Below are 57,342 nucleotides of genomic sequence, written 5' to 3'. Positions count from 1 at the left end.
GGCGGCGTTTTGCTGGCGTTGCTGATGCGGCAGTTCGACGCTTTCGGGGGCGGGCCTGAACCGGCGCAACAGGGTGAATATCGTCAGCGCGACGATCGACAGGACGGTGATTTCCCCCAGCGTGTCGAAACCGCGAAAGTCCACGAGGATGACGTTGACCACATTGGTGCCGCCCCCCTCCGGGTAGGCTTTTTCGATGAAGGCGCGTGATATCGAGTCCGGTTGCGGGCGGGTCATCATCGCATAGGTGACGGCGGCTATTCCCCCGCCTCCCAGAAGCGCGATGGCAAGGTCGCCGCCCCGCCGCAGTTTGACGGACCAGGGGTTTGGCGTGCCCTGCCACATATCGGTCCGCCGCATCGGCAGCCAGCGCAATCCGAGCAGCAGCAGGGCAAGGGTGACGATCTCCACCAGCAACTGGGTGAGGCCCAGGTCCGGCGCGGACAGCCAGACGAAGCTGATGCAGGCCGCAAGCCCCGCCACGCCAGCCAATGTGAGCGCCGCGACCCGGTGGAACTTGGCCTGCCAGGCCGCCCCGGCCGCGCATGCGCCGCCTATCATCCACAGCACGGCGAAGACGGGATCTAGCAGCGTCGTTGCCTTGTCGCCCAATGTGAAGCCGAGCAGCAGGAAAGGGATCGCGCCGCCCGCCAGCGCCGTGCCGATGATCAGACGCAACTGCACCTGCAACCGCGACGTGCCCAGAAGCCTGTGCAGCATGCGCGCGCCGTCGATGATCGTGGCCAGCGTGGCTTCGAAACCGCGCCGTCCCTTGATCCGGCCGATGATGGGGGACTGTTCGATGGCATTCAATCGGGAACCGGCGATGCGATACATGATCGCTCCGCCCAGCAAGGCGGCCATGCTCATGAGCAACGGCGCGTTGAAGCCGTGCCAGATGGCAAGGCTGTATTCCGGGGTGGCCGCGCCCAGCATCGCGCGGGCCGCCGCCGCCAGCAACGGTCCGATCGTCAGCGCCGGAATGATGCCGACCAGCAGGCAGAGCAGCACCAATATCTCGATCGGCAGGCGCATCCATGGCGGCGCTTCCTTCGGCTGGTGCGGCAGATCGCGAGGTTCCGGGCCGAAAAAGGTCTGATGGATGAACCTTATGGAATACAGCACGCTAAAGGCGCTCGCCAGCGTCGCGAGATAGGGCAGCAACTGGTCGATAATGGTCCCGCTATGCCCCTCCAGCGCTTCGGCCAGGAACATCTCCTTGGAAAGGAAGCCGTTGAGCAGCGGGACGCCCGCCATGGCCGCGGCCGCGACCATCGCCAATGTCGCCGTCACCGGCATGTAGCGTGCAAGGCCGCTCAACCGGCGCAGATCGCGCGTGCCGGTTTCATGATCGATGATCCCGGCCGCCATGAACAGCGATGCCTTGAACGTCGCGTGATTGACCGTGTGGAATATCGCGGCGACCGCCGCCAGCGGACTGCCCAGGCCCAGCAGCAGCGTGATGAGGCCAAGGTGGCTGATGGTGGAATAGGCCAGCAACCCCTTGAGGTCATGCTGGAATATCGCGGCCCAGGCCCCGATCAGCAGGGTGGCGAGGCCCGTGGTGGTAACGATCAGATACCAGGCGCCGGTGCCCGCCAGCACGGGCCATAGCAGGATGAGCAGGAAGATGCCCGCCTTCACCATGGTGGCCGAATGGAGATAGGCCGACACGGGAGTGGGCGCAGCCATGGCGTGCGGCAGCCAGAAATGGAACGGGAACTGCGCGCTCTTGGTAAAAGCGCCAAGCAGGATGAGGATGAGAGCGGGCAGGTACAGCGCGTCGGCGCGGATCTTCTCACCCGCCGCGAGCACCACGTCCAGGTCGTAGCTGCCCGCCATGCGGCCCAGCAGCAGCAGCCCCACCAGCAGGCACACGCCGCCAAAGCCAGTGACGATCAACGCCATGCGCGCGCCGTCGCGGGCGCTCTGGTTATGATGCCAGTAGCCGATCAGCAGGAAGGAAAACAGGCTGGTCAGTTCCCAGAAGAACGCGATCTGGATCAGGTTCCCGGACAGGATGATGCCCAGCATCGATCCCATGAAGGCCAGCAGGAAGGAGAAGAAGCGCGGGACGGGATCTTCCGCCGACATATAATAGCGGGCATAGAGGCTGACCAGCGCGCCGATCGCCAGCACCATCCCCGAAAACAGCAGCGTCAGGCCATCCAGGCGAACCACCAGGTTGAGGCCGAGGATCGGCAGCCACTCATATTCCTGCCGCACCGTTCCGCCACCGGCCACGGCGGGATAGAAGAATGCGATCGCCACGAGCCCGGCCAGCGCGACCATCCCCGACATCGCCGCCGCCGTCGCGCGCGCCCGCACCGGCAGCCACGCAGCGCAAAGGCTGGCGAGATAAGGAGCGGCAAGAACGAACAGGAGGAGGCGCGGGTCGGGGGTCAAAATCAGATTATCTTCAATGGCGTAGACAGGGGATGACAAACCTTATGGTGGTGATTGGATGCTCAAGGCAAGCCGCTTGGCGAGAAGATCGCTCCAGCAGGGCCATAGACGCCTTTTCCACCCAGGCGCAAACGGATAGCGGAACCCTTCCGCAACGGGCCGTGTTCCGGTCAGGGGAATATCTATCGGGAGCAGACTATGGCGAATGCAGCTGATCATGCGGTCATGCAGGCCGTGGGGGACCGGCTGATCGACACGGCCGAACTCTATGCCAGCGCGGCCAAGGTGGCAGACCAGCCCGCGCTCAAGTCACGGCTGGAGGAGACCGCGCATGACAGGATGCACATGGCCCGCGAACTGCTCGCGCAGATCGGCGTCACGGGACATGAAATGGAGGCTTCCGGGTCGCTACTTACCCTGCTCGATCATCTGCGCCTGAAGATCGACCAATGGACCGGCGGCAATGACGACGCCGCCCTGTCGAACGTGCGGCAGGAAGATCAGGAACTGGCGAACATGATCCACGGCCATATGCGCGATCCCGAAATCACCCAGGCCATGGGCGCCCTGCTGGCGAAAGTCGCGTCCTGCCTGCCGCCTCCGTCCGAAGACACCGGGCTCAAGGGGCTGGCCACGCTATGAGTTCGCCGCTTCGCAACGGCGGTGCGGCATAACGGCTCCCCTGACGCAGGATCGAATGAAAGCCTTCGCCATCGGGCACAGGCTTCCGGCCGCCGGTTAAAGCCCCCGGCGGAAACGCTTTGCCCTTGGCCCGGATCGCTTCGCTGTTGTACCGGACCCCATCATCATGGGAGGCGATATGGCTGACGAGGACTATGTGTATGACGAGGACAGCGGCGAATGGCTGCCTGCGTCCGAACTGGCGGACCGGCAAGCCGCCGCTTCGCAGCCCGAAGTGCGCGATGCGGTCGGCAACCTGCTGGCCGATGGCGATCAGGTCACGCTGATCAAGGATCTGGAGGTCAAGGGGGCGGGCCAGACATTGAAGCGCGGCACGCTGATCAAGTCCATCCGCCTCACTGGAGACGCGCAGGAAATCGACTGCCGCTACGAAGGCATAAAGGGCCTCGTTCTGAGGGCCGAGTTCGTGCGCAAACGCTGACGCTCCGCCTGCACGGCCGCAAGCCCCTGCCCCGTGCAGGACGCCTGCGGCTGTACGCCGTTAGAAATCCACGGTGGCGGAGAGCCAGAGGCGGCGGCCTTCCTGATTGATCGAATAGGCAGGCGTATAGGCCGTGGCGGACGGGCTGGTCTGATAGGGAACATAGACCGCATAGTCCGTGTCGAGGATGTTATATATCGTCGCGGACAGGCGGAAAGCGGGCGTGATCTGGTAATTGCCGCCCAGATGGAAAACTTCATAGCTGCGGAAGTCGCCGACCGCCGCCTGCTGCGCATTGTTGCCGCGATAACGGCTGGAGCGGATTTCGGCGCGAGCCCAAAGGCTGGCCTTGTCGTCCAGTTTCCAGCGAAGATTGCCGTTCAGCATATGCTTCGGCATTCCGATCAGCGGCAATCCTTCGTCCGCGCCGCTCAACTGTTCGGTTTCGGTATAGGTGTAGTTGGCCGACAGCGACAGGCTGGGCGTGAAGACAAAGCGGGTCGCGACCTCGACGCCGCGGGTGCGCGCCTTGTCGATGTTGATCGACTGGCTGAACAGGTCGACGGTCGGGAATGGGCCGACATCCAGGCAGCCGGGCCGGTTCGGCGCGCCTGAAAAGCGGCAGTTGGGGATGCCCGGTCCGCTGGCGATCTTGTCGGTGAAGTCGTTGTTGAACAGCGTCACATTGCCGCTGAAAAAGCCGTTGCCGTCATAATAGAGCCCGGCTTCATAGCTGGTGCTGATTTCCGGCTTCAGCCCCGGCGTTCCGAGCAGGGGGATGCGGCCCTGCCCGCCGAAACCGATGATGCCTTCCGCAATCTGTTCGACGCGCGGGGTCTTGTAGCCCCGGCTGACCCCGCCTTTCAGCGTGACCGCATCGGTGATGTTCCACACGGCATAGGCGCGCGGCGACCATTTGTCGCCGAAGGTCGAATGATGGTCGTAGCGCGCGCCGCCGGTGACGTTGAACCCTTCCGCCAGGGTCAGCGTGGCTTCGGCGAAACCGGCCCATTGCGTGAACTTGAACGGCTCTGGCGCGACGCCCTCGACCATGCGCGCCTTCCAATATTGGCCGCCCACGGTGAAGGCGATCGCTCCTGCTTTCCCGGCGAAGCGGGAATCGATGATGTCGTTGCGCGCCTCCAGCGTGCGGGGGCTGCCGGGGACCGCGCCTGGCGTGCCGTTGGGGATCAGGCGGCCGATCGTTTCCGTTTCGTTGCGGGTCAGCGTCGTGTCGAGCTGGCCGAAGCCGAGCCGCCAGCTATGCGCGAGCACATAATTGCTGCGGTTGAAGCGCTGCCGCGGCGCATAGCCGCCCGAACCCAGCGTGCCCAACTGCCCTTCGCTATTGTCATAGCTTTGTTCGTTGCGGTCATATTCGATCCACAGGTCATGATCGGCATGGGGGGTGAAGCTCAACCGGCCGCCATAGGTGTAGATGTCGGACTTGACCGGATTGCGGCCGAGCGTGAGCGCCGGATCGCCGGGGATGTCGATGCTGGACGCCTCGCGGTGGAAGACGCTGCCGCGCAGGGTCAGGCCGATCAGGTCAGGGACCAGCGGCCCCTGGGCAAAGCCGTTCACCGACTGGATATTGCCGAAGCGGTCATCGCCCTGGATCGTGCTTTCGGCGGTCGCGGTGCCGACCCAGCGATTGCCGACCTTGCGCGTGATGATATTGACGACGCCGCCCATCGCGTCCGATCCGTAGAGGGTGGACATGGGCCCGCGCACCACCTCGATCCGGTCGATCGCCGAAAAGGGCGGCAGGAAGCTGGTGGAGGTTTCGCCAAAGCCGTTCGGCGTCACGCCGCCGGGCGCATTCTGGCGGCGGCCGTCGATCAGGACCAGCGTATAGTCGCTGGGCATGCCGCGTATGGAGATGTTGAGGCCGCCGGTCTTGCCCGCTTCGCCGCCGACATCGACGCCCTGCACATCCTGCAAGGCTTCGGCGAGGCTGCCGAAGCGCTTTTCCTGCAACTCCTCGCGGCCGACAACGGTGATGCTGGCGGGCGCTTCGATGATATCCTGCTCATAGCCCGCCGCCGTGACCACGATCGCGCCGCCGCTCTGGTCATCAGCCTCCGCCATAGCGCTATCAGCACCCAAAGCCGGGAAAGCAATGGTGACGCCCAGGGCGATGAGGCTGGCGCGCGACAGATAGCGGCATAGCGTGCTGGATGGCGTGACGGACATGAAGCAGACCCCCTGATAATAGTGCGACTTAGTCGCATTAGAATGAGGGGGTCTGTGGGAGTGTTGGCGGCGCCGGTCAATCAGCCTGACGCCACCCAGCCTTTGCAGCAATGATTTGTTACGGATAAGAGATGATCGTTATGCTTTTATGCTCCGTCAGGTCACAATGCGCCACCCGCAGCAACATCAGGGCGACTATGACTATCAGTAGCGCACCCGCAAATTGGCGAATAATGTCCGGCCCGGTTCGGGAAAGCCATCGGTCAACGTATAATAGTCGTCGAACAGGTTCCGCCCGCCCACGCCGATCTCGACATTGTCCGTCAACGCATAGTCCACGCGCAGGGCGGCGTTCACATAAGCGCCGGTGCGGTAATAGCGTTGCGGCTGCGACGCTGGCGTTGCCGTGAACAATGTCCAGCGATTGGAAGCAAGGTCGGCGCTGGGGATGATGTGCAGCCTTTCGACCGGCGACCAGTCCAGATACACAAAGCCCTTGTGCGTGGGGACGCCGGTGGGGCGGAACAGCGGATTGGCGGCATAGTCCAGCACCCGCTTGATGCCGGTATAGTTCGCCCCGATGTCCAGACCCGGCAGGACGGTGGCGGATACGGACAATTCCACCCCGTAATAATGGCCTTTGCCGGCATTGCGGCTTTGTGACAGGCTGGTGAGCGCGCAGCCGGGCCGGGGCACGGCGGGCGGCGTCGTCGAAGCGGTGCAGGGATAGGCTGGCGTGGGCACGCTGAATATCGCATCGCGCACCCAGCTATAGAATAGCGCGCCTTCCACGCGGACCGGGCCGCTCGCCCAACTGCCGCCAATCTCCGCATTGGTGGCCCGCTCGGCTTTCAGCGCGGGGTTGGGAATGGCGGTGTTGAAGCGCTGGCTGAACCGTTCGAAAATGGTGGGGAAACGCGCGCGGGACGACAGGCTGGCATGCAGGTTGAGCGCTTCGCTTGCCCGCCAGTCGAAGCGGCCCTGAAGGTTCCATGTGTCGGCATCCCGGCGCGGATATTCGTAAAGAACGGACGCGCCCGACGTGCCCAGCGGCGCGCCATATTCCTGCGCCTTGATCAGGTTGCGCCAGTCGAAGCTGCCGCCCAGCGTGAAGCTGAGGTCCGGGCTCAGCTTCAGCTCATTTTCCAGCGCGGCCGAAAATGTCTCCTCCGTCTGGGTCTGGCGCGGTTCGGTGGTGGCGGCGCCTGCGTTGGAAAAGCTGGTCTGGAATTCGACGTGCCGGTCATGGCGGTAATGCCAGGCAAGGCGCAGCGTGTCGGCGTCGCTCGCCTGGAAATCCAGTTGCAGCGATCCGCCCCACGCCTTGTCCTCATAAGGGCTGTCGAAGGCGAAGGGGCGGCTTTGCGTCGTCAGCGTGCGATCGTTGAAGGATCGCAGGATGGAATCGAACTGGTTGTAATAGGCCCGCGTCTTCAACGTCGCGCGATCGCCCAGAGCCGTGGTGGAAAGGAAATAGACGCTGGTGATGTTCCATTCCGGCCAATCCCAGAAGCGCGGCGCCGTCACCGTGTCGCTGATGTGCAGCGGCGCGCCCTTCGATCCTTCCTGATAGGTATAGCTCAGCGCATATTCGTCGGTGGCGTTGGGGGTGAAGCCGGCCTTGGCGTTGACGCGCCAGTCTTCCGTGCGCGAAAAATCGCGCGCGCCGCCATCTTCCAGCGTCCGGTTGCGGGGCGTGAAGTCGTTGGGCAGGTCCCAATGGTCGGTGAAGCTGCGGGCATAGCTGGCCTGCGCATACCATTTGTCCTGGCGCATGCCGATCATGGCGGATGTCGAATAGCCCGCATAATCGGCGTCATTGTCGAAATTCACCGTGCCACGCACATCGATGTCGATCGCCTTGGCGGGCTTGCGCGTGACGAGGTTGATCGCGCCGCCCATCGCGCCCGGCCCGTCGAGGACGGAGGCATAGCCCTTGGCCACCTGCACCTCGGCTATGTCGGTGGTCAGGAAGCGGCCATAGTCCAGCCTGTTGTCGGCGGGCAGATAGACGCGGATGCCGTCGATCGACAGCGGAACCTGAAAACGATCGAAGCCGCGCACGAAGACAAGCCGTTCATTGCGGGTGCCGCCGCTGTTCCCCGCCGCGACGCCGGGCATAAGGTTGACGGCGTCCTCAAGCGCGGTTCGGCTGAACATATGGATGGCGTCGGACGAAAGCGTGCTGCCGTCGATTTCGATCCCCTGGGTACGCGGCGCGGTCACGATGATCTGGCCCAGCGAGAAACGGCCGGACTGATCATCCTCCGGCGCCGTTTCCGCCTGCGCCTGGGCGGTGAAAACGCTGCCTGCCAATAGCAGTGCGGCGACATGGAAACGCATGAAACCCCCTTCCCCCGGTCGTTCGACTCGATATATCCGGCCGTATATAGCTTTGAGTCGAAGAAGGAAGCCCGCAATGTCATTCCGCCGCGCTCCGTTGCCGCTCGCCGTGGTGGCGGCCCTGTTTCCCACGGCGTCGATGGCGCAGATGGATCATGGGCAACCCCAATGCGCGGCCGGGGCAGAACTGCCCGCCCCGCTCGCATCCTGGCGGAGTCCGTCGCCCATGGGCATGGGCCCAACTGTTCGGGCATTCGCAAGATGGTAGATTACTCGCTACATCCGGGCCGCTACACGCTCCAGATCGCGGCCAATAGCGAGGAGAGGCTGACGCTGCTCGTCACCCCCTCACCTTGATGACGTCCTCTATTGCTTCCACTTCAAGGCAGGCTGTTCCGCGTCAGGCAGGGCTATGCCCAATATGTCCGCCAGCGTAGGCGCGATCGCCCGCATGTCGATTTCGCGCAAGTCCCTTCCCTTCGCCACGCCCTTGCCCAGCAGCATGAAAGAGGAGCGGAGGTTGAGCGGGCCGGGAAAATAGCCGTGCATGCCCTTGACGGGGGCCGGAGCGACAATGGGCGCGTCCTTGCCCGCAAAAAGCCCCGTCACATAACCGGCGCGCAGATTGACGTAGAAGGCCGCCTGCGGATTGCCGCCCATCTTTGCAACGGCCTGCCGGTCGGCGACGCTGGCAATCCCATTGGCCGGATCGGCGGCCAGCCTGTCGAGCAATGCCTTGACCTTGGTGGCGAGCGCTTCATCCTGCGGCTGCGCCAGCATGATCGCGGCGGACCCGCCGGACAGCCACGGCATGGCGCGCCAGGACGCGATCTTGCCGTCTGCGCCCAGCGTGATCAGCCCTTCGTCGATGAAGGGGCGGAAAAGGTTGAGCGCGCTGTGGGTCGCTTCAAAGCCATGGTCGCTCGCCAGCGCGATCACGGCGCCGGGATGCGCCTGCTGTTCGGCAGCGACCAGCCGGCCGACGATCGCATCGATCTTTTCCAGCACCGCCTTCGCTTCCGGCGAGCCGGGCCCTTTCAGATGCTGCTCATGGTCGAGCGCCGTCAGATAGACCGTCACGAAATCAGGCTTGTGCGCCGCGATCAGGGCCACGGCCGCGCGGCCGCGATTTTCATCTCCGGGCAGGCTTTCGTCGATGCCCATGGCGTAGGGCTCGCCGGTCGCCTTCTCCATCTCCGCCTTTAGACCCGGCGTCGCGAGCGCCTCCAGCAGCTTGGCGTCGTCCGTATGGCCCGTGCGCCAGATTTGCGGCAGGTTCCATGTCACGCCCTTGGCGGCGACGCTGACGGGCCAATGGACGTTGCCGGTGCTGAGCCCGGCTTTCGCGGCGGCTTCCCACAGGGTCGGCACCTTGATGTCGGATGCGTACCAGTACCAGCCGCCCTGGTTGATCTGCATCGGGTCGAAGCTGTTGTTCGAGATGATGCCATGGCGCGCGGGCGCGGTGCCCGTGATCAATGTCGTATGGCTGGGGTAGGTCAATGTCGGCAGCACGCCCGTGACGCCAGAGGCATAGGCGCCCTCCTTCACGAAACGGCGCAGGTTGGGAATGGAAAGGCCGCGCTTTTCCGCCTCCAGCACGTCGCCGGGGCGAAGCCCGTCGACCGAGATCAGAAGGACAGGCTCGGCCAAAGCCGTTGCTGGCAAGGCGGCGGCGAGCAGGCAAAGGAAAGGCGCGGCCTTTTTCATTGTCAGAACCCCGCCTTGATGGTGGCAAAGAATTGCGAGGGCGCGCCGATCAGCAGCGTCTGGCCGTCGCCGCTGTTGCTGAAACCGCCCGAACCCACGGTGCTGATATAGCGCTTGTCGAGCAGGTTGGTGGCGTTCAGTTGCAACTCCAGCCTGTCGGTGAAGCGATAGCCCACGGTCGCGTCCACGATCACGCGGCCGGGGACCGATTGATCGTTGGTGTAGGTGTAGTAGCGCCGGGACATATAGTTGACGCCGATGCGGCCGAAAGCGCCATCCCGCTCATAATTGATTTCGCCACGGGCAAGATGCCTGGGGCTGTCGACCACGGTCTTGCCCTCGATCGGCGCGACCGCCCCGCTGGCGTCCACGACATCGTCGCGATAGGTCGCGTCGGTATAGCTGTAGGAACCGAACAGGCTGAACCCGCCGCCCAGTTGCAGCGTGCCCGCCGCTTCGACGCCAATGGAGCGGACCTTGCCGACATTTTGCAGCGCCGCCGCGAAGCCCTGGATCGGGCTGCCCACCTGAACGGACAGGAGGCGATTGCGGAAGTTCACCAGATAAGCGCCGATCACGCCGTTGAACACGGAATTGTGGTAGCGCAGGCCAAGTTCGTAGGTGTCCGACTGTTCCGGCTTCAAATCATCCCGAATGGCGTCGAAGCCAAGCTGATTGGTGGAAAAGGGGCCCGCGGTCGTGGCGCTGGCGAAGGCGCGGGTCGCCTGCGTGAAACCGGCGAAGACTTCGGCTTCCGGCGATAGTTCGAAGGCGACGCCCGCATGGGGCTGGAACCAATCTTCCACCTTGATCTTGCCTTCGGGGAAAGTTGCCTGAACGACGGCTTCGGCCTTGTTCGTGACCTTGAAGCCCTTCCACCCCAGGTTGATCGTCACCATCCCCAGGTCGATGCGATCCTGGACGTGATACTGGATCGTGTCGGTGGTGAAGTCGAACTCCCACTGGGTCGCGAAAGGGTTTTTCGGATAGTCGCGGAAGGAAAGGCCGGGGTCCGTGCGGCTGGCGAAGGCATAGAAGCGGCGGGCCTGGTTGAACTGGTTATTCTCATACCAGCCGCCCACGGTGAAATTCTGGATGCCGAGCGCAAAGTCGACGCTGCCGAACACGCCGATGCGGTCCATTTCATATTCGGTGGTGCGCACCGACATGGGAACCCCGTTCGGGCTGGGCTGGTAAGGCGTGGCCCACAGACCCATGCCCTTGTTATGATGGTAATAGCCCTTGATCTTCAGGCTGGCCTGTTCGCCCAGCGGCGCTGAAAGACCGATCGCGCCCAGCCAGTCCTTGCGCAGGCCAGCGGCGTCATAATAGGCGTCGTCCGGGCCGGTGACATTGCCGGGATAGACCTGGCCGCCTGCCACCGGAGCGCCGCTGTAATCGAAAAGGCCATCGGGGAAAGGCGAGCCGCCGCTGTTGCTGATCAAATCCACGTCATTCAACCGGCTGGCATAGTCGATCGCGCGGGCATAGTCGGGGAATGTGTTGTCCCAGTCCCAGCCCAGGCGCGCGATCATGGCTTTCGACATATCCTGATAATCATTCTCCCGCCGGTCCGAATAGCTGAGCCAGCCATCGACAGTGACATCGCCCACGGGAATGACGACCTTTGCATTGCCCATATGCTGGTCCTGCACGCCTTCGCCCCGGAACTTGTCGGTCGATCCATAACCATAGGAGGCATAGCCGCGAATCCCGTCGCGAGTGCCCAAGGCCAGGCGGGCGAAGGCGCGCCAGGTTTCGTTGCTGCCATAGGTCAGGTTGCCCTGCGCGCCCAGATTGCCGTTGGTCAGGTAATCGGCAGGATCGGCGGAGAAGGTTTCCACCGTGCCGCCCAGCGCGTTGGTCGCCTGCGTGCCGATGGAACCCGCGCCCTGGCTGACGCGCACGCTGCCGATATTTTCGGAGCTGATCGCGCGAGTGATGTGGAGCCCATTATGATTGCCATAGCTCATGTCGCCCAGCGGAATGCCGTCGAAGGTGAAGCCGAGCTGGTTCTGGCTGAAGCTGCGGATGGTTACGCGCTGCGACCATTCATAAGCGCCGAAGGGATCGGAGGACTGAAAATTGACGCTGGGAAGCTTCTCAATGGCTTTCAGGGGATTGGTGCCCGGCGTCAAGGTCACGATATCCTGCGACTGGATTTCCTGCACCTGCCGGGTTTCGCCACGGCCGAACACGACGATGTTCGCGCTTTCCGTGGCGTCTGTTTCAGCAGATGGCAATTCCTCTGCGAAAGCGGGTACGGCGGGCAGGATGATGGCGGTGGACGCCAGCAGCAGAGCGGTAGTGATACGCATGTTCAAGTCCCCCTTTTGGACCATTTGGCCGGGGGCGGACTAGCGGGGCGATGTTGCACTGCAATGTGCGTTAAGTGACGGGATGAGGACGGCTGAATGACAGGGATGCGACAACCGGCCGGTGCGGCGATCCGCAACGCCTGGGGAGGCCCCCTAGTCCAATAGCTGCGGCGGGAAATCCAGTTCGAAGTCCGAATAGCGGGCGGGCGTTCCAAAGGCCGCTTCGCCATTGCGCCCTGCATAGCGGCCGAGCAGCGTCGAATAGGTGCTGAAATATATCTTGCGCTGGTCAGTGTCGAACTCGATGAAGCGCATCCAGCCCGCCCCGCCATTGGCCGAGCCAGCCACGCCATCCGGGCCGATCGTGTTTCCCTGATAATCCTGAAGCACCTGATAGACGGGATAGCCCGCATCATTGCGGTCGATCCGCAAATTCTGGCCGCGCGATACGCCCTGATCGGCCGGAGTCCAGTTGTGGCCGGAAAGGACAAGGAAGATGGCGGCGTTCTTGCGGATGAAACGGTCCCAGACCTCATCGGGCGGCAAGTGATCGCTGCCTTCGAAATAATGCCGGTGGTCGTTCGAACGTTCCACCTTGTCGGGATGGAGCCATTCATGCGTGGTAACGATCACGGGCAAGCGCGGATTGGCGTCGATCACCCTTTGCGCCCAGGCGAGAACGTCCGGCGCAGGCTGCATTTCCAGCGACAGGTGTAGGAAACGCTTTCCGCCTCCGGTGAAGAACTGATAGCTGTTGAGGCCCTGATTATAAGCGCCGCCATACCAGGGCCTGCCCGCGAAATGGCGCGACTGCGGACCGAAATAGAAGTCCCATGTTCGCCCGCCGGAAAGGGGACGGCTGGCTCCGGGACTGTTCGGCCCTTCCCACCAGCTGAAATTGTCATAGTCATGATTACCCGGCACCATGCCAAAGGGAATGCCCGACCGGCTGAGGATGGAAATGGCGCGATTGGCGATGTCCCATTCGGCGCGGGTGTCATGATAGGCAAAGCTGCCGGATGGAGCGCCCTCCATCTTCTGGCGGAACTGGCCATCGCCATGCTGAACGATGTCGCCGGCGAAGGTGACGAATACCAGATTCCTGTCGTCGCGATTGTCCACCAGATATTGCATCTGCTGGGTGAAGGTATCGGCCCCGCGCGGTTGAGGGAGGGTGATATCGGAGTAGTTTTGCGTATCCGGCACCACCGCGATATTGAATTTTTCGGCCCATGCGGGGGCCGCGGCCATCAGAAAGGCTGCGCAAAGACTGATGGTGAATCGAAGACGGTTCATAGCTTTTCGTCAGCCCTCGCCATGGTGAAAAGGCCTCCTATGCGGCGTCTGTTGCCAGTCCATGACAAGCACCGCGCAACTTCCGCCACCTATGAGCAGCCCGTCCGCGACTTGAGCAATGGTGAATAGAATGACGGCTGGCCAGCCTTTATCGGTTGCGCGGGCGGATAGCGGATTTCCCCGCCCGCTTCGTTGCATATGGCAACCAATAAATTTGCGCCGGACTTCACCGTCGCTGTCAATCATGGAAGAGGCGGGCCTGCTCGCGAAGGCGGCAGTCCCGGTCTGAATGGCTCAGACAGCCCAAAAGGGCACAAGGGGAGCCACCAATGCGCAATATTTTCCGCCTCCGCCGCAGCGCCTTGCTGCTTGCCTGCTGTGCTGGCGCAGTTTCGCCAAATGCCGCCTGGGCGCAGGCGCCGGAGGGCGGCGATGCCGAAACCATCACCGTTACCGGCCGCCGCATTTCCCAATCTTCGGAAGCGATCGGCGAAGACAAGATCAGCAATGTCGTGGCCGTGACGCGTGAGGCGCTGCTGTCCGCGCCATCGGGCATATCCGGGCTCAAGATGCTTGAGCAGCTGCCCGGATTCAATGTGCAGACGGACGGCGCGCTGGGACTTTACGAGTTCGGCAACAGCGTCCAGACGCGCGCCTTCAATCTCGACCAGATCGGCTTCGTCGTGGACGGCATTCCCACCGGCCGCAGCGACGCCTTTGGCGGTAGCCCCGTCTTCCGTTATGTGGACAATGAAAATCTGGGCGTGGTCGAGGCCGCGGTTGGCGCGGGCGACGTCAGCCTGCCCAGCTATTCCACGCTCGGTCCCGTGGTGCAGTATAACAGCATCGCTCCGCAGGAGGAGATGGGCCTGTTCGTCTCCCAGAGTTTTGGCGATTTCGACATGAAGCGCACCTTCATCCGGGCCAGCACCGGGCGCATCGGACCGTTCAAGGCCTATGTCAGCCGCACCAAGCTGGATTCCGACCTGTGGCGCGGCCCCGGATCGGTAGACCGTGAACATTGGGAGGCGCAGGTCCATGCCGATCTGGGCGGCGATAGCTGGGCACGGTTCAAGTTCGTGTCCAACGACTTTTTCGACTATGACTCGCCGACAATCACGCGCGCGCAATATCAATGCTCGGCCAGAAATGCGCTCGGCCAGTGCGGGCGCGACTTCGCCTATATCGAAAATGTGCCGAATACGACGCCGGGTTTCGCTCCAACGGCCCCCGGCGTCTATTATTCCAACGCCGCCTATACCGCCGTTTACAACCTTGCCATCAATGTGCGGAAGGACAAGCTGTATGGCGCCACCGTCCATGCTGGCATAGCGGACGGCGTCTGGGCGGAATCGACCATCTACTGGGAAGACAAGGATGGTTATGGCGTGTCCCCGGACAGCTATTCCAACTCGCTTGGCCGTTACACGCCCCAAAGCCAGACGGGGCTTCCGGTGGTAGCGCCCAAGGGCGTTCAATATGGCCTTTCGGGGGTCGGTGGCGACCGCTACGGCATCACGGGCAAGCTGCATTGGGAGGCCGGCAACAATGCTCTGGAGGCGGGCATCTGGGCCGAGACGGACAAATATCACCGTACCCAGGCGCGCTATAATACCATGGACGGCGCGCCTGACGGCCAGCCGAACCTCGACGAACTGGTCTATCTGCGGCGCGATTACCGGTCAAAGCGCGACACCCTCCAGCTCTTCCTCAAGGACACAATCAAGCTGGCGGATGAGCGGCTGATCCTGGATATCGGCTTCAAAGGCCTGATGATGGACTATGTCCAGCGCGGCTATCGCGATTTCGACGATTATTACCGCGTCGTTGGCGGCATCGGGGTTCCGGGCTGGGGGCCACAGGCGAACACCGCCCATTACAGGGATATGTTCCTGCCGATGGCCGGTCTGCTCTACAAGCTGGACGAGCGGACGCAGGTCTTCGCATCCTATGCGGAGAATATGGCGCTGCCCAAGGGGATGGATGACATCTATTCGGTGACGCGCCCTGGCTCGGCCGCGGTGGTGCCCCAGCCCGCGCCCGAACGGTCAAAGAACATGGAACTGGGCATCCGCACCAATCAGGGCCAGCTTTACGCTTCGCTGGCGGCTTTCTACACGAAGTTCGCCAACCGCATCCAGTCGATCACGACCTTCCTTGAGGGCGGCGGCTCCGCGACGGAAACATTCTATCAGAATGTCGGCCGGGTGCGCGCCTATGGCGTGGAGTTTGCGGGAACGTACAAACCGGCTTTCCTGGACGGGCTCGCCTATGGCAACATCAACGTCACCTACAATAATGCCAAGTTCAAGGACGACATCCTGGCTTCGACCGTCATTCCGATCGCGGGCAAGTTCCTGCCCGACAGCGCCAAGTGGATCGTCAGCGGGGGCGTGACGGTGGAACCGGCAAGCTGGCTGGTCGCCAATATTTCGGGCAAATATACCAGCCGCCGCTGGTCGACCTTCACCAACGCGCCAGGCTCCAGCATTCCGGGCTTCACGGTCTTCAGCGCCTATGCCGATATTGGCGACGGCTTCAGCTTCGGCCCGGTCAAGAGCATCAAGGCCCGGATCAACGTGGACAATATCTTCGACAAGGATACGCTTTCCTACATCTCCTCTTCCGTCACCGGCGACGGCTCGTTCCGGCCGCTTTCGCCGCGCACTTTCCAGTTCACCATCTCGGGCGAGATCTGATGCGGTTCGGACCATGGAAGGGAGCGGCATTGACGATGCTGCTCCCGCTCGCGGCGCAAGCGCAGGAAGTGCCCAAGGCAGCCGCGCAACTGCACCAGCGGCTGATCACGCTCGACAGCCATCTCGATACCCCTGCCTCGCTCGACCTGCCGGGCTGGTCGATCGAGGAAGGACATGAGGTTCACAGCGACTATACGCAGGTCGACCTGCCGCGCATGAAGAAGGGCGGGCTCGATGGCGGCTTCTGGGCGATCTACACGCCGCAGGGGCCGCTGACGCAAGAGGGTTTTCAGAAGGCGCGCGACTTCGCCCTTCTTCGCGGCGTGTCCATCCGGGAGATGGTTGCGGCCGATCCCGCCAACTTCCAGCTCGCGCTGGAGGCGAAGGACGCCGCGCCGATCGCGAAGGCGGGCAAGCGCATCGTCTATATGTCGATGGAAAATGCCTATCCGCTGGGCGAGGATATTTCGCTGCTCAGGACCTTCCACGCCATGGGCGTCCGGGTCGCAGGCTTTGCCCATTTCGCCCATAACCAGTTTGCCGACAGTTCAACCGATCCATCGAAGAAGCCGCGCTATGGCGGCCTAAGTCCCCTGGGCAAGGAATTGCTTAGGGAGATGAACCGGCTCGGCATCGTGCCGGACGCATCGCACAGCAGCGATCAGGTGCTCGACGACCTGCTTGCATTATCGAAGACGCCGGTTCTGCTCACCCATTCCGGCTGCAAGGCGATCTACGACCATCCGCGCAACATCGACGATGATCATCTAAAGGCGCTCGCGGCGAAGGGCGGCGTCATCCAGATGAACGCCTACGGAGCCTATCTGCGCGAGATCAAGCCCAATCCAGAACGGCAGAAGGCGTTGGCGGCCCTGTTCGCGCAGATGCGGGAGGATGCGAAGCTCTCACCCGAAAAGCGCGCCGAATTGCTGGCGAAAAGGCAGGAGATCGATCGCCTCTATCCCGAAGCCGACAGGGCGACATTCGACGATTTCATGGCGCACATGATGCATGCGCTGAAAGTGGTGGGGCCGGATCATGTCGGCATCGGCCTTGACTGGGACGGCGGCGGCGGCGTTGCTGGCATGGAGGATGTGCGCGACCTGCCGAAGATCACCGCGGCCCTCCTGAAGGCGGGCTATAGCGAGGCGGACATCCAGAAAATCTGGTCGGGCAATGTCCTGAGGGTGCTGGCGGCGGCCGAGGCGGCGAAGGAGAAGTAGCGGCCTCCTGCCCGCCGGGTTGAAAAATAAGGCAGCAGAAAACAGCCACCGGCATGGCATCCCGGCCCGGCGCATCCTATCTGGGCGGCATCCATCGCAAGAAAGGATTCCCCCAGATGCGCTATCGTCAACTTGGCCCCAGTGGCCTCTTTGTGTCCGAACTCTGCCTTGGCACCATGACCTTTGGCGGAAGTAACGATATGTGGGGGCAGATCGGCCAGCTGAGGCAGGATGAGGCCGACGCCCTGGTGAAGGCGGCCGTCGATGCGGGCGTCAATTTCATCGACACCGCCAATGTCTATGCCGCGGGTGAAAGCGAGCGCATCCTGGGCACGTCGATACGTAATCTGGGCCTCTCGCGGGACGATCTGGTGATCGCGACCAAGGTGCTTGGTCCCATGGGGGAAGGTCCCAACGCGCGCGGCGGGTCGCGCAAGCATATCCTCGACCAATGCAAGGCCAGCCTGCAACGGCTGCAACTGGACCATGTCGATCTCTACCAGATCCATGGCTTCGATCCCGCCACGCCGATCGTCGAGACGCTGGAGGCGCTGGATACGCTCGTGCGGCATGGGCATGTGCGCTATATCGGCCTGTCCAACTGGGCCGCATGGCAGATCATGAAGGCGATCGGCATCGCCGAAGCCCGCCGACTGGCGCCGATCCTGTCGCTGCAAGCCTATTATACGCTGGCCGGGCGGGATCTGGAGCGCGAGATCGTGCCGCTGCTCAAGTCCGAAGGATTGGGCCTGATGGTCTGGAGCCCGCTCGCTGGTGGCTTCCTGTCAGGCAAGTACAGCCGCGACGATGAGAAGGCCGGGAGCGGCCGCCGCGCATCATTCGACTTCCCGCCGGTCGACCGGGATCGGGGCTATGGGGTGATCGACGCGATGCGGCCGATCGCCGAACGTCACGGCGTCAGCGTGGCACAGATCGCACTGGCGTGGCTGCTGCATCAACAGGCCGTCACCAGCGTGATCATCGGCGTCAAGCGGCCGGACCAACTGGCGGACAATCTGGCCGCCATCGACGTCCGCCTGTCGGCGGAAGACCTGGCGGCGCTGGATGCCGCCAGCGCGCTGCCGGCGGAATATCCGGGCTGGATGCTGGAACGGCAGGGCGAATATCGCGCTCATGCGGCGCAGACGGGCCGGTAGGCGGCTGCGCGCAGTTCTGCCCGGCGCGGTGCTGATGCATGCGCCGCGCACTCCCTCAAGGTTCAGCTTAGCAGCGCGGGGAAGGCTTGCCAGAGGATGGCCAGGCTCGCGAGGGCGATGAGGGTGAGGGACAGGTGGCGCATCCATGCGTCGAGATGATCGCCGCTTTGCCGCCAAATGCGGGTGAGCAGCCATCCCTCTCCCGCAAGGCACAGCAGGGTCATGAGGCCGGTCAGAAGCCGCGCGTTCATGCCGGAATGCCAGATGCTGCCGATGCCGTAGAGCGCGAAGAAGTGCAGGGCCCAGATCGCCATGCCGCCGAGGAGCAGGCGCCAGTTCATCAGAATGCGGTTCCCGGAAAGAGCCGGGTCAGCAGCGCTGAAACCACGCCCTGCGCGGCGGTGTAGACGGCAAAGAGGAATACCAGGTCATAGCTGTTGTCCGCCGGACGGTTGATGAGGCCGCGGCTGTTCCGCGCGGCCATGTAGCAGGTCATGATGAAGACGATCGCGGCGAGAATGCCCTGGAGCGAGAGGAAGGCATAGACGGTCGCGCCCTGCCCGCTCGCGCTGGGAGACAGGCCGTGAAGACGCCAGCTCCAGATGTCCGCCGCGAATGCCGCGACGAGTGCGCCGCCGCCGGTCATCAGCAGGACGCCGGGGGTCCAGAGGCGCGTCTTTTCACGGCGCAGCAGGCGGCGGCCCAGCCAGGCGAGTCCCACGCCCGCGCCATTGCCCAGCAGGATCGGCACAAGCCATGCGGCATCGGGCGGCGCAACCCAGAAGCGCGGGTGGATGCCGTAGAGGTATAGATAGCTGAAGCAGGCCATGAGGAAGATCATGCCAATGACGGTCAGCAACAGCATCATCGCCCACCAGCCATGGGTGCGCGGTCCGGTGACATAGGTCGGCACCATGATGCCCGCGCCGATATCCACTTCGCGATCGGGCACGGGGCGGTCCGTTTCCCAGAGCCAGCGCAGGACGCACAATATGGCGGCGATGCCGCTTACCACGCTGGGCCAATAGGCCTGCACCGTCAGCAGCAGGAAGAATCCGGCGGTGAACAGCGCCGCGAAGAGGGGCCATGAAGATGGTCCCGGCATGATCTGGAGATATTCAGGCTCGGCACGGATGGGGCTGGTGATGATGGTCTCGCGCAATCCGGTGGCGCTGTTCGGCAAGAAATAGCGGCCCTGCTCCACATCCCTGGGCAGCGCGGGATCGTCCCACAGGGGATCGCGGCTGCGCACCACGGGGATGCTGCGCGAGGAATATAGTCCGGTGGGCAGCCATTCCAGCGTGCTTCCGCCATAGACGTTGCCTGCATCGTCATCGGTGGTGAAGCGGAAGTTACGAGCGAGATCGATGAGGAAAAGGCAGATGCCCGCCGCCAATATGCCAGCGCCAATCGTGGACAGAAGGTTCGTCGCGCCCCATTCGCGATCCGGCAGATAGGTATAGACCCGGCGCGGCATGCCCATGAGGCCGGTCAGGTGCATCGGCAGGAACGTCAGATGCATGCCGGCGAACATCAGCCAGAAGACCCATTTGCCCATCGTTTCGGAAAGCGGACGGCGGCTCATCATCGGCGCCCAGTGATAGAAGGCCGCGAACAACGGGAAAACCATGCCGCCGATGAGCACATAATGGAGGTGGGCGACGATGAAATAGCTGTCATGCGCCTGATAATCGAAGGGGACGAGCGCGACCATCACGCCGGTAAGGCCGCCCATCACGAAAATGATGATGCCGCCCACCAGAAAAAGCGTCGGCGTATTCATCCGTGGCCGCCCGCTCGCCAGCGTCGCGATCCAGGAAAAGACCTGAATTCCCGCGGGCACGCTGACGGCCATGCTGGCGGCGGAAAAGAAGCCCACGGAAAGGGTCGGCATGCCGGTCGTGAACATATGGTGCGCCCACACCCCGAAGCTGATGAAGCCGGTGGAGACGAGCGCCAGCACGATGAGGCGGTAACCGACTACAGGCGTCCGGGCGAGCGTGCTGGCCATCATGGTGACGAGCCCGGCGGCGGGAAGGAAGATGATATAGACTTCCGGGTGGCCGAAGAACCAGAAGAGATGCTGCCACAATATCGGATCGCCGCCGCGCGTGGGATCGAAGAAGGGCCAGTTCAGCGCCCGTTCCAGTTCCAGCAGCAAAGTGCCCAGGATCACGGCGGGAAAGCCGATGATGATCATCGCCGCGAAGACCAGCATGGCCCAGGCGAAGATCGGCATCCTGTCGAGGCTCATCCCCGGCGCGCGTGTTCTCAGGACGCCGACGATGATCTCGATCGCTCCGGCAATCGCCGAAATCTCGATGAAGCCGATGCCGAGCAGCCAGAAGTCGGCATTGATGCCCGGCGAGTAGCTGATGCTTGTATAAGGCGGATACATGAACCAGCCGCCATCGGGCGCGAGGCCAACGAAGATCGACGCGAAGAAGGCGAGCCCGCCGACCAGATAGGCCCAGAAGGCATAAGCGGAGAGGCGCGGGAACGGGAGATCCCGCGCCGCCAGCATCTGCGGCAGGAGCAGCACGCCCAGCGCCTCCACCGCCGGAACCGCGAAGAGGAACATCATCACCGTGCCGTGCATGGTGAAGAACTGGTTGTACGTCTCCTGCGGCAGCATGCCGTTCAGCGGCCAGGCAAGCTGCACCCGCATGAACAGCGCCAGCACGCCCGCCAGCAGGAAGAACAGGAAGGCCGCGCCCACGTAGAACGCGCCGATATAATTGTTGTTGACGACGGTGAGCAGCCGCCAGCCCCTTGGCGCGCGCCAGACGCGTTCCAGTTCCTCCAGCTCGCCTTCGGGCCGTTCTCCGCGTGTCGGGAATCTTTCGTAAAGCGCCGGGTCGAAGCCGGTTTCCGACCTCACCGCCGCGTCTCCAGATAGGCAGCGATGGCCGTCAAGTCCTGCCCCGGAAGCGTGGAGTAAGCAGGCATGCGGTTGCCCGGCTTGAGCGATTGAGGATCGCCGATCCAGCCGATCATCGTGCCCCGGTTGTTGGGCAATATGCCCGCCCCCAGAGTCCGGCGCGAACCGACATGGCTGAGATCAGGTCCGGCGAGGCCGTTGGCCTCCGTGCCCGCGATGCGATGGCATGCGCCGCAACCGCTGTCCTGAAAAAGCTGGGCTCCCCGCGCGGCTTGACCGCCGGGCTGAGGCGCCGGGCGTGCCCGCGCGGCCATGAAACGGGCGTAATCGTCGGGATCATGGGCGACAACCATGAAACCCATCAGGGCATGAGCGCCGCCGCAATATTCCGCGCACTGCCCCGCATAGACGCCCGGCGCGTCCGCCTGCATGCGCAGCACGTTGCGGCGGCCCGGCACCATGTCGATCTTGCCCGACAGGCGCGGCACCCAGAAGCTGTGGATGATGTCCGAGGATTCAAGCTCGACAGTGACCGTCCGGCCAACTGGTATGTGAATTTCGTTGGCGTCCATCATCGCGACGCCGCCCGCCCGATCGAGATAGGCGACGCGCCACCACCACATTTCGCCCGTCACGCGCACGCGGATGTCGGACGGCTGCGGCGGGGTCCGCAATGTCCTGGTGAGGCTGAGCCCGTAGATGAGCAGCGCCGTCAGCACCACCACCGGCAGAGCAATCCCCGCAAGCCAGACCACGCGCGTTCCGCCAAGGCGGGACCGCAGCCGCTGCGATCCGGCGAGCGCCACCCACAGCGCCGCCAGCACCAGCGCGAGAACGGCCCCAGCCATGGCGAAGAGGATCCAGGACAGCGTGGTGATCGACGAGGCGAACGGACCGGCGGGATCGAGTACCGGCGGCGGCCAGCCCGACAGCGCCTGTTCAGTCGAGCGTGTAAAGATAGGCAGCCACGTCACGCGCCTCTCCCTCGTTGAGCGGCATGGCGGGCATGGTCGTGCCGGAAACTAGAGCGGGCGCATTGCGGACGAAGGCGGCGAGCATGTCCGGCCGGTTGGGCACGCGTCCCGCGATCATCCCCTGACGCGCGAAATGCGTCAGATCGGGACCGAGCCGTCCCTGCGGCCACCTTATGCCGGGGATGACATGGCATGCCGCGCACCCTGTCCGTTGAACGAGGGCGCGTCCGCGCTGCACATCCGCGCCGGGCATCGCCGCCCGCCCTTCCGGCGGTGGCTTGCAGCCGCCGAGCAGCAGGATAAGCGTAATGCCGATACGCAAAGACGACGCAGCCCCCTTCCCTTTCGTGCGAACTGCTATGGAACCGCCCGCAATCGCCACGGTTCCATTATGATGCGATGTTTCAGCCGGAGTCCCGACCTGCGCCCCGTCCTGCTGCTGGCGATGACGGCTGGCTGCGGTTCCTATGACAACCGGGGACTGGAGCAGTTCGCGTCGACGGGACAATTGGTGGCGCTGAGCGGCGGCGGAGCGGGCGCGCAGGGCGCCTGTCTGACGTGCCATGGCGTAGATGGCGGGGGCGACGGCACGGCGGTGCCTCGCCTGGCGGGGCTGGGCGCGGGCTATATGGTGGCGCAGCTCGACGCCTATGCGGACGGGCGGCGGCAGCATCCGCAGATGCAGGCGATCGCCGAACGGATGACCCGGCGGCAGCGGCTGCTGGTGTCGGACTATTATGCCGCCCTGCCCTATCGGTCGAAGGTGGAAATGTCTTCGCCTGCTGCTCCCCTTCTGTATACCAAGGGCGATCCTGAGCGCGGCCTGCCGTCATGCGCCAGTTGCCACGGCCTGTCGGGCGAAGGGGTGGGCAGCGGCAATCCGCCGCTCGCCGGACAGCCGGCTGCCTATCTGGCGGACCAGTTGCACCGCTGGCGGCTGTCGCTGCGGCGGAGTGATGCGCGGAACGTGATGCAGCAGATCAGCCTCAAGCTCACTGCTGAGGAAGCCCGGACTCTCTCGGACTATGCTGCGTCTCTTTCCGGCTATCCTCCCAATCGGGAACCTCCGGCAGCATCCCGCGCAGCACGTCATGCCGATCCCAGAAATGATGCTTCAAGGCCGCCCCTACATGAAGGGGGATGAGCAGGGCGAGCAGCAGGACGAGGATGTGATGTCCCTCTTCCGCGACGGCGAGCAGGCGATATTGCATCTCAGGGCCGAGGCCATGCAGGGGGAGCGCTGGCCAGGGGATGAACCCGGCAAGGCGCAGCGGCGCGGGTTCGCCGAGCGCCGACCACATGACCCAGCCGGTCAGCGGCAGGCCGAAGAAGCAGAGGTAGAAGAGATAGTGGGTCAGATAGGCCGCCTGCGTCTGCCAGCCGCCCCGGTCCGCGTCATTGACCGGCCCCGGAATGATCAGACGCCAGAACAACCGCGCGATCGCGAGCAGCAGAATCGGCAAACCCACGGCGCTGTGCAACTGGTAGGTCAGCAGCTTGCCGCCGCCCGACGGCAGGATGCTGGCATACCAGCCGATCGCGAGTTGAGCCATGACGAGGAAGGCCATTATCCAGTGGAAGGCGATGCCGACCGGCGAATAGCGCGACCGCTCCGTATGGGTCGCCGCCCAGCGGCGCAGCGCTTCGATCACGCCATGGCTCGCGGCGCGGGGTCAGGAGCGATCAGGCGGCTCATGCGGAGCAGCGCGGCGGCGAGATAGACGCCTGCGGCCGGGACCCACATCACCAGCCCGGCGAGTTGCTGGTCTTCCAGCGGCGACAATCCCCAGGGCTGGGTCGAAAGCCAATGCGGGGCATAAAGGGCAGACGGGGCGAAAGTCAGCAGCGCGCCCAGAAGCCCCATCTGCATCATCGAAAAGAGCAGCGCCCCGGTGGCCGGGATCGCGCTCGCCTGCCGCAGCCGTGCCCAGAAGAGGACGGCGCTGGCGAGGATCGTTGCCTGCATGAGCCAGTAGATGCCGTCATGGGACAGCGCGGCGGCATAGGCGGCGGGCGCATGCCAGAACCACAGCACCAGGGTCTGGACGAGCGTCCCCAGCAGGAGGCTGCCCCTGCCCTTGCCGGGCCACAGCGACAGGATCGGCGCGAGGACCAGCATCAACAGCATGTGGTGGACGGTGCGCGCGGAAAAGAGGGCGGAGGTCAGCGCGCAGAAAGGAGATATGAACAGCAGGAAGGCGCAGAGCAGACCGGCCAGTGCCCAACCGCGAGGGACATGGGAGCGCCATGCCCATGCCGCCGCGGCCAGCAGCAGCAGGATAAGGAAGGGATCGCCATTCCAGCGCGACAATAGCTGCGCTGGCGCGGGCGCCGCGCCGCAATAGGGTATCCAGCCAATGTCGCTCATGCCGATGCTCCCTCCCCGACGCCAACCCTTTGCCGGGGTTGCGGTTCCGGCCGGCGGCGACGATCAGGCAGGCTCCGACCGGTCGATGAGGCCGCTGTCGAGCAGCGGCGCGGCGTCTATGTCCTGCGCGTCCATCAGCGTTGCCAGCCGTTCGACGGCGGCCAGGATCATCGCCTGTTCCCATTGCGGCAGCTTTGCGAAGCGTTCGGTGAAGGTGGTTTGCAGCAGGTCCGGCGCTTCGGCAAGCGCGGTCTTGCCCGGCGGCAGGGAGGACAGGATGAACTGCCGCTTGTCCCTTTCGCTGCGCTGGCGCTGGACGAAGCCCAGCTCCTGAAGCCGGTCGACGATCGCGGTGATGGTGGCCTGGCTGAATTTGAGCGCGCTGGCGATCATGCCGGGTGTGGCCGAATCGCGGGCTTCGATCTCGCGCAGGACGAGCCATTGGGAGGGGGTGAGGCCGGTGGTGGCGGCGAGGCGGCGGCTGCCGATTTCGGTAGCCCGCAGGACGCGGCGGAGGGCGCGCAGGGTCAGGATCGCGAGGTCGGAACTCATGAATGAAACATAAGCAAGACGCGCATTTTTCACCATCGGAAATGCTTTGATGAGCGAAGCAATTGAGAAATGCTTCATCGGCCAAAGGACCAGATGAAGCGGCCAAGGGTTGAAAATAGAGCGACATGCGGTATATGTCGCGCCGCGCCCTTTGACGGGCTAATCAGAATACGAAGAAAATACTTCGGGAGATTAATTATCTTTGATCCACCATCCGATGCGGCATATTCGCCGCCACGGAAGTTCGCGCGCCAAGGCCGGAGCGCCCCCGCGCAGACCGCGCAGACAAAGTTACGCCTGCCCACTGCTGACGATGGACCTTCGGTCACGCGCCTGATTGCAAGCTGCCCGCCGCTCGACGTCAATTCGGCCTATTGCAACCTGCTGCAATGCACGCATTTCGCGCAAAGCTGCATCATCGCGGAGCGGGCCGGGACGATCACCGGCTGGGTATCGAGCTACCGCCCGCCTTCGGAGCCGGACAGCTTTTTCGTCTGGCAGGTCGCCGTCGCCCCCGAAGCCAGGGGACAGCGACTGGCCGCGCGCATGATCGAGGCGCTGCTGGCGCGCCCGGCGGCCGAGGGCGTCACCGCCCTCATCACCACGGTCACTAACGACAACCGCGCGTCATGGTCCCTGTTCGAGGGGCTGGCGAGCCGGTGGGGCGCCTCGCTGAGCAAGAGCCCCCTCTTCCACCAGGACACTCATTTTGCCGGAGCCCACGCCACCGAATGGCTGGCGCGCATCGGCCCGCTGCCGCGCACCGCGCCGCAGCCCATCGACCAAGGAGAATTGGCGACATGACGACCACCCTTCCCAAACCCACCGGACAGATGCCCGACACCGCCATTTACGAGCGGCGCGAATCCGTCGTGCGCAGCTATGCGCGGTCCATGCCTCGCCAGTTCAACAAGGCGGAAAATATATGGATGCGCGACAATCAGGGCGGGCGCTATCTCGACTTCCTGTCGGGCTGCTCCACGCTCAACTACGGGCATAATCATCCGGTGCTGAAACAGGCGCTGCTGGATTATATCGCGGCCGACGGCATCGCCCATGGCCTTGACCTACATACCGACGCCAAGGCCGATTTCCTGGACGCGCTGGAAAGCGTGATCCTGAAACCGCGCGGGCTGGACTATCGCGCGATGTTCACCGGGCCGACCGGCACCAACGCGGTGGAGGCCGCGATCAAGCTGGCGCGCAAGGTGACGGGGCGGGAAATGGTGATCGCCTTCACCAACGGTTTCCACGGCATGACGCTGGGCGCTCTGGCCTGCACCGGCAATGCGGCCAAGCGCGGCGGCGCGGGCGTGCCGTTGAGCCATGTCGCGCACGAACCCTATGACGGCTATCACGGACCGGAGGTGGATACCGCCGAATTGCTGGAGCGCCGCCTATCCGACCCGTCGAGCGGACTGGACGCCCCGGCCGCCATATTGGTGGAAACGGTGCAGGGCGAAGGCGGCCTGAACGCAGCGTCGCCCGAATGGCTGCGCAGGATCGCCGCCATAGCCAGACGCCACAGCGCGCTGATGATCGTCGACGACATCCAGGCGGGATGCGGCCGGACCGGTAGCTTCTTCAGCTTCGAAGGCATGGGCTTCACGCCCGATATCGTCACCATGGCCAAGTCGCTGTCGGGCATGGGCCTGCCCTTCGCGTTGACCCTGTTCCGCCCGGAACTGGACCAGTGGGAGCCGGGCGAGCATAACGGCACCTTCCGCGGCAACAACCACGCCTTCGTCACCGCGGCCGCCGCGCTGCGCCATTTCTGGAGCGACGGCCGGTTCCAGCAGGATATCGCCCGCCGGGGCGCGATGATCGAGCGGCGGCTGGAGGCGATGGCGGCCGAACATGGGCTGACCACGCGCGGCCGGGGAATGATGCGCGGCATCGACGTGGGATCGGGCGAGGTCGCCGCGACGGTGACCGCAGCCTGCTTCGATCGCGGCCTGATCATCGAAACCAGCGGAGCGCATGACGAGATCGTCAAAGTCCTCGCCCCGCTGATCATAGACGACGCCCATCTTTCGGCCGGTCTGGATATCATGGAGACATGCATCCGCGAAGCGCTGGCCGTGCCCTATGGCGTCGCCGCAGAATAAAGGAAAAGATCATGATTGTTCGTAAATTACAGGATATCCGCAAGTCCGACCGCAATGTGAAGTCCGCCCAGTGGGAAAGCGCGCGGTTGCTGCTGAAGGACGACAATATGGGTTTTTCCTTCCACGTCACCACGATGTACGCGGGCGAGGAAATCCACATGCACTATCAGAACCATCTGGAAGCGGTGCTGGTGCTGAAGGGCAACGGCACGATCGAGGATCTGGGCACCGGCATCACCCATCAGCTGGCGTCCGGCGTCATGTATGCGCTCAACGCCCATGACAAGCATATCGTCCGGCCCCAGACCGACATATTGTGCGCGTGCGTGTTCAACCCGCCGGTGACGGGCAAGGAAGTGCATGACGAAAGCGGCGCATACCCGGCCGAGGCGGACATGGTCCGCGAGCCCGCGCTGAGCAACTGAGCTGACGAAAGGGGGAAGTCCCTTGCAAGACATCTACCCGTCCCGCCACGCCAGGGTGGCGGAGTTCCTGCCGCGCCTCGATCCGGTCGTCCATGGCGAATGGAGCGAGGACGCGCCGGTCGGCAGGGATCAGGCCGCGCAGTTCGACCGCGACGGCTATCTGGTGCTGGAAAAGCTGTTTTCGGACGAGGAAGTCGCTTTCCTGCAAGGCGAGGCGCGAAAGCTGCTGGCCGATCCCGCCGCGCTGGACGAGGAAACGGTGATCACCGAGCCGGGCAGCCGGGAAATCCGGTCCATCTTCAAAATACATGCGCAAAGCCCCGTCATCGCAAGGCTGGCCGCCGACGGGCGGCTGGCCGGGGTGGCGCGGTTCCTTCTGGGGGACGAGGTATACATCCACCAGTCGCGCCTCAACTACAAGCCGGGGTTCAAGGGCAAGGAATTCTACTGGCACAGCGATTTCGAGACATGGCATGTCGAAGACGGAATGCCGCGCATGCGGGCGCTGTCCATGTCCGTCCTGCTCGCGGAAAACACGCCCCATAACGGGCCGCTGATGCTGATCCCCGGATCGCACAGGCGCTTCCTGACCTGCGTGGGCGAAACGCCAGAGGACCATTACCGCATGTCGTTGAAGCGGCAGGAATATGGCGTGCCGGACGAGGACAGCCTGGCCGGGCTGGCGCACGAACATGGCATCGTCGCGCCGGTGGGCGAGCCGGGATCGGTCGTCATCTTCGATTGCAACATCATGCACGGGTCGAACGGCAATATCACGCCCTTTCCCCGCGCCAACGCCTTCCTGGTCTATAATGCCGTGCGCAACCGGCTGGCCGCGCCCTTCGGCGTCGACAAGCCGCGCCCGGAGTTCATCGCCGCGCGGGGAGAGCCGCAGCCGATCGTTCCGCTGTCCGGGCCATTGACCGGACAGAGCGCGCGGGAGCAGCGCGCCGCCTGAACGGCGCGCCGGGTTCGTCACCATGTTCTTGGCCATCCAGCCTGTCCGCAGCCTTTTGCTGTCCATCTTCATGCTCATGGCGGGCACCACGCCCATGGCCGCCCTGCTGAACCCCAACAGGGCCGATGAGAGCATGGCCGGAGGATCGACGAGATGACCGCGATTTCCAGCCGTCCCGCCGCCGCGTCGGCACCAGCCGCGCCGGGGCAGCAGGCCGTCCTGCGCCGCGCCATCGCCGCGTCCGCCATGGGCAATGCGACCGAATGGTTCGACTATGGCATCTACGCCTATGGCGTCACCTATATCTCCGCCGCGCTTTTCCCCGGCGAGATGGAGGATGCGGTGCTTTTCGCGCTGGCGACATTCGCCATATCCTTTCTGGTGCGGCCGCTGGGCGGGCTGTTTTGGGGGCCGCTGGGCGACCGGCTGGGGCGCAAGTCGGTGCTGGCGCTGACCATCCTGCTGATGTCGGGCGCGACTCTGTGCGTCGGGCTGATCCCCGATTATGCGCGCATCGGCCTGTGGGCGCCTGCGTTGCTGATCACGCTGCGCATGGTGCAGGGGTTTTCGACCGGCGGCGAATATGGCGGGGCGGCGACCTTCATGGCGGAATATGCGCCCGACGCGCGGCGCGGATTCTACGGAAGCTTCCTGGAGTTCGGGACGCTGGCGGGATTTTCGCTGGGCGCGGCGCTGATGCTGGGCTTCTCGCTGATGCTGGGGGACGCGGCGATGCACGCATGGGGATGGCGCGTCCCCTTTCTGGTGGCGGCCCCCATGGGGCTTGTCGGCATGTATCTGCGTTCGAAGATGGAGGATACGCCGGTGTTCCAGGCGGCGGCTGCGCTGCATGACGCGGGGCCGCCCGCGCCGCGCCTGGGCGCGATGATGCGGCGGTACTGGCGGCCGATGCTGGTCGTGGGCGGGCTGGTCGTCGCGCTCAACGTCGTCAACTATACGCTGCTCAGCTACATGCCGACTTATTTGCGGCGGCGGATCGGGCTTTCGGCGGACGAGGCGCTGATCGTGCCGATCATCGGCATGCTGATGATGATGCTGTTCCTGCCGCTGGCGGGCGCGCTGTCGGACAGGCTGGGCCGCAGGGCGATGTGGCGCGTGTCGCTGATCGGGCTGCTCGCCGCCGCCGTGCCGCTTTACTGGCTGATGGGGACAGGACTGGCGGGTGCGATCACCGGATTCATGCTGCTGGGGCTGCTCTATGTGCCGCAGCTTGCGACGATTTCCGCGACCTTTCCGGCGCTGTTCCCGACGCAGGTGCGCTTCGCGGGCTTCGCCATCGCCTATAATGTGTCGACGTCCATCTTCGGCGGGACGGCCCCCGCGGTCGGCAGCGGGCTGATCAGCCTGACCGGCAATGAGCTGATGCCCGCATTCTACATGATGCTGGCCTGCGGCGTCGGCCTGGTCGCGCTGCGCTTCATGCCGGAAACCGCTGGGCGCTCGCTGCATGACGATCCCTTTGCAAAGGAGCCGGCGTGATCACGAACCTTCCCGTTTCCGGCAGCGGCATAGCGATGCTGGCGCGCGCCTATGTGCGCGAGCCGTGGATGCAGAGCGGGCTGGCGCTGCTGCTGCTCGGCGCATTCGCATGGGTGGCGAACTGGGTAGCGAAGCGCATCGCGCTGCGGCTGCTGCTGCGGATGCTGAAGCACCTGCCCTTCCATGTCGAGGCGGAGCATATCGGCGCGATCGTGGCGCGGCTGTCGAACATCGTGCCTGCGCTGGTGATCCAGGCGGGCATCGGCGCGGTGCCGCACCTGCCGGGCGAGGCCATCGCCTTCGTCCGCAGCCTGTGCACCGCCTTCATCATCCTGACCAACGCAATCGCGCTCAGCGGGTTCCTGACGCTGCTCAACGACCTGTACCAGCGCCGCCCGAACGCCGCCAACCGGCCGATCAAGGGCTATGTGCAGCTGGGCAAGCTGCTGGTCTATGGCGCGGCGGCAATATTGATCATCGCCGCGCTGATGGACCAGTCGCCGCTGCTGCTGCTGTCGGGCCTGGGGGCGATGGCGGCGGTGCTGATGCTGGTGTTCAAGGATACGATCCTGTCGCTGGTCGCATCCGTCCAGATCGGGTCCAACGACATGGTGCGCGTGGGCGACTGGATCGAAATGCCGCAGTTCGACGCGAACGGCGACGTCATCGACATCGCGCTGCATACGGTGAAGATCCAGAATTTCGACAAGACGATCACCACCATTCCCACGCACCGGCTGATTTCGGAAAGCTTCCGCAACTGGCGGGGCATGTCGGAATCGGGCGGGCGGCGGATCATGCGATCGCTGACGATCGACCAGAACAGCGTGCGGTTCCTGGACGAGCGCGACATGGAGCATATGGCGCGCTTCGCGGTGTTGCGGCCCTATCTGGACGCCAAACGGCAGGAGATCGAGCAATGGAACGGCGCGCATGGCGCGGACGGCACGGTCAATGGCAGGCGGCTGACCAATATCGGCACGTTCCGCGCCTATGTGCTGGCCTATCTTCAATCGCGGGACGATATCGCGCGCGACAAGACCCTGCTCGTGCGCCAGCTTGCGCCCAGCGAGAACGGCCTGCCGCTGGAAATCTACGCCTTCGCCAGCAGCACCGTGTGGGCGGAATATGAAGGCATTCAGGCGGACATATTCGACCATCTGATCGCGATCCTGCCCGATTTCGGGCTGCGGCTGTTCCAGCGCCCGGCGGGAACCGATCTGGCGGCGCTGGCGGCAGCAACGCCCGAACCCGAAAGGAGGGAACAGCAGGCCCCCTCCGCCGTTTGACCGTTATCCCAATAGAAACAGGTGAAACATGGCGGACACGGCAGTGCGCAACGGGTCTTCGCTGGGCTGGCCCACGAAGCTCTTGGCAGGGGTGATTGGGTTGATCGGGCTGGTCCTGACCGTGGGCGGGGCATGGCTCGCTACCGTTGGCGGGTCGCCCTATTATCTGATCACGGGCATCGCGATGATCGCGTCGGGATGGCTGCTGTACCGGCGGCGGATGCTGGGGGCGTGGCTCTATATCGTTGTCGTGGCCGCGACCATCCTCTGGGCCTTCTGGGAAGTGGGGACGAACGGCTGGGCGCTGGTGCCGCGCGTGATCGCGCCGCTGGTCCTGCTGATCGCGGTGCTGCTGGTCATGCCGCTAATGTCGGTGCGCGCGGACAGGTGGAAGCTGGCGGGCGGCGCGATCGCGGCGGTCATCCTGCTGACGGCCGTCACCGGATTCACGCTGGGCCGGATCAACCAGCCGCAGGTGCAGGCCGCCCTGCCCGCGGCGTCCGGCGTCATGGCCGATCCCGCCTTGTTGCAGGCGGGGACCGACTGGCCTGCCTATGGCGGATCGGAAAGCGCGCGGCGCTTTTCACCCCTGACGCAGATCACGCCCGCCAATGTCGCATCGCTGGAACAGGTCTGGCTGACGCATACAGGCGACATGCCCTCCAGCGCCGCGAAGGGCACCTATGGCGCTGAGAATACGCCGCTGAAGATCGGCAACATGCTCTATGTCTGCACGCCCAAGAGCATCGTCATCGCCCTTGACCCGGCGACCGGCCGCCAGCGCTGGCGCTTCGATCCACGCGTGCCCGACACGGCCATTCCCTATACCGCCGCCTGCCGTGGGGTCAGCTATTATGCCGTGCCCGATGCCGCCCCGGCCACGGCCTGCGCCAGGCGGATCATCTGGGGCACGCTGGACGCGCGCCTGTTCGCGATAGACGCGAGCACCGGCAAGCCGTGCCAGGATTTCGGATCGAACGGACAGGTGGATACGAAGATCGGCATGGGCCAGACCCCGCCCGGCTATGTGTCCATCAATTCGCCGCCCACCATCGTGCAGGGTGTGGCCGTGACCGGGCATCAGGTGCTGGACGGGCAGGACCGCTGGGCCCCTTCCGGCGTGATCCGGGGGTTCGATGCCGTCACGGGCAAGCTGCGCTGGGCCTGGGACATGATGCACCCGGACTGGAACGGCTATCCCCCGCCCGGACAGACATGGGCACGGGGCACGCCCAATATGTGGACGGCGGCGAGCGGGGACGAGCAGCTTGGCCTTGTCTACCTGCCCATGGGCAATGCCGCCGCCGACTATTATAGCGGCCTGCGCCGCCCGCCAGAGAATTTCTACGCAACCTCTCTGGTGGCGCTGGACGTGCGGACGGGCAAGCCGCGCTGGCGGTTCCAGGCGGTGCGCAAGGATGTGTGGGATTATGATTTCGGCGCGCAGGCGACGCTGGTGGACTATCGCGGCACGCCCGCGCTGGTGCTGCCGAGCAAGCAGGGGGACATCTATATCCTCGACCGGCGCACCGGAAAGCCGCTGACGCCGGTGGGGGTCATGCGCGCGCCGGGCGGAGGCGTGGAGCCGGACCAGCGGTCCCCCTTCCAGATCTTTTCGCGCTGGCACACACTGCGCAAGCCGGAGCTGACCGAGCGGGATATGTGGGGTATGTCCCCCATCGACCAGATGATCTGCCGCATCCAGTTCCGGCAGGCGAGCTACAAGGGGTTCTACACGCCGCCCGAAAGCAAGCGGCGGTCGATCGAATATCCCGGATATAATGGTGGCACCGACTGGGGCGGCGTGGCGGTCGATCCGCGGCGCGGGGTGATCGTCGCCAATTATAACGACATGCCCAACTATGTCCGTCTGGTCCCGCGCGCGGAGGCCAACAAGCTGGGCTGGGCGCCGCGCGAGCAGGCGCGCGGCAATATCGGCGGGGCGGAAGGCGCTGGCGATCCCCAGGCACATACGCCCTATGCGATCGACGTGAATGCCGGATGGCGGATGAAATTCACCGGCATGCTGTGCAAGCAGCCGCCCTATGGCGGCATCCGCGCCATCGACCTGAATACGGGGCGCACGATCTGGGACCGGCCGTTCGGCACGGCGCGGACCAATGGACCCTTCGGCATCCCGTCCATGCTGCCCATCACCATCGGCACGCCGAACAATGGCGGCGCGGTGGTCACGGCGAGCGGCCTGATCTTCATCGCGGCGGCGACCGACAATCTGATCCGCGCCATCGACCTTTCCACCGGCAAGACGCTGTGGCAGCGCAAGCTGCCCGCTGGCGGGCAGGCGACGCCGATGGTCTATGAGGCGGGCGGGCGCGAATATCTGGTCATCTATGCAGGCGGCCACCATTTCATGGAGACGCCGGTCGGGGACGAGGTGATCGCCTATGCGCTTCCCCAAGGCCGGGGGTGATCCGGGGTGACGGAAAAACGGAAAAAGCAGCCTTAATGCGGATGCCTCGATACAAGACGATCACGCTCTGGAAGGGTGGGAATTAGCTGGCGATCCGCACGGGCACGGATTTGGCGGCGGGGGTCTTCGACAGCTTGTCATGGTGCGACAGCGGCACCAGCGGGTTCATTTCGGGATAATAGGCCGCGACGCATCCATCCGGCAGGGAAAAGGGGGTGACGGTGAGGCCGTCGACCTGCCGGTGCACGCCGTCGCCGGCATCGCTGACCAGAGCGACCACCTGTCCGGCCGACAGCCCGGCGCGGGCGATCTCTTCCGGGTTCATGAGCAGCACGTCGCGCGTGCCCTCCACCCCGCGCAGGCGGTCCGAATAGCCGTAGATGGTGGTGTTGAACTGATCGTTCGAACGCAGGGTGATGAGGCGGTAACGGCCCGGCGCATCTTCGAACCCGCAGCCCGACAGGGTCGTGGGGACGGTGAATTCCGCCTTTCCGCTTTCCGTCTGCCAGATCCGCTCGCGCGCCTTGTTGCCCTTGTAGAAGCCGCCGGGGGTGAACATCCGGGCGTTGAAATCGTCGAACTTGCCGGGATAGCTCGCCTCGATAAGGTCGCGCACCCTGGCATAGTCGCCGACCCATTCGTCCCACCGAACCTTCGGATTGGGCGGCAGAGTTTCCCTGGCGATGCCAGCGACGATCGCGAGTTCGGACATAAGATGTTCGCTGGCGGGCTTGCGCTTGCCGACCGATCCGTGGATGCAGGACAGGCTGTCCTCCATCGTCACCGTCTGCGGGCCGCTGGCCTGCATGTCCTCCTCCGACCGGCCAAGGCAGGGGAGGAGATAGGCGACCTCTCCATTGATCAGGTGGCTGCGGTTGAGCTTCGTCGCGATCTGGACAGTAAGGCGCATGTTCGTCCATGCCTCCTCCATCTTCTCCTGCTCAGGAATGGCGCGGAGGAAATTGCCGCCCAGGCTGAGGAAGGCCTTCACCTTGCCCGCGATGATGGCTTCGCAGGCTTCGACCGTGTTCATGCCCTTTTCCATCGGCGGGTCGAAGCCGAACAGTTGCTTCAGCCGGTCGTTGGGCACCAGTTCGGGCTTTTCGGAGATACCGACCGTGCGCTGGCCCTGCACATTGGAATGGCCGCGCACGGGCGAGATGCCCGTCCCTTCCCGCCCGATATTGCCGCGCAGCAGCAGCAGGTTGACCAGCGCGCCGATGGTCTGCGACCCGTGGACATGCTGCGTCACGCCCATGCCGTAGACGCCGATCACCTTGTCCGCATCGCAATAGATGTCCGCCGCCGCCTCCAGATCGGCGCGGGGGAGGCCCGATTCCCTTTCAATCTCTTCCCAGCCTGTGGCGTCGAGGCAGGCGGTGAAAGCATCGAAGCCATGGCAATGCTGATCGATGAAGGCGGTGTCGATCAGGTGGCGCTTTTCCCGTGCGAACAGGGCGGCGTCGCGGGCCTTGACATGCTTGCACAGGCCCATGATGGCGGCGATGTCCCCGCCGGGGCGGACCTGGAAATAAAGGTCGGAAATCTCCGTTCCCCTGGACGTCAGCATCTCCGCCGGGCTTTGCGGGTTGACGAATTTGAGGAGGCCCGGTTCGCGCACCGGATTGAAGGTCACGATCTTGCAGCCGCGCTTCACCGCTTCCTGCAAGGGGTGAAGGAAGCGCGGGCTGTTGGAGCCGGTATTCTGGCCGAAGAAGAAAATGGCGTCGCATGTGTCGAAGTCGCTAAGCACGCAGGTGCCGACCGGCGAGCCCGTCACCTTCTTGAGCCCGACCGATGTCGTTTCGTGGCACATATTGGAACTGTCGGGCAGGTTGTTATGGCCATAGAGCCGCGCGAACAGGGCGTAGAGATAGGCGGTCTCCAGGCTGGCGCGCCCGGAGGTGTAGAAGACGGTGTCCTTCGGATCCAGCGCGCGCAGTTCCGCCCCGATCTCCCGGAACGCGTCCGCCCAGCTCACCGGCAGGTAGCGGTCGCTGGCGCGGTCGTAGCGCATGGGATGGGTCAGCCGCCCCTGCTGTTCCAGATCATGGTCGCGCCAGCCCTTCAGGTCCGTGACGCTGTGTTCCTCAAAGAAATCCGGGGTGCAGCGACGGCTGGTGAGTTCCCACAGCGTCGCCTTCGCGCCATTTTCGCAAAATTCGAAAGGGTGCGGCTTGGCGGGCTTGGTCCAGGCGCAGGACACGCACATGAAGCCGCCGGGCTTGTTCTGGCGCCGCAGCGTTTCCAGCACGGCGGGCGAATCCAGTTCCTTGCCGTAAATGCGCGCCATGCCCTTGAGCGAGCCCCAGCCACCGGCGGGACCGTCATAATGCACGGTGTCATCTTCGGGCTTGGTCATGCTTCTGCTCCTCGGGCGGGTTGGGGGGCTTGCAGCAGACAATGCGCGCCGCGCCGGAAATATCCTGCCGGTGTCGCCTGCTGGTCAGCCGCGAGGCGAGGGCAAAGCCATATATCCGCGGTGGATCGAACCGCCCGGCTAACGGTTCACCCCTTGTCATGCCTGTTTCGATCAATCCCGAATGGCAGCAGATGGCGATCTACGCCGTTGGCGCCGCGATAGTGCTGATCCTGCTTTTCAACATCCCCTATGTCGGGCGGGTGCTGCGGGCGCTGTTTTCCTTTGCGCTGCTGACCTTCTGCATCTTTCTGTTGATGCAGCAGGCGCCGTTCGATCCCACTCTGGCGCGGATCACGGCGCAACTGGGCATCGATGGCCAGCAGGTGAGCGGCAGGGAGGTGCGCATCCGCATGTCGCCGGACGGGCATTTCTGGGCACGGGCAGAAATCAACGGCGTGGAGCGCAGGATGCTGATCGACAGCGGCGCGACCGTCACCACCCTGTCCGAAGAGACGGCGCAGCGCGCCTCGGTCGAGCGCGGCAGCGGGCTGCTGCCCATCGTCATGCGCACCGCCAATGGCGTGGTTCCGGCCGACACGGGGACGATCGGCCGGTTCGTGCTGGGCGGGATAGAGGCGCGCAACCTGAAGGCCGCCATTTCGCCCGCGATCGGGAACATCGACGTGCTGGGCATGAACTTCCTGTCCCAACTCGCTTCCTGGCGGGTGGAAGGCCGCACGCTGATCTTGGTCCCGCGCGTCGAGGGCGCCAAAGCCGCGACGGGTGCATGACGCGTGCCGGACATGAGGATGACGCCGTGACGGCGTTGGATGAACTGATTGCCGGGGTTAGGGCTTGCCGCGCATGCGCTGGCAGGCTGCCCGGCGAGCCGCGCCCCGTGGTTCAGCTTTCGGGCTCCGCCAGGCTGCTGATCGCGAGCCAGGCGCCGGGCGCGAAAGTGCATGCGTCGGGCATCCCTTTTTCCGACGCTTCGGGGGACAGGCTGCGCGAATGGATGGGGATTTCGCCGGAAACCTTCTACGACGAGAGCCAGGTCGCCATCCTGCCCATGGGCTTTTGCTATCCGGGGCGCGGCGCGGGCGGCGACAAGCCTCCCCGCGCCGAATGCGCCCATCTGTGGCGCAGCGCCCTGCTTGCGGAGATGCCGCAGATCGAACTGACCCTGCTGGTCGGGACATATGCGCAGGACAATGTGCTTGGGTCCGGCCGGATGTCGGACCGGGTGCGGCACTTCGACGCCTATCTGCCCGCTTATTTCCCGCTGCCGCATCCTTCATGGCGGTCGCGCATATGGATGCGCGACAATGCATGGTTCGAGGCGGAGGTGCTGCCGGAACTGCGCAGGCGCGTGAAGGACGTGCTGGAATGACGGGCGGGACCATCTACACCATCGGTCATTCCACCCGGCCGATCGACACCTTCGTCGATATGCTGCGCGGCGGCAATGTCCAATGCGTCGTCGATGTGCGGACCATTCCACGGTCGCGGACGAACCCGGACTATAATCTGGACAGCCTGCCCGAAACGCTGTCCCGCTGGCAGATCAGGCACAGGTTCATCAAGGCGCTGGGCGGGCGGCGTGGGCGTCAGAAACAGGTGGCGGCCGATGTGAACGGCTTCTGGGACAATCAGAGCTTCCACAACTATGCCGACTATGCGCTTTCGCCCGAATTCCTGGCCGGGCTGCACGAGCTTGAGCAACTGGCCCGTGAGACATGCTGCGCCATCATGTGTTCGGAAGCGGTCTGGTGGCGGTGCCACCGGCGCATCATTGCCGACTATCTGATCGCCGGGGGGTGGAACGTGCTGCACCTGATGGATCGCGGCCGCATCGAACCGGCACGGATGACGCCCGCCGCCAGCGTCGCGGGCGAGGTGATCACCTACCCGCCACCGCCCCAAGCACGGTGATGGCGGCCAGCAGCAGCAGGATGCGGTGCATCCATTCCATGCGGCGGAATTCTGTCGCCGGGCGGCCGGACCGCTTCAGCCGCTGATGCAGGCCCAGCGGCTCGATCAGGAACAGCATCGCCGCGAAGATGGTCCAGACGGCCAGCATCGCATGCATCCACCAGAAATGCGGGTCGGCAAACCGGCTCCACATCTGGCCGCGGTCGATCATCCACAGGCCGCTGGCGCCCGCGATCAGCACCCACAGGCGCGCTTGCCCGGCAAAGCGCTCCTCGAACCTGTGGAAGGTGGCCAGCCATTGATCGGGCGGGCTTCCCCTGCGGATGGACGGCATCAGCACGAGCGTGACGAAGGCCACGCCCCCGATCCACAGAACGACCGCGAGGACGTGGATCGCCCTGGCGATGGTGATGCCGTCCATCGCGGCCCGCTCAGGCGGCGAGAAGTTCGTCGGCCGGGCCGAAGAACTCATAGTGGATGCGGGCCGAAGGCACCCCGGCCAGCGATAGAGTCGATACCGCATGGCGCAGGAAGGGGCGCGGGCCGCAGATATAATAGTCGGCCTCCGCCACCGGCGTGTTCGCGACCAGCCATTCGTCCGTGATGATCCCGGCGGCGTCATAGTCGCGGCCTTCCACCTCATCGGCGAGCGGGGTTTGATGGAAGTCCGTCACCTTGATCGCCTTGCCCCTCGCCGCGACGGCCCGGACATGATCGCGCATCGCATGGGTTTCGCGATTGTGCGTGCCGTGGACATAATGCACCGGCACCAGCGCGCCGCTTTCCGCCAGCGCTTCGAGCATCGCCACCATGGGCGTCAGGCCGACCCCGCCCGACAGCAGCACCACGGGCCGCTCGACATGATCCGCCAGGAAGAATTCGCCTGCGGGCGCGGCCACTTTCAGGATGGTTCCCGGCCTGACTTCCTCATGAAGCCAGCCGGACGCCAGCCCATGGGGTTCACGCTTCACGGAGATGCGGTAGGTCTGGCCGTTCGGGGCGGCCGAGATGGAATAGTTACGCTTGATGGGGGGATGCCCCGGAATTTGCAGCCAGAAGGTCAGATATTGTCCCGCCTTGTGATCCATGACCGGGCCACCATCGGCCGGACGAAGGATGAAGGAGTTGATGACGCTGCTTTCCCGGATGACGTCTTCCACACGGAAGTCGCGCCAGCCGTTCCAGCCGCCGTCCGCGTCCTTCTGTTCAGTATAGATGCGCTGTTCACGGGCGATCAGGATGTTGGCGAGGAACCAGTAGGCCTCACCCCAGGCGGCGAGGATTTCGTCGGTCGCGGCGTCGCCCAGCACCGCCTTGATCGCGCCGAGCAGCGCATTGGCCACATGGGGATAATGTTCGGGCAGGATCTGCAAGCCCACATGCTTCTGCGCGATCCGCTCGACAGCGGGGGCGAGCGCGCCCAGATTGTCGATATTGCTGGCATAGGCGAGGATGGCCCCGGTCAGCGCGCGCGGCTGGGACCCGGCATCCCCATGATGCGACTGGTTGAAAAGGTCGCGGATTTCAGGGTCCTGAAACATTCGCGAATACATTTCACGGACGATGTCGAGGCCGTGGGCCTCCAGCGCCGGGACTGTGGCCTTGACGAGCGCGACGGTCTGCTCGCTGAGGGGTTGCGACATCGATATCTCCTCTACTGTAAATGCGTCAGGAACTTGGAAATCAGGGGAAAGGATTCTGGTCGTAGAAATCGACCTGCATCTTCATGGCCCCGATGGGGGTCACGAAATGGGGTTGCTGGGGCTCCACGAGGCCGGGCTGCTGCGGGGTCAGCAGCGATTCAGATGGCGGTTCGAGGTAGCTGAGCCGGAGCTGCCCCTCCAGAACCTTGATCACGCCCCAGACGCCAGCCTTGGTACTGTGCCGGGCGCGCAACGCCGCGGGCAGCGAGCTTTCGTCGAACACAGGCGTCGAGCGGTAGGGCAGGACATCAGCCATGATGCGCGCCCTCCGCCTTGCGGACAGGGAAAGGCGGCGCGCCCGAAGGCAGGCGGAAGAACATGGCGAGTTGAAGGCTTTCAGCGATCTGCGCCGCCTTGGCCTGAAGCGCTGCCGCGGCTTTGGGCGTCATCAGATCATCCGTGGTTTCCTTCCACAGGAGCAGCCAGCGGTCGAACAGTTCCGGCGTGATCCGCGCCTTGTGCTTCATGTGCGCGGCGACCGGCTGGCCCTTGTAGCGCCCGCTCGCCAGCATCACCGACGACCAGAAGGCGGTCAGCTTCTTCAGATGGTCCGGCCAGTCATGAATGGCGTCGTTGAATATGGGACCGAGCGCCGCGTCGCCCCGGACGCGGGCGTAGAAGGCGTCCACGAGCGGCCCCAGATCCGATTCCCTGATGTGCGAGACGCCATTCACGACTCAAGCTCCAATCATGCATTGAAAATACATCTATAAGGCGGATTTGAAACATGCAACAGAATTGCATATTTATCGGATGCCATTTTCAAGGATCGCCGGAGCCGCCCAATGAAGCTGACGCTGTATACGGATTATTCCATGCGCGTGCTGCTCTACCTCGGCGCGAACAGCGGCCGCCTGTCCTCCATCGCGGAGGTGGCGCAAGCCTATGGCATATCCCAAAATCACCTGATGAAGGTGGTGAACGGCCTCGCCCGCGCGGGCTATATCGAAAGCGTGCGGGGGCGCGGGGGCGGCATCCGGCTGGGGAAAGCGCCGGAGGACATCAATGTGGGCGTGCTCGTCCGCTATACGGAGGAGGGGTTCGACCTGGTCGATTGCGGCAGCTGCGTCATCGCGCCCGCCTGCGGGATGACGGCCGTGCTCAGGGAAGCGGTCTCCGCCTTTTTGAGCGTGCTGGACGGCTATACGCTGGCCGACATCATGGCCAGGCAACGGACCCCGGATGGCTTCTCATTGTTTCCCATGCCTGCTGCCGTGGCTTCGGGTTAGGCGCTGACCATGCCTTGGGAGCATGGCCAGCGTCTGTTACGCCGTCCGGGATTGGGGCTAGATCACGCCCAGCGCCTCCATCGCCTCGGCCACGCGGACGAAGCCGGTGATGTTCGCGCCCAGCACATAATTGCCCGGCGCGCCGTAGGATTCGGCGGTTTCGGCGCAACTGTCGTGAATCCGGCGCATGATCATGGCGAGGCGGGCTTCGGTTTCCTCGAAGGTCCAGCTGTCGCGGGACGCGTTCTGCTGCATTTCCAGCGCTGATGTGGCGACGCCCCCGGCGTTGGCCGCCTTTGCGGGGCCGAAGAGGACATTCGCATTCTGGAACAGACGGACCGCCTCCGGCGTGCAGGGCATGTTCGCGCCCTCTCCCACGGCCATGACGCCGTTGCGGATCAGCACTTCCGCATCCTTGCCGTTCAATTCATTCTGCGTCGCCGATGGCAGCGCGACGTCGCAGGGGACCTGCCAGATGGTGCCCTGATCAGTGAAATAAGCGCCCGCGCCCTTCAACCGCGCATATTCGGAAATGCGCTCGCGGCGGACGAGCTTGATCTCCTTGAGCAGTTCCAGATCGATCCCGTCCTCATCGACGATGAAGCCCGACGAGTCCGAACAGGCTACCGCCTTGCCGCCGAATTCCTTGATCTTCTCGATCGCGAAGATGGCGACATTGCCCGAACCGGAAACGATGGCGCGCTTGCCCTCCAGGCTTTCGCGCCGGGTCTTGAGCATCTGGTCCACGAAATAGACGGTGCCATAGCCGGTGGCTTCGGTGCGCGCGCGCGATCCGCCGTAGATCAGGCCCTTTCCGGTCAGGACGCCCGCTTCATAACGGTTCGTCAGACGCTTATATTGGCCGAACAGATAGCCGACCTCGCGCGCGCCGACGCCAATGTCGCCCGCCGGGACATCGGTATATTCGCCAAGATGGCGGTAGAGTTCGGTCATGAAGGACTGGCAGAAGCGCATGATCTCGCCATCCGAACGGTCGCGCGGATTGAAGTCCGACCCGCCCTTGCCCCCGCCGATCGGCAGTCCGGTCAGCGCATTCTTGAACGTCTGCTCAAACCCCAGAAACTTGATGATGCCGACATTGACCGACGGGTGGAAGCGCAGCCCGCCCTTATAGGGTCCAAGGGCGGAATTGAACTGGACGCGGAAACCCCGGTTGATGTGGGTCTGCCCCTTGTCATCGGCCCAGGGCACGCGGAAGATGATCTGGCGCTCCGGCTCGCAAATGCGCTCGATCAGGGCGTTGTCCATATATTCCGGGTGCTTCGCGACGACGAGCCCCAGGCTTTCAAGCACTTCCTCGACCGCCTGATGAAATTCGGTTTCACCGGCATTCCGCCTGAGGACGTCCTCATATACGGGCAGAAGCTTCTCATCGATCCGGGGCATGTCTGTCTCCTTCTTTCCAGATGGACGGATCGAGTCCGCCATTTTCGAACAGGCGCGGGCTATCGGAGCCGGGCGGCTGCCGTTTCGTTATTTATGGGATAGTTGGGGGCCGCCGGCCCGCCTGGCATTCTGATCATCGCGCTGGCTTTCGGAAGGAAGGAGCACGCCCGTGCACGGCGCGCCGCAGACTTTCGATCTACCCCGGGTCCGGGGCATGAAGCGCCGCAACCCGGGGCTAGTTGCCCGCGAGAAGCTGTCCCCCTTGATAGCGGAAGCGCACATGATCACTGCGTGAATGCATCATGAGCGCCATGGCACAGCCCGCCCGCCGGAGTCAAACGCGCGGCGGCCGGGGGCCTCCCCCCTGTCAGCGATCGGAAAATTCCCCCTGCCCGATCAGTGCGCCGCCGCCAGCGCCTGGTCGATATCGGCCAATATGTCGCTGATATGCTCTATGCCGATGGACAGGCGGACATAGCCGGGCGACACGCCCGACGCGCGCTGCTCCGCTTCGTTCAACTGCGAATGGGTCGTGGAGGAAGGATGGATCGCCAGACTGCGCGCATCGCCGATATTGGCGACATGGTAGAATAGCTGCAACGCATTGATGAAGCGCCGCCCGGCCTCTATCCCGCCTGCAAGTTCGAAGCCGACAAGCCCGCCATGCCCGCCGGTCAGGTATCGGTCCGCCAGGGTCCTGGCTTCGCCATCCTGCTGCGACGGGTGAATGACCCTCGTGACCGCGGGGTGTTGCGCCAGATGGCTGGCCACCCCGGCGGCATTGGCGCAGTGCCGTTCCATCCGCAGCGCCACCGTCTCAATCCCCTGGATCAGCTGGAACGCGTTGAAGGGCGACATCGCCGCGCCCAGATCTCGCAGCAGGATCACCCTCGCCCGCAAGATATAGGCAATCGGGCCAAGCGGCTTTGCCGCCTCCGTCCAGACCGCGCCGTGATAGGAGGGATCGGGCGTGTTGAGCAGCGGCTGCCGGACAGGATCGGCCGCCCAGTCGAAATTGCCGCCATCGACGATCAATCCGCCGATGGAGGTGCCATGCCCGCCCAGATATTTGGTCGCGGAATAGACGACGACCGCCGCGCCATGATCGAACGGACGGCACAGCAGCGGGGCCGCCGTATTGTCCATGATCAGGGGAATGGCGGCTTCCCGGCCGATGGCGGCGACCTCCGCGATCGGGAACACCTCCAGCTTCGGATTGGGCAGCGTCTCCGCATAATAAGCGCGGGTGCGGTCGTCCGTCGCACGGCGGAAATTTTCAGGATCGGAAGGATCGACGAAGCGCACCTCGATCCCCTGATCCTTCAACGTGTTGGCGAAGAGGTTGTAGGTGCCGCCGTAGAGCGCCGTCGAACTGACGATATTGTCCCCCGCCCGCGCCAGATTCTGCACCGCATAGGCCGAAGCCGCCTGCCCTGAAGCGACGGCCAGCGCCGCCGCTCCGCCTTCGAGCGCGGCGATGCGCTTTTCCAGTACATCCGTCGTCGGATTCATGATCCGGGTATAGATGTTGCCCATTTCCTGGAGCGCGAAGAGGGACGCCGCATGTTCCGCGTCGCGGAACTGGTAGGACGTCGTCTGATGGATCGGCACCGCGACCGATCCGGTCGCCGGATCGGCCCGCCATCCGGCATGAACGGCAAGGGTTTCGGGTCTGGGCCTTTGTTCGGACATGGGAACTCCGTGGATCAGAATATGCCGCCAGGGCAGCCTTGAAGAATGGGACAAACAAGCGGGGCTGTCCACCGCCTGCTTGATCCCGGGACATGCCGGTCAGTTGGCCGCCCTCTCCCGCGCGACCTTTACGATTTTCAGCGCGCGTTCGCGGCCGTCCCGGTCGGGCCAGAGAATGGACTGCCCCTCCCTCAGCCCGATCAGGCCAGCGCCCACCGGCGTCAGTATGGATATGCGCCCGGCCGAAATGTCAGCGTCGCCGGGATAGACGAGTTGATAGCTATGCTCCTTCTCGCCGCCCTCGTCGATGAAATCCACCGTGGCATACATGGTCACGACATCGTCCGGCATCTGGGCGGCGGTGCGGATGGTGGCGCGCCCTATCTCCTCCAGAAGCATGGCGCTAACTTGCGGCAGGCGCTTGGCGGCGGCGATCGCCAGATCGGTAATCGCATCGGCTTCTGAATCGATCATGTGAATCGGCGGGCGTCGGCTCGCCTTCTTGCTGGTCATGGGTCTGGCTTTCCGGGATGAACTGCCTCCGGCATGCGGAGGCCATCGTGTCGCGAGTCTGTCCGGCCCCGAGTTCAGGGCGAAAAGCACCGGAACCCGGGGCTATATGCCCGCGAGAAGCTGCCCCCCATGGTGGCGAAAACGGTGATGACAGCGGCAAGCCTTCATCACCCCATGATGTCGCGGGACGCCGCTTATGTCAAACCGGGTCCAGCGGATCGATGAGCCCGATCCCTGCTATTGCAACCGCAGCAGGAACAATCCGTGGCCCACGCCGGGAAGGTCATCGCGCCGCCCCGATTGGAAGACGATCATCTTGCCATCCGGGCTGACCACGGGGTTCGACGCCTTGTAACCGTCATAATCGCCCCAATGGGTCAGCCGGACCATGTCGGTCCCGTCCGGCTCCAGCCTGAGTTTCCACACATCGATATATTTGTCGGAATGCTTTTCCTTGCCCCGGCTCGATTCCACGAGGATATGGCGGCCGTCAGGGAATATTCCTTCGGCTTCATTATATTCCTGCGGAATTTTCCGGTAGGTCGTCACTTTCCCGCTTTTCAGGTCGACGCCCATCACATCCGCATAGGGCAGGCGATAGCAGCTGTAGATCAGTTCCTGGTCGTTATTGCGGAAATCCTGCACCTCAAGGCCGCAGTCCGCGGAGTTGGAACGCAGCACCTCTCGCTTGTTCGCGAGTTTGGGCACGCCATTTTCCTCGATGATGTCGGCGACATAGACGATGGAAACGTTCGGCGCGATCTGGCCCGGATAGTTGCGGGCCGAATTGGCCCAGGCGATCTTCATCGACTGGCGCGAGATGGCGACGCCTTCGAATATCTTGTGGTCGAGCGGGATGGGCTTCGACTTGCCGTCCTTCCTGAGGACCCACATCTCCTGATCCTCGAACCGCGTCTTGATCGGATTCTCGAACTTGCGCGCGCCGATCAGGAACAGGTCGCCGTTCGGCAGATATTGCGCCCTTAAATAGCCCGCATGCGGATAGGGGGTGAGGACGCGCAGTTCGCCGGTCCGCACGTCGATTTCGAACGCGTCCCCGAAACTCTTGGACATGAAGGCGACCTTGCGGCCATCGGGCGACCAGGACGCGCGCTCCCCGAACCAGGAGAGGCGCGTGATATTCGCGGGAAGATGATCTTCAGGGTTGCCCGTCTTGAGTCCGGCTCCGGCCTTGCCGTTTGCGGCCTGATCCGCCGCAGCGGAACTGGCGGACGTGCAAAGTGCGGCAAGCAGCATGGCCGCGATCATTTTGCCCTTGTGGCGGCTCCGAACCATCAGTCCCCTCCTTCTTATACCTGGCTTGGATAACCGGACCGGACCGGCCAGACAACAGCCCTGCACAACCATGAATTTGATTATTGCGCAGATTTGTCTACGCTTTGTCACGATATTAAGAAGAAGGGGAAGAGGATGCACGCTTTTCGCGTAGACCGCCGCCAGTTGCTGCTCGCGGGGGCGGTTGCTCCTCTGGTTCCGGGTCTTGCCGCCGGGAAAGCGCCTCCAGCGGACTCGCCGGTCGCGTTCGCGAAGCGCGAAATCACCCGTGCGTCCCCCAATCCTCCCGCAATCAGCTATAGGATCGATCCGGCGCTGGGCGGTCAGGCTTACAGGCTGAGCGGATCGCCTGAGCAGATCCGCGTCGTTGCCGGTGACGCGGCCGGGGCGATGTATGGCGGGCTGGATATCGCCGAAGCGCTTCGGACCGGGCCGGAGGCGTTGCGCGAATTGTTGCGCGACGCCAGCGTCCGCAAGCCCTATGTCGCCAAGCGCGGGATCAAGTTCAACATTCCGCTCGACCTGCGCACGCCCAGCTATGGCGACGGCGGCGACAGCAATCGCGCCAACATCCCCGAAATATGGGAGCGCGATTTCTGGCTGGCCTATTTCGACGAGATGGCGCGGCAGAGGTTCAATGTCCTGACGCTGTGGAATCTCCATCCCTTCCCCTCCATGGTGAAGGTGCCGGAATTTCCAGATGTGGCGCTGAACGATGTCTGGCGCAGCCGGGAGCCGCTGGGTCCCGATATCTTCGATCCGCGCGGCAATGCGGCGCCCGCGCGTTACCTCGCCAATTATGAAGTCGTGAAGACGATGCCGATCGAGCAGAAGATCGCCTTCTGGCGCGATGTCATGGATATGGCCGCGCGCCGCGGGATAGAAATCTACATCTTCACCTGGAATGTGTTCGTCCACGGGACGGACGGCAAATATGGCATCACCGACAAGCTGACCAATCCGACGACGATCGCCTATATGCGGGCGAGCGTTAGGGAATTGATCAAGACCTATCCGCTGCTTGCCGGCATCGGCATCACGGCTGGCGAGAATATGGGTTATCCCGGCCAGTCGGACGCGGAGCAGAATGAACGCTGGCTCTGGGCCACCTATGGCCAGGGTGTCAGGGATGCGCTGAAATCCTTGCCGGGCAGGACGGTTCCTCTGATCCATCGTTTCCACGAAACGAAGGGCGACACTATCAACCAGGTATGGGCGGGCTATCCGGGCTTTCCGCAGTCCTTCACCTTCAGCCACAAATATTCTATCGCCCATATGTATTCGACGCCCCGCCCGCGCTTCTTCGAGCGGGAGGCGCGCAAGTCGCTGGACGGCAAGCGATCCTGGATCACGGTCCGCAACGATGACATCTTCTCTTTCCGGTGGGGCGACCCTGATTTCGCGCGCGAATATATCGCGAATATGCCCGAAGCGGCCGTGCTGGCGGGATTTTACATGGGTCCTGACGGTTTTTGTCTGGGCCGCGACTTTCTGGACCGGGCCACGGCTGGAAGGCCGATCGGCAGCCACCGTCCGCTTGTGCTGCAAAAGCACTGGTATGCCTTCACCCTCTGGGGGCGGCTCGCCTATGACCCGCGGCTGAGCGATGCACGGTTCGAAGCCATGCTGGCCGATCGGTTCCCGCAGGCCAATGCCGCGACATTGTTCGCGGCGTTGCGCGCGGCGTCCCAGGTCATCCCGCGCACGACCTGCTTTTTCTGGCGTGACATCGATATGATGTGGTTCCCGGAAGCCTGCGTTCACAACAGCCTGTTCGGGATGCGCGGATATAATCCCGGCAAGATGCGCACCGAATTCTATACGGTGGCCGACTTCATGATCGGCAACACCGCGCCCGATGTCGATATGCTGAACATCCGGGAATGGCGCGCGCGAATGGCTGAAGGCAAGCCGATCGGCAAGGCTTCCCCGCTCGATGCAGCGGACGGGATCGGCGGCGCGGCGGCAGAAGCGCTGCGGCTGGCCGCTTTATTGCGCCAAGGCCTGGGCCAGGACGCGGGCCGGGAATTGCAGCAGACGATCGGGGATATTTCGGCGATGGGCCATCTGGGCCATTATTATGCCGCCAAGATCCGTGGGGCCTGTGCGCTCGCCCTGTTCGATGCTTCTGGTGACGTGGCGCAGAAGGCCGATGCCGTCCAGCATCTGGAAAATGCTTTGAGCGCATGGAAGGATTATGCCGCGGTGCACAGCGCGCAATATCTTCCGAACTTCTTCAGCCGGATCGGCTGGGTCGATGTGACGGCGCTAACCGCCGACGCGGCGAAGGACATGGACATTGCGCGATCCTGGACCGCCGGAACATTGAAATAACCGCCCCGGATGCTCTGTTGGAACCCTTGGCAGAAGTGAGATTGTGATGTTCAGATTTTCGCTGCCTTCCATCCTGTTGCTTGCAATGACCGCGCCTTTGACGGTCGCGGCGTCCTCCGCCGGTCCCGTGACCTTGCCCATGCCGCAGTTCCGCTATGAAACCGATTGGCTGAAGCTTCCCGCCGGTCTCACCATGGGCGAGGTTGTGGCCGTCGCGGTCGACGGGCGGGATCATGTGTGGGTGCTGCACCGGCCCCGCACGGTAAAGGATCGCGATCCCGCCCAGGTCGCGCCGCCGATCGCCGAATTCGACGAACAGGGACGGTATCTGCGCGGCTTTGGCGGCCCGGCGGAAGGATATGAATGGCCTGGGAGCGAGCACAGCCTGGCGGTTGCGGCGAACGGCGAAGTGTGGATCGGCGGCAATGACCGCAGCGCCGGGCATGGGGACGACATGATCCTGGTGTTCAGCCGGGACGGGCGTTTCCTTCGCCAGATCGGACGGCGCGGCGCGACGAGGGGGAATTTCGACCGGCGGAATTTCCATGCGCCGGGCGACATCTTCGTCGATGATCGTGCACGGGAAGTCTATGTCGCGGACGGCTATGGCAATCAGAGGCTGGTGGTGCTGTCGCAACGGGACAAGGCGTTTCTGCGCCAGTGGGGCGCTTACGGCGCGCCGCCGCCAGAGCAGGCGCCTTCCCCGGCCCCGCAAAAGCAAATGCCGGTATCGGGCGAGGCGAAGGATTTCGAAGGGGTGCACGGCGTCGAGCGGGCGCGGGACGGCACGGTCTATGTCTCCGATCGCGGGCATCAGCGCATTCAGGCCTTCACGGCGACAGGCAAGTTCCTGGGCGAGGTCGTGGTCAACCGGGGGCTGGCGAACCCGCTGACCGTGTCCGGCATCACCTTTTCGCGCGATCCCGATCAACGCTATCTGTTCACCGCCGACTGGGGCAACGGCATGATGGTGGTCATCGACCGCAAACGGCTGCGGGTGATCGGCACGATCGGCCAGGCCGGGACAGGTCCGGGTGAGTTCAAGGGACCTCACCTGATCGACAGCGACAGCCGGCGCGTCATCTATGTGGCGGAAGTGCAGGGCCGCAGATTGCAGCGCCTCGTGCCGGTGGATCGCTGACCTCTCCGCCCCGTCAGAAGCCGTTGGCCAGACCCCGCGCCAGCAGCGCATCGCTGCGCGCCAGGACGATAAGGGGAAGGCCCGCAGCTTCGGCACGTTCCACCGCCAGACGGGTGGGGGCGGAGATCGTCACGAGCAGGGGGCATTGCGACAGGACCGCCTTTTCCACCAGTTCATAGGAACAGCGTGATGACAGCAGCGCAAAGCCGCCGTCCCACCCCGCATCCATGCGGCGCATCGCCCCCACCAGCTTGTCGAAGGCATTGTGCCGCCCGACATCCTCCCGCACCAGACGGATGGTCCCGTCCGCTGTGACCCATGCGGCGGCATGGGCGGCGCCGGTTTCGGCATTGAGCGGCTGATGATCGGTCAGGTTGGCAAGGGCGCGGAATATGGCCGCGCGGCCCGCCGCAGCCGGGGCGATCACCCTGGGCAAGGGGCGGATGGCCTGCTCCAGATTTTCGATGCCGCAAATGCCGCAGGAGGATTCCGACGCGCGGTGCCGCACGCGGTCGAGCAAGGCGGCGGTCCGCGTCTGGGGCAAGGTGGCGCGGGCGACGATGCCCCGATCCGTGCGGTGGCTATCCACGTCGAAGGGAGGATCTTCGGGCCCGGCCAGCCGCTCGGCCAGGGCGAATCCCAATATCAGGTCGTCGATATCGGCCGGTGTCGCCATCAGCACGGCATAGCCGATGCCGTTGAACTCGATCGCGACCGGCACCTCGTCGGCGAGCGCGCGGCCAGCAACCGCCGTGCCGCCATCAGGCGTCAGCCGCGCGAAGGACAGGCGGGAAAGCGGCGCGCCGCTCTCATCATCAGGGGGCGTCATCGTGAAGCGCTTAGCCAGCGTCGCAATGCCCGACCTCATTCACGGAATTGAACTGGTCCTCATCGGGGTGCGGCGCGGCCCTTCCCTGCGCCATGCGGGCGACCGCCGCCGCCACAAGGGGGGACAGGCGATCCGGCTCATCACGGGCGATGGCGATGATCTGCTCCTTCATGCGCGGGTCCCAGAAGCTGGTCAGATGGTCGGTCAGCGCCGTGACCGCGCCCTCCTCGCCCATGGTCGCCAGATTGAGGGCGATCTGGTGCGCCATGTAGATCAGCCTGCCGGTCGTGGACATGACCTCGATATCATCGCTCATGCCCGCCATCCTATTCCGCCGCCTCCAGCGGCGCAATGCGCCTGCTGTTGCGCGCCTGGGCCGCATAGTCCTGCTGCCATTCGCTGGGACCGTTGGAGGCGGAGACCTGCACCGCCGTCACCTTATATTCCGGGCAGTTGGTCGCCCAGTCGGAAAAGTCCGTGGTGATGACGTTCGCCTGCGTTTCGGGATGGTGGAAGGTCGTATAGACGACGCCGGGCGCGACCCGTTCGGTGATGAGCGCGCGCAAGGTCGTCTCCCCCGCCCGGCTGCGCAGCGTCACCCAGTCACCATCCTTCAGGCCCCGGTTCTCCGCATCGCTGGGATGGATTTCCAGCCGGTCTTCCGGGTGCCAGGCCGTGTTGCCCGTCCGCCGCGTCTGCGCGCCGACATTATATTGGCTGAGGATGCGCCCCGTGGTCAGCAGCAGCGGGAAACGCGGACCCGTCTTCTCATCAGTCGGCACATAGCCGGTGACGACGAACTTGCCCTTGCCCCGCACGAAACCGTCTATGTGCATGGTCGGCGTCCCGGCGGGCGCGGCTTCGTTGGCGGGCCATTGCAGCGATCCTTCCGCCTCCAGCCGGTCATAATTCACGCCCGCGAAAGTAGGCGTCAGCGCCGCGATCTCGTCCATGATCTGCGAAGGATGATCATAGGTCCAATTCAGCCCCATGGCGTTGGCGACCAACTGCACGATTTCCCAATCGGCATAGCCGTTGAGCGGGGCCATCACCTTGCGCACCATCTGGATGCGCCGTTCGGCATTGGTGAAAGTGCCGTCCTTTTCCAGAAAGGTCGATCCGGGCAGGAAGATATGGGCATAGTTGGCGGTTTCGTTGAGGAACAGGTCCTGCACCACCACGCATTCCATCGCCGCAAGGCCCGCCGCGACATGGTGGGTGTTGGGGTCGGATTGCAGGATGTCCTCGCCCTGGATGAATATGCCCTTGAAACGGCCATCGGTCGCAGCGTCGAGCATGTTGGGAATGCGCAGGCCCGGTTCGGGATCGAGCCTTACGCCCCAGGCGCGTTCGAACAGTCCCCGCGTCGCATCGTCCGAGACATGGCGATATCCGCTGAACTCATGCGGGAAACTGCCCATGTCGCAGGCGCCCTGCACATTATTCTGGCCCCGCAGCGGGTTCACGCCCACGCCTTCGCGCCCGACATTGCCGGTGGCCATGGCAAGGTTCGCGATGGCCATGACGGTCGAGCTGCCCTGGCTATGTTCGGTAACGCCCAGGCCATAATAGATCGCGCCATTGCCGCCCGTGGCGTAAAGGCGCGCGGCGGCCCGCACCTCATCCGCCCTGACGCCGGTCAGCGGCTCGATCGCTTCGGGGGAGCGGGCGGGTTCCGACACGAAATCCGCCCAGTCCTGAAACTCGTCCCAATCGCACCGCGCGCGAATGAACGCTTCGTCATACAGCTTTTCCGTCACGACCACATGGGCGAGCGCGGTCAGCATGGCGACATTGGTGCCGGGGCGCAGGGGAAGATGATGTTCCGCCTGGACATGGGGCGACTTCACCAGGTCGGTGCGGCGGGGATCGATGACGATCAGCTTCGCGCCCTGCCGAAGCCGCTTCTTCATGCGCGAGGCGAAGACCGGATGCCCGTCCGTCGGATTGGCGCCGATGACCAGGATCACGTCGGCCTTCATCACGCTGTCGAAATCCTGCGTCCCGGCAGAGGTGCCAAAGGTCTTGCTGAGCCCATAGCCGGTCGGCGAGTGGCAGACGCGCGCGCAGGTATCGACATTATTGTTGCCGAACCCCTGGCGGATCAGCTTCTGGACCAGGAAGGTTTCCTCATTGGTGCAGCGGCTGGAGGTGATGCCGCCGATGCTGCGCGTGCCATATTTCGCCTGGATGCGGCGGAACTCGCTGGCGGTATGGGCGATCGCTTCCCCCCACGACACTTCGCGCCACGGCTCGCTGACCGACGCGCGGATCATGGGATTGAGGATGCGGTCGCGGTGCCGGGCATAGCCCCAGGCGAAGCGGCCCTTGACGCAGCTATGGCCGCGATTGGCCTTGCCTTCCTTCCACGGCACCATGCGCACCAGTTCTTCGCCGCGCATTTCCGCGCGGAAAGTGCAGCCGACGCCGCAATAGGCGCAGGTGGTGACGACGGCGCGGTCGGGCGTTCCGGTTTCGACCACCTTCTTTTCGATCAGCGAGGCGGTCGGGCACGCCTGCACGCACGCGCCGCAGGACACGCATTCGGAACCAAGGAAGCTGTCGTCCTGCGAAGCGGAAACCTTGGAATCGAAGCCCTTCCCCTCGATCGTCAGCGCGAAGGTGCCCTGCACCTCCTCACAGGCGCGCACGCAGCGGGAACAGACGATGCACTTGCTGGGATCGAAGTCGAAATAGGGGTTCGACTGGTCCTTGAGCTGCCCCATGTTGGTCGCGCCGTCATAGCCGTAGCGCACATCGCGCAGGCCGACCGCCCCGGCCTGATCCTGCAATTCGCAATCGCCATTGGCCGCGCAGGTGAGGCAGTCGAGCGGATGGTCGGAGATATAGAGTTCCATCACCCCGCGCCGCAGTTGCTTCAGCCGGTCGGTCTGGGTGCGCACCACCATCCCATCGGCCACCGGCGTGGTGCAGGATGCGGGATAGCCCGCGCGCCCCTCCACCTCCACCAGGCAGAGGCGGCAGGACCCGAAGCTTTCCAGACTGTCGGTCGCGCACAGCTTAGGGATCGACCCGCCGGTCAGCGATGCGGCGCGCATGATGCTGGTGCCTTCGGGCAGGGTGACGCTCTGACCGTCGATGGTGAGCGTGACCGTTTTGCCGGTCGACAATGCTGGCGGGGTGCCATGGTCGGTTTCGCGGGCAAAGGTCATTCCGCGGCCTCCTTAATGGGCGCGGGCGCGCCGAAATCCTCAGGAAAATGGTCGAGCGCGCTCAGCACCGGATAGGGGGTGAAGCCCCCCAGTGCGCAGAGCGAGCCATATTTCATCGTGTCGGCCAGATCGCGCAGCAGGCGGGTCTGTGCTTCGACCGACACATCGATCCGGTCCGGCGCGCGGGAATAAAGGGCTTTTTCCAGCACGCCATTGCGAGAAGGCGCAATCTGCCCTCCCGCGCCTGACTGCGCGGGAACACGTGCGGCGATGATCCGGTCCATGATCTCCACCCCTCGCGTCGATCCGATACGGCAGGGGGTGCATTTGCCGCAGCTTTCGGCCGCGCAGAATTCCATGGCGAAGCGCGCCATATGCGCCATGTCCACGCTGTCGTCGAACACGGTGATCCCGGCGTGGCCGATCAGCCCGCCCGCCTGCGCGAAGGCTTCATAGTCGAAGGGCAGATGGAACATGCCGGGCGGGAAATAGGCGCCCAGCGGCCCACCCACCTGCACCGCCCGCACCGGCCGTCCGCTCGCCGTGCCGCCGCCGATGCCGTTCACAAGCTCGCCCAGCGTAATGCCAAAGCCGATCTCGTACAGCCCGCCATGTTTTACATTGCCCGCAAGCTGCACCGGCATGGTCCCGCGCGACCGGCCAAAACCAACGGCCGCATACGCCTCCGCTCCCTCCGCCAGGATGAAGGGCACGGCGGCCAGGCTCAGCACATTGTTGATGACGGTGGGCTGGCCGAACAGCCCCTGCAACGCGGGCAAGGGCGGCTTGGCGCGAACCTGTCCGCGCTTCCCCTCGATACTGTCGAGCAGCGCAGTTTCCTCGCCGCAGACATAGGCGCCCGCGCCTTCGCGCACCTCCAGGGTAAAGGGTGCGACGATGTGCGCCGACGCGTCGATCGCCGCGCGCATGGCGGCGATGGAGAAGGGATATTCGGACCGGATATAGATATAGCCATGGCCCGCCCCCACGGCATGGGCTGCGATCGCCATGCCCTCGATCAGGCAGAAGGGGTCGCCTTCCATCAGCATGCGGTCGGCGAAAGTGCCGCTGTCGCCTTCGTCCGCGTTGCAGACGATGAACTTGGTGGCGGCGGACGCGTCCAGCACGGTCTGCCATTTGATGCCGGTGGGAAAGCCAGCCCCGCCGCGCCCGCGCAAGCCCGACGCCTTGACCGCATCCACCACCATCTGCGGCGATTGGCCGCGCGCCTTTTCCAGGCCCCGCCAGCCGCCATGCGCCGCATAATCGGCAAGGCTCAGCGGATCGATGACGCCGCAGCGGGCGAAGGTGAAACGCTGCTGTCCGGCGAAGAAGGGCAGATCGTCCACCCTGCCCAGCCGCGCGCCATGGGTGCCGTCCAGCACGGCCGCCACATCCTGCGGCCCCACCGGGCCGTAGCCGATCCGCCCTTCGTCCGTCTCCACCTCGACCAGGGGCTCGATGCTGAACAGCCCGCGCGATCCGGTGCGCACCACCTCGCACCCCGCCTGCACAAAGGCGCGCGCGACATCGTCCGCGCCCAGGGCGATGGAGGCCATGTCCCGGCTAATGAACACCCGCGTCATGCCGCCACCTCCGCCGCGATCCGCTCCAGCGCCGCCGCGTCGACCCGCGCCACGGGGCGTCCGTCGACCAGCGCATTCGGGCCGATCGCGCAAAGGCCAAGGCAGTAAACCGGCTCAAGGCTGAGCTGCCCATCGACGCGCGTTTCCCCCATGGGAACGCCAAGCCGCCGGGCCGCCGCTTCCTCGATCGCCGCCCCGCCGCGCGCCTGACAGCTTTCCGCGCGGCACAGCTTCACGACATGGCGGCCGGGCGCGGCCCTGCGGAAATCATGGTAGAAGGTGATGACCCCATGCACGTCCGCGCGCGACAGGTTAAGCGCCTGCGCTATCGCCGGGACGATGGCATCATCGACATATCCGGCCTCTTCCTGAATCGCGTGCAGCAATGGCAGCAGCCTGTCACGCGACTTACCGTGGCGCGCTGTCCATGCGCCGATGAATTCTTCCATTCTACCCTGCCTGTCCGGCCTTTTCGTGCGGCCATGGTGCGGCCTTCGCCAAGTCAGGTCAAATCGATCTAAGCTATCAATGATAGGATCATCCTATCACGTCAGGTCGAAACCGGGCGGCAGTCTCAATTCGCGCGCGACGTTCAGCACCGCTTGCGCCAACGGGCCGAGCGGCGCGCTGTCCGGCACAACCACGCCCACCCTGCTGCCTTCGTCCATATCGGGCAGCGGCACCATCCTTGCCCATGCCAGCCCTTCCAGCAGAGCGGCGTGGCTGTCCGGGATGATGGAACATAGCCTGCCATGCTGCACCAGCCCCAGCAGCGCGATATAGCTGTCGGCGGTGACGCGCGGCCGCAGGGCAAGACCGCGTTCGGCCAGCCGCGAATCCAATATGCGGCGGTTCTGCATCCCCTGGTGCAGAAGGCAGAGCGGCAGTTGCGCCAGATCCGCCCAATCGAGCGGATCGGGAATGGGGATGCCCCCGGCTGCGCTCACCAGCATGGTCCGTTCGGCATAGAGCGCCACGGAAAGCGCATGGGCGGGCGGCTCGAAATCAAGATAGGTGATGCCCGCATCCAGCTCGAAAGCCGCAAGGTCGCGCTCGATCTGGCGGGAAGTCAGCGCCCTAACGGAAATGTTGAGGCCGGGATGGCGGCTGAGCATCGCTTCGGCCAGGCTGCCGATCACCGGCATGGCGGCGGGTATGGAGCCAAGGCGCAATTCGCCCCTTAGCGGCCCGCGCGCGGTCTCCGCCGCCTGCTCCATCGCTTCGGCCGTGGCGACAAGCTGCCGCGCCCAGGGAAGGATCGCCTCCCCCTCCGCCGTCAACCCCGCGAATTTGCGGTCGCGCCGGATCAGCCGCTTGCCGAGTTGCTCCTCAAGCGAGGCGATCCCGGCCGACAGGCTGGGCTGCGACACATTGCAGGAAGCCGCCGCCCGCGCGAAATGGCCTTCGCGCTCAAGGGCCAGAAAATATTCGACAAGCCGCGTCTGCATGCCCCGTCATAGCCGAGCCGGGCCGCTCTTGATAGACAAACACTGTCAGGATGAGGGCGGCGCAGCCTATCCCGCGAAATCGTCCACGGCGTGCGCCGCGATCACCGACAGCGCGTCCCGCAGCGCCTGCCTGTCCCGGTCGCCGAGCAGCGTGTCGAACCGCCCCTCATGCGCGTCCATCACCGCCTCCGCCTCCGCCCGCGCCGCCTCGCCCATCTTCGTCAGCGTCAGCGCCAGCGAACGCCCGTCGACCGGCGACTTTTCGATATAGCCCTTCGCCGCCAGCGCGGTGATCAACGGCACCATATTGGCGCGCTTGATGCCCAGCACGCGGCCAAGCTCGCTCTGGATGCAGCCCGGATTGGCCCCGACAAGGATCAGGATCGTCCCTTCCACCGGGCGCAGCCCGATCTCCGCCAGCGCGCTGCCCAGGTCCGCCATCATCGCCGAAGACGCCCGCCGCAGCAGATATCCCAGCCGCGAAGAGACGGGATCGCGAAGGGTTTTCGGGCTGACAAGCTGGTCCATATCCATGCCATAATGCTATTGTTCATAGCGATCAATGTTGTTATGGATCATAACAATAATGAAGGAGCCAGGACATGCCTGCATCGGAAATCCTTTTGGTTATCGGTGGCGAATCGCGCGCCGCCGCCTCCACATTCGAACGCGCCAATCCCGTTACGGGTGATGTCGCGACCCGCGCCGCCGCCGCCAGCGTGCAGGACGCGACCGCCGCC

The 57,342-nt window shown here is 64.3% G+C and carries 49 protein-coding genes and 1 pseudogene (1 of these 50 only partly in view); 21 read left to right on the top strand and 29 right to left on the bottom strand.

The window, feature by feature from the left end; all coding sequences use genetic code 11:
• A protein-coding gene (locus tag L288_RS23230; RefSeq protein WP_021236511.1) for a monovalent cation/H+ antiporter subunit A crosses the window boundary here: on the bottom strand, positions 1-2,406 show its 5' portion. It extends 528 nt beyond the left edge of the window; only the first 2,406 of its 2,934 coding nucleotides appear in the window; its start codon is at positions 2,404-2,406; its stop codon lies beyond the left edge, outside the window.
• Positions 2,407-2,604: 198 nt separating this feature from the next.
• Here L288_RS23230 and L288_RS23225 point away from each other — a divergent pair, with 198 nt between their 5' ends.
• The gene (locus L288_RS23225; protein ID WP_021236510.1) at positions 2,605-3,048 is read left to right on the top strand and encodes a DUF2383 domain-containing protein; all 444 of its coding nucleotides are present in this window, start codon (positions 2,605-2,607) and stop codon (positions 3,046-3,048) included.
• A 166-nt stretch (positions 3,049-3,214) separates the two neighbouring features.
• The gene (locus L288_RS23220; RefSeq protein WP_021236509.1) at positions 3,215-3,529 is read left to right on the top strand and encodes an alkylphosphonate utilization protein; all 315 of its coding nucleotides are present in this window, start codon (positions 3,215-3,217) and stop codon (positions 3,527-3,529) included.
• Positions 3,530-3,589: 60 nt separating this feature from the next.
• On the opposite strand, the gene L288_RS23215 is transcribed toward L288_RS23220, so the two are convergent.
• A complete protein-coding gene (locus L288_RS23215; protein ID WP_021236508.1) occupies positions 3,590-5,725 on the bottom strand; it encodes a TonB-dependent receptor domain-containing protein in 2,136 nt (711 codons plus the stop codon).
• Between the two features lie 204 nt (positions 5,726-5,929).
• Complete coding sequence (locus L288_RS23210) at positions 5,930-8,068, bottom strand: TonB-dependent receptor plug domain-containing protein (RefSeq protein ID WP_021236507.1); 2,139 nt, start codon at positions 8,066-8,068, stop codon at positions 5,930-5,932.
• A 168-nt stretch (positions 8,069-8,236) separates the two neighbouring features.
• Between L288_RS23210 and L288_RS43570 the strand changes: the two genes are divergently transcribed.
• A complete protein-coding gene (locus tag L288_RS43570) occupies positions 8,237-8,425 on the top strand; it encodes a hypothetical protein (protein WP_084465566.1) in 189 nt (62 codons plus the stop codon).
• A 9-nt stretch (positions 8,426-8,434) separates the two neighbouring features.
• Here L288_RS43570 and L288_RS23205 read toward each other — a convergent pair whose 3' ends face one another.
• The 3 genes from L288_RS23205 to L288_RS23195 form a co-directional block, all read right to left on the bottom strand.
• Complete coding sequence (locus L288_RS23205; RefSeq protein WP_021236506.1) at positions 8,435-9,778, bottom strand: alkaline phosphatase family protein; 1,344 nt, start codon at positions 9,776-9,778, stop codon at positions 8,435-8,437.
• Positions 9,779-9,780: 2 nt separating this feature from the next.
• Positions 9,781-12,096: a TonB-dependent receptor gene (locus tag L288_RS23200; RefSeq protein WP_021236505.1), complete on the bottom strand. Its 2,316-nt coding sequence runs from the start codon at positions 12,094-12,096 to the stop codon at positions 9,781-9,783.
• 153 nt (positions 12,097-12,249) lie between these two features.
• Positions 12,250-13,347 (bottom strand): metallophosphoesterase, encoded by a 1,098-nt coding sequence (locus L288_RS23195; RefSeq protein ID WP_236612983.1) that lies wholly within the window; start codon positions 13,345-13,347, stop codon positions 12,250-12,252.
• Positions 13,348-13,721: 374 nt separating this feature from the next.
• Between L288_RS23195 and L288_RS23190 the strand changes: the two genes are divergently transcribed.
• From L288_RS23190 to L288_RS23180, 3 genes are all read left to right on the top strand, one after another.
• Entirely contained in the window at positions 13,722-16,091 is a 2,370-nt protein-coding gene (locus L288_RS23190; RefSeq protein ID WP_021236503.1) for a TonB-dependent receptor, read from the top strand.
• 35 nt (positions 16,092-16,126) lie between these two features.
• Positions 16,127-17,314, top strand: a complete 1,188-nt coding sequence (locus L288_RS23185; RefSeq protein WP_021236502.1) for a dipeptidase — start codon at positions 16,127-16,129, stop codon at positions 17,312-17,314.
• A 116-nt stretch (positions 17,315-17,430) separates the two neighbouring features.
• Complete coding sequence (locus tag L288_RS23180; protein ID WP_031303732.1) at positions 17,431-18,471, top strand: aldo/keto reductase; 1,041 nt, start codon at positions 17,431-17,433, stop codon at positions 18,469-18,471.
• A gap of 62 nt (positions 18,472-18,533) precedes the next feature.
• Here L288_RS23180 and L288_RS23175 read toward each other — a convergent pair whose 3' ends face one another.
• Genes L288_RS23175 through L288_RS23160 form a run of 4 tightly spaced genes read right to left on the bottom strand, consistent with a single transcriptional unit; the run spans position 18,534 to position 22,648 of the window.
• A complete protein-coding gene (locus L288_RS23175; protein ID WP_021236500.1) occupies positions 18,534-18,812 on the bottom strand; it encodes a hypothetical protein in 279 nt (92 codons plus the stop codon).
• Entirely contained in the window at positions 18,812-21,352 is a 2,541-nt protein-coding gene (locus L288_RS23170; protein WP_021236499.1) for a cbb3-type cytochrome c oxidase subunit I, read from the bottom strand. Before L288_RS23170 ends, L288_RS23175 begins: the two co-directional genes overlap by 1 nt.
• On the bottom strand, positions 21,349-22,326 hold the full coding sequence (gene coxB / locus L288_RS23165; protein ID WP_021236498.1) for a cytochrome c oxidase subunit II: 978 nt from the start codon (positions 22,324-22,326) through the stop codon (positions 21,349-21,351). Before coxB ends, L288_RS23170 begins: the two co-directional genes overlap by 4 nt.
• Complete coding sequence (locus tag L288_RS23160; protein WP_021236497.1) at positions 22,292-22,648, bottom strand: c-type cytochrome; 357 nt, start codon at positions 22,646-22,648, stop codon at positions 22,292-22,294. Before L288_RS23160 ends, coxB begins: the two co-directional genes overlap by 35 nt.
• A gap of 69 nt (positions 22,649-22,717) precedes the next feature.
• Here L288_RS23160 and L288_RS42220 point away from each other — a divergent pair.
• Positions 22,718-23,302 (top strand): annotated as a pseudogene (locus tag L288_RS42220) (c-type cytochrome); the annotation flags it as partial.
• 16 nt (positions 23,303-23,318) lie between these two features.
• Here the strand turns inward: L288_RS42220 and L288_RS43805 are convergent.
• From L288_RS43805 to L288_RS23145, 3 genes are all read right to left on the bottom strand, one after another.
• Positions 23,319-23,978: a cytochrome b gene (locus L288_RS43805; RefSeq protein ID WP_021236496.1), complete on the bottom strand. Its 660-nt coding sequence runs from the start codon at positions 23,976-23,978 to the stop codon at positions 23,319-23,321.
• Positions 23,975-24,694 carry a cytochrome c oxidase assembly protein gene (locus L288_RS23150; RefSeq protein WP_021236495.1) on the bottom strand — a complete coding sequence of 240 codons (720 nt, stop codon included), beginning with the start codon at positions 24,692-24,694 and terminating at the stop codon, positions 23,975-23,977. Before L288_RS23150 ends, L288_RS43805 begins: the two co-directional genes overlap by 4 nt.
• A 63-nt stretch (positions 24,695-24,757) precedes the next feature.
• On the bottom strand, positions 24,758-25,246 hold the full coding sequence (locus tag L288_RS23145) for a MarR family winged helix-turn-helix transcriptional regulator (protein WP_031303730.1): 489 nt from the start codon (positions 25,244-25,246) through the stop codon (positions 24,758-24,760).
• Between the two features lie 93 nt (positions 25,247-25,339).
• Between L288_RS23145 and ectA the strand changes: the two genes are divergently transcribed.
• The 8 genes from ectA to L288_RS23120 are packed head-to-tail and all read left to right on the top strand — an operon-like array spanning position 25,340 to position 33,957.
• A complete protein-coding gene (ectA, locus tag L288_RS0121065) occupies positions 25,340-26,050 on the top strand; it encodes a diaminobutyrate acetyltransferase (protein ID WP_084465573.1) in 711 nt (236 codons plus the stop codon).
• Entirely contained in the window at positions 26,047-27,354 is a 1,308-nt protein-coding gene (gene ectB / locus L288_RS23140) for a diaminobutyrate--2-oxoglutarate transaminase (RefSeq protein WP_021236492.1), read from the top strand. Before ectA ends, ectB begins: the two co-directional genes overlap by 4 nt.
• 11 nt (positions 27,355-27,365) lie before the next feature.
• Complete coding sequence (locus L288_RS23135) at positions 27,366-27,779, top strand: ectoine synthase (protein WP_021236491.1); 414 nt, start codon at positions 27,366-27,368, stop codon at positions 27,777-27,779.
• A gap of 22 nt (positions 27,780-27,801) precedes the next feature.
• Positions 27,802-28,737, top strand: coding sequence for an ectoine hydroxylase (thpD, locus tag L288_RS23130; protein WP_031303727.1), 936 nt, complete (start codon positions 27,802-27,804; stop codon positions 28,735-28,737).
• Positions 28,738-28,759: 22 nt separating this feature from the next.
• A complete protein-coding gene (locus L288_RS44075; protein ID WP_021236489.1) occupies positions 28,760-28,894 on the top strand; it encodes a hypothetical protein in 135 nt (44 codons plus the stop codon).
• On the top strand, positions 28,891-30,237 hold the full coding sequence (locus tag L288_RS0121060; RefSeq protein WP_031303725.1) for an MFS transporter: 1,347 nt from the start codon (positions 28,891-28,893) through the stop codon (positions 30,235-30,237). The genes L288_RS44075 and L288_RS0121060 overlap by 4 nt, the downstream gene beginning before the upstream one ends.
• On the top strand, positions 30,234-31,526 hold the full coding sequence (locus L288_RS23125) for a mechanosensitive ion channel family protein (RefSeq protein ID WP_021236484.1): 1,293 nt from the start codon (positions 30,234-30,236) through the stop codon (positions 31,524-31,526). The genes L288_RS0121060 and L288_RS23125 overlap by 4 nt, the downstream gene beginning before the upstream one ends.
• Positions 31,527-31,554: 28 nt before the next feature.
• Positions 31,555-33,957 (top strand): membrane-bound PQQ-dependent dehydrogenase, glucose/quinate/shikimate family, encoded by a 2,403-nt coding sequence (locus tag L288_RS23120; RefSeq protein ID WP_021236483.1) that lies wholly within the window; start codon positions 31,555-31,557, stop codon positions 33,955-33,957.
• A gap of 82 nt (positions 33,958-34,039) precedes the next feature.
• Here the strand turns inward: L288_RS23120 and L288_RS23115 are convergent, their stop codons facing one another.
• Positions 34,040-36,319 (bottom strand): FdhF/YdeP family oxidoreductase, encoded by a 2,280-nt coding sequence (locus L288_RS23115; protein WP_021236482.1) that lies wholly within the window; start codon positions 36,317-36,319, stop codon positions 34,040-34,042.
• A gap of 158 nt (positions 36,320-36,477) precedes the next feature.
• Here L288_RS23115 and L288_RS23110 point away from each other — a divergent pair, with 158 nt between their 5' ends.
• The 3 genes from L288_RS23110 to L288_RS23100 are packed head-to-tail and all read left to right on the top strand — an operon-like array spanning position 36,478 to position 38,251.
• A complete protein-coding gene (locus tag L288_RS23110; protein ID WP_021236480.1) occupies positions 36,478-37,110 on the top strand; it encodes a retropepsin-like aspartic protease family protein in 633 nt (210 codons plus the stop codon).
• Positions 37,107-37,709: a uracil-DNA glycosylase family protein gene (locus L288_RS23105; RefSeq protein ID WP_021236479.1), complete on the top strand. Its 603-nt coding sequence runs from the start codon at positions 37,107-37,109 to the stop codon at positions 37,707-37,709. Before L288_RS23110 ends, L288_RS23105 begins: the two co-directional genes overlap by 4 nt.
• On the top strand, positions 37,706-38,251 hold the full coding sequence (locus L288_RS23100; RefSeq protein WP_021236478.1) for a DUF488 domain-containing protein: 546 nt from the start codon (positions 37,706-37,708) through the stop codon (positions 38,249-38,251). The genes L288_RS23105 and L288_RS23100 overlap by 4 nt, the downstream gene beginning before the upstream one ends.
• Here L288_RS23100 and L288_RS23095 read toward each other — a convergent pair.
• Genes L288_RS23095 through L288_RS23080 form a run of 4 tightly spaced genes read right to left on the bottom strand, consistent with a single transcriptional unit; the run spans position 38,220 to position 40,628 of the window.
• Positions 38,220-38,672, bottom strand: coding sequence for a hypothetical protein (locus L288_RS23095; protein WP_021236477.1), 453 nt, complete (start codon positions 38,670-38,672; stop codon positions 38,220-38,222). The genes L288_RS23100 and L288_RS23095 overlap by 32 nt on opposite strands.
• A gap of 10 nt (positions 38,673-38,682) precedes the next feature.
• Complete coding sequence (gene hmpA / locus L288_RS23090) at positions 38,683-39,894, bottom strand: NO-inducible flavohemoprotein (RefSeq protein WP_021236476.1); 1,212 nt, start codon at positions 39,892-39,894, stop codon at positions 38,683-38,685.
• A gap of 40 nt (positions 39,895-39,934) precedes the next feature.
• On the bottom strand, positions 39,935-40,210 hold the full coding sequence (locus L288_RS23085) for a DUF1971 domain-containing protein (RefSeq protein ID WP_021236475.1): 276 nt from the start codon (positions 40,208-40,210) through the stop codon (positions 39,935-39,937).
• Positions 40,203-40,628, bottom strand: a complete 426-nt coding sequence (locus tag L288_RS23080) for a group III truncated hemoglobin (protein ID WP_021236474.1) — start codon at positions 40,626-40,628, stop codon at positions 40,203-40,205. Before L288_RS23080 ends, L288_RS23085 begins: the two co-directional genes overlap by 8 nt.
• Positions 40,629-40,739: 111 nt before the next feature.
• On the opposite strand from L288_RS23080, the gene L288_RS23075 reads away from it, so the two are divergent.
• Complete coding sequence (locus L288_RS23075; RefSeq protein WP_021236473.1) at positions 40,740-41,183, top strand: Rrf2 family transcriptional regulator; 444 nt, start codon at positions 40,740-40,742, stop codon at positions 41,181-41,183.
• A gap of 57 nt (positions 41,184-41,240) precedes the next feature.
• Here L288_RS23075 and gdhA read toward each other — a convergent pair whose 3' ends face one another.
• From gdhA to L288_RS43375, 4 genes are all read right to left on the bottom strand, one after another.
• Complete coding sequence (gdhA, locus tag L288_RS23070; RefSeq protein WP_021236472.1) at positions 41,241-42,590, bottom strand: NADP-specific glutamate dehydrogenase; 1,350 nt, start codon at positions 42,588-42,590, stop codon at positions 41,241-41,243.
• A 396-nt stretch (positions 42,591-42,986) separates the two neighbouring features.
• Positions 42,987-44,282, bottom strand: a complete 1,296-nt coding sequence (locus L288_RS23065) for an O-acetylhomoserine aminocarboxypropyltransferase/cysteine synthase family protein (protein WP_021236470.1) — start codon at positions 44,280-44,282, stop codon at positions 42,987-42,989.
• Positions 44,283-44,381: 99 nt separating this feature from the next.
• The gene (gene rnk / locus L288_RS23060; RefSeq protein WP_021236469.1) at positions 44,382-44,795 is read right to left on the bottom strand and encodes a nucleoside diphosphate kinase regulator; all 414 of its coding nucleotides are present in this window, start codon (positions 44,793-44,795) and stop codon (positions 44,382-44,384) included.
• A gap of 237 nt (positions 44,796-45,032) precedes the next feature.
• Positions 45,033-46,091 carry a TolB family protein gene (locus L288_RS43375; protein ID WP_021236468.1) on the bottom strand — a complete coding sequence of 353 codons (1,059 nt, stop codon included), beginning with the start codon at positions 46,089-46,091 and terminating at the stop codon, positions 45,033-45,035.
• A 135-nt stretch (positions 46,092-46,226) separates the two neighbouring features.
• On the opposite strand from L288_RS43375, the gene L288_RS43370 reads away from it, so the two are divergent.
• Positions 46,227-48,425: a hypothetical protein gene (locus tag L288_RS43370; protein ID WP_021236467.1), complete on the top strand. Its 2,199-nt coding sequence runs from the start codon at positions 46,227-46,229 to the stop codon at positions 48,423-48,425.
• A 46-nt stretch (positions 48,426-48,471) separates the two neighbouring features.
• The gene (locus tag L288_RS23045; protein WP_021236466.1) at positions 48,472-49,566 is read left to right on the top strand and encodes an NHL repeat-containing protein; all 1,095 of its coding nucleotides are present in this window, start codon (positions 48,472-48,474) and stop codon (positions 49,564-49,566) included.
• Positions 49,567-49,579: 13 nt separating this feature from the next.
• On the opposite strand, the gene fdhD is transcribed toward L288_RS23045, so the two are convergent.
• From fdhD to L288_RS23010, 7 genes are all read right to left on the bottom strand, one after another.
• On the bottom strand, positions 49,580-50,395 hold the full coding sequence (gene fdhD, locus L288_RS23040) for a formate dehydrogenase accessory sulfurtransferase FdhD (RefSeq protein WP_051209586.1): 816 nt from the start codon (positions 50,393-50,395) through the stop codon (positions 49,580-49,582).
• A gap of 10 nt (positions 50,396-50,405) precedes the next feature.
• Positions 50,406-50,711 carry a formate dehydrogenase subunit delta gene (locus tag L288_RS23035; protein WP_081796076.1) on the bottom strand — a complete coding sequence of 102 codons (306 nt, stop codon included), beginning with the start codon at positions 50,709-50,711 and terminating at the stop codon, positions 50,406-50,408.
• 10 nt (positions 50,712-50,721) lie between these two features.
• Positions 50,722-53,568: a formate dehydrogenase subunit alpha gene (fdhF, locus tag L288_RS23030; RefSeq protein WP_021236463.1), complete on the bottom strand. Its 2,847-nt coding sequence runs from the start codon at positions 53,566-53,568 to the stop codon at positions 50,722-50,724.
• Positions 53,565-55,154 (bottom strand): formate dehydrogenase beta subunit, encoded by a 1,590-nt coding sequence (locus L288_RS23025; protein WP_021236462.1) that lies wholly within the window; start codon positions 55,152-55,154, stop codon positions 53,565-53,567. Before L288_RS23025 ends, fdhF begins: the two co-directional genes overlap by 4 nt.
• A complete protein-coding gene (locus tag L288_RS23020; RefSeq protein WP_021236461.1) occupies positions 55,151-55,603 on the bottom strand; it encodes an NAD(P)H-dependent oxidoreductase subunit E in 453 nt (150 codons plus the stop codon). The genes L288_RS23025 and L288_RS23020 overlap by 4 nt, the downstream gene beginning before the upstream one ends.
• Before the next feature lie 96 nt (positions 55,604-55,699).
• Complete coding sequence (locus L288_RS23015; RefSeq protein WP_021236460.1) at positions 55,700-56,602, bottom strand: LysR family transcriptional regulator; 903 nt, start codon at positions 56,600-56,602, stop codon at positions 55,700-55,702.
• 66 nt (positions 56,603-56,668) lie between these two features.
• Entirely contained in the window at positions 56,669-57,136 is a 468-nt protein-coding gene (locus L288_RS23010) for a MarR family winged helix-turn-helix transcriptional regulator (protein WP_021236459.1), read from the bottom strand.
• Positions 57,137-57,342 lie beyond the last annotated feature (206 nt).

This window comes from Sphingobium quisquiliarum P25 (assembly GCF_000445065.1).
GTDB lineage: Bacteria > Pseudomonadota > Alphaproteobacteria > Sphingomonadales > Sphingomonadaceae > Sphingobium > Sphingobium quisquiliarum.
This window is presented reverse-complemented; position numbering and strand designations above follow the sequence as displayed.

Excerpts from the sequence above, each read along its gene's own strand:
- L288_RS43375 (WP_021236468.1), bottom strand. The coding sequence starts at position 46,091 with ATGGTTCGGAGCCGCCACAAGGGCAAAATGATCGCGGCCATGCTGCTT.
- L288_RS23220 (WP_021236509.1), top strand. The coding sequence starts at position 3,215 with ATGGGAGGCGATATGGCTGACGAGGACTATGTGTATGACGAGGACAGC.
- L288_RS23185 (WP_021236502.1), top strand. The coding sequence starts at position 16,127 with ATGCTGCTCCCGCTCGCGGCGCAAGCGCAGGAAGTGCCCAAGGCAGCC.
- L288_RS23085 (WP_021236475.1), bottom strand. The coding sequence starts at position 40,210 with ATGGCTGATGTCCTGCCCTACCGCTCGACGCCTGTGTTCGACGAAAGC.
- hmpA (WP_021236476.1), bottom strand. The coding sequence starts at position 39,894 with ATGTCGCAACCCCTCAGCGAGCAGACCGTCGCGCTCGTCAAGGCCACA.
- L288_RS23045 (WP_021236466.1), top strand. The coding sequence starts at position 48,472 with ATGTTCAGATTTTCGCTGCCTTCCATCCTGTTGCTTGCAATGACCGCG.
- L288_RS23190 (WP_021236503.1), top strand. The coding sequence starts at position 13,722 with ATGCGCAATATTTTCCGCCTCCGCCGCAGCGCCTTGCTGCTTGCCTGC.
- L288_RS23200 (WP_021236505.1), bottom strand. The coding sequence starts at position 12,096 with ATGCGTATCACTACCGCTCTGCTGCTGGCGTCCACCGCCATCATCCTG.
- L288_RS23145 (WP_031303730.1), bottom strand. The coding sequence starts at position 25,246 with ATGAGTTCCGACCTCGCGATCCTGACCCTGCGCGCCCTCCGCCGCGTC.
- fdhD (WP_051209586.1), bottom strand. The coding sequence starts at position 50,395 with ATGACGCCCCCTGATGATGAGAGCGGCGCGCCGCTTTCCCGCCTGTCC.
- L288_RS23215 (WP_021236508.1), bottom strand. The coding sequence starts at position 5,725 with ATGTCCGTCACGCCATCCAGCACGCTATGCCGCTATCTGTCGCGCGCC.
- L288_RS23205 (WP_021236506.1), bottom strand. The coding sequence starts at position 9,778 with ATGAAAAAGGCCGCGCCTTTCCTTTGCCTGCTCGCCGCCGCCTTGCCA.
- L288_RS44075 (WP_021236489.1), top strand. The coding sequence starts at position 28,760 with ATGTTCTTGGCCATCCAGCCTGTCCGCAGCCTTTTGCTGTCCATCTTC.
- L288_RS23210 (WP_021236507.1), bottom strand. The coding sequence starts at position 8,068 with ATGCGTTTCCATGTCGCCGCACTGCTATTGGCAGGCAGCGTTTTCACC.
- ectA (WP_084465573.1), top strand. The coding sequence starts at position 25,340 with ATGAAGCGGCCAAGGGTTGAAAATAGAGCGACATGCGGTATATGTCGC.
- L288_RS23195 (WP_236612983.1), bottom strand. The coding sequence starts at position 13,347 with ATGGCCGCGGCCCCCGCATGGGCCGAAAAATTCAATATCGCGGTGGTG.
- L288_RS23065 (WP_021236470.1), bottom strand. The coding sequence starts at position 44,282 with ATGTCCGAACAAAGGCCCAGACCCGAAACCCTTGCCGTTCATGCCGGA.
- L288_RS23135 (WP_021236491.1), top strand. The coding sequence starts at position 27,366 with ATGATTGTTCGTAAATTACAGGATATCCGCAAGTCCGACCGCAATGTG.
- L288_RS23110 (WP_021236480.1), top strand. The coding sequence starts at position 36,478 with ATGCCTGTTTCGATCAATCCCGAATGGCAGCAGATGGCGATCTACGCC.
- L288_RS23120 (WP_021236483.1), top strand. The coding sequence starts at position 31,555 with ATGGCGGACACGGCAGTGCGCAACGGGTCTTCGCTGGGCTGGCCCACG.
- L288_RS23105 (WP_021236479.1), top strand. The coding sequence starts at position 37,107 with ATGACGCGTGCCGGACATGAGGATGACGCCGTGACGGCGTTGGATGAA.
- L288_RS23150 (WP_021236495.1), bottom strand. The coding sequence starts at position 24,694 with ATGAGCGACATTGGCTGGATACCCTATTGCGGCGCGGCGCCCGCGCCA.
- L288_RS43370 (WP_021236467.1), top strand. The coding sequence starts at position 46,227 with ATGCACGCTTTTCGCGTAGACCGCCGCCAGTTGCTGCTCGCGGGGGCG.
- L288_RS23180 (WP_031303732.1), top strand. The coding sequence starts at position 17,431 with ATGCGCTATCGTCAACTTGGCCCCAGTGGCCTCTTTGTGTCCGAACTC.
- L288_RS23035 (WP_081796076.1), bottom strand. The coding sequence starts at position 50,711 with ATGAGCGATGATATCGAGGTCATGTCCACGACCGGCAGGCTGATCTAC.
- L288_RS23010 (WP_021236459.1), bottom strand. The coding sequence starts at position 57,136 with ATGGATATGGACCAGCTTGTCAGCCCGAAAACCCTTCGCGATCCCGTC.
- L288_RS23020 (WP_021236461.1), bottom strand. The coding sequence starts at position 55,603 with ATGGAAGAATTCATCGGCGCATGGACAGCGCGCCACGGTAAGTCGCGT.
- gdhA (WP_021236472.1), bottom strand. The coding sequence starts at position 42,590 with ATGCCCCGGATCGATGAGAAGCTTCTGCCCGTATATGAGGACGTCCTC.
- fdhF (WP_021236463.1), bottom strand. The coding sequence starts at position 53,568 with ATGACCTTTGCCCGCGAAACCGACCATGGCACCCCGCCAGCATTGTCG.
- L288_RS0121060 (WP_031303725.1), top strand. The coding sequence starts at position 28,891 with ATGACCGCGATTTCCAGCCGTCCCGCCGCCGCGTCGGCACCAGCCGCG.
- L288_RS23015 (WP_021236460.1), bottom strand. The coding sequence starts at position 56,602 with ATGCAGACGCGGCTTGTCGAATATTTTCTGGCCCTTGAGCGCGAAGGC.
- L288_RS23025 (WP_021236462.1), bottom strand. The coding sequence starts at position 55,154 with ATGACGCGGGTGTTCATTAGCCGGGACATGGCCTCCATCGCCCTGGGC.
- L288_RS43570 (WP_084465566.1), top strand. The coding sequence starts at position 8,237 with ATGCGCGGCCGGGGCAGAACTGCCCGCCCCGCTCGCATCCTGGCGGAG.
- L288_RS23075 (WP_021236473.1), top strand. The coding sequence starts at position 40,740 with ATGAAGCTGACGCTGTATACGGATTATTCCATGCGCGTGCTGCTCTAC.
- L288_RS23100 (WP_021236478.1), top strand. The coding sequence starts at position 37,706 with ATGACGGGCGGGACCATCTACACCATCGGTCATTCCACCCGGCCGATC.
- rnk (WP_021236469.1), bottom strand. The coding sequence starts at position 44,795 with ATGACCAGCAAGAAGGCGAGCCGACGCCCGCCGATTCACATGATCGAT.
- L288_RS23115 (WP_021236482.1), bottom strand. The coding sequence starts at position 36,319 with ATGACCAAGCCCGAAGATGACACCGTGCATTATGACGGTCCCGCCGGT.
- L288_RS23175 (WP_021236500.1), bottom strand. The coding sequence starts at position 18,812 with ATGAACTGGCGCCTGCTCCTCGGCGGCATGGCGATCTGGGCCCTGCAC.
- L288_RS23225 (WP_021236510.1), top strand. The coding sequence starts at position 2,605 with ATGGCGAATGCAGCTGATCATGCGGTCATGCAGGCCGTGGGGGACCGG.
- L288_RS23095 (WP_021236477.1), bottom strand. The coding sequence starts at position 38,672 with ATGGACGGCATCACCATCGCCAGGGCGATCCACGTCCTCGCGGTCGTT.
- ectB (WP_021236492.1), top strand. The coding sequence starts at position 26,047 with ATGACGACCACCCTTCCCAAACCCACCGGACAGATGCCCGACACCGCC.